Source organism: Gemmatimonadaceae bacterium (genome assembly GCA_036003045.1).
Taxonomy (GTDB): Bacteria; Gemmatimonadota; Gemmatimonadetes; order Gemmatimonadales; family Gemmatimonadaceae; genus JAQBQB01.
In genome coordinates this window covers 1-57,671 of sequence record DASYSS010000002.1, presented here as the reverse complement: position 1 = coordinate 57,671, position 57,671 = coordinate 1, and the positions used below count along the sequence as shown (strand labels likewise).

Here is a 57,671-nt window from a genome sequence, read left to right as displayed (position 1 = left end):
CTTGATCATGTCGTCGACGTTCACGCGTTCATCGCGCGGCCGAAGGCCGATCAAGAGGCGCCCCTGATTCGTTCCGGAGACCGTCGAGCTGCCGCCGATCGCCGAATAGAAACCCGCGATGTTCGTATCCGCCGAAAGGATCGCATTCACCTGCTTCTGGTGCACGACCATGTCGTCGAACGACGTACCCTGCGCCGTTTCCGTCGTCACGAAGAGCTGGCCGTTGTCCTGGCTTGGGATGAACCCTTTCGGGATCAGCACGAAGAGCACGACCGTGCCGACGAGGATCATGAACGAGAACGCCATCGACAGCGGGCGATGGTTCATCACCCACTCGAGGCTCCCCTTGTACTTCGCCAGGAGCCAGTCGTAGCCGGCTTCGGTGATCTGATAGGCGCGCCCGTGCGTCTCGCCGTGCTCGTGCGGCCGCAGGAAGCGGCTCGACAGCATCGGCGTGAGCGTCAGCGACACGAAGCCCGAGACGAGGATCGACACGGCGATCACGACGGCGAACTCGTGGAACAACCGCCCGACGATCCCGCCCAGGAACAGAATCGGGATAAAGACGGCGGTGAGTGAGATCGTCATCGACAGAATCGTGAATCCGACTTCCGCCGCGCCGTCCACCGCCGCTCGCATCGGCGGCTTGCCCATCTCCATGTGGCGGACGATGTTCTCGAGCATCACGATCGCGTCGTCGACCACGAAGCCGACGGCGAGCGTCAGCGCCATCAGCGACAGATTGTCCAGACTGTAGTCGAGCAGATACATCACCGCGAACGTGCCGATCACCGAGATCGGCAGCGCCAGGCTCGGGATCAGCGTCGCCGACACGTTCCGCAAGAACAGGAAGATCACGGCGATGACGAGGAACAGGGTCAGCACCAGCGTGAACTTCACGTCGCGCACCGACTCGCGGATCGTCGCCGCCCGATCGTACATCAGCGTCATGTTGACGCTGGCCGGGATCTGCTTCTGCAGCTTCGTCATCTCGGCCTTCACGGCGTCGGCGACGGCGACGGTGTTGGTGCCGGGCTGTCGCTGAATGGCGAGGATGACGCCGCGGGTGTAGTCGTTCTTCTGCGCGAACCACGCAATCGACTTGTTGTTCTGAATGTCGTCGAGCACCTGGCCGATGTCGCCGAGGTGGATCGGCGCGCCGTTGCGATACGTGACGACGAGCCGGCGGAACGACGACGCGTTGTTCAACTGGCCGTTCGCCTGGACCGTGTACGTCTTCGTCGGGCCGTTGAGCACACCCGTCGGCAAATTCACGTTCTGGTCGTTGATCGCGTCGGCGACTTCATCGATGCCGATCTGCCGGCTCGCCAACGCGTTTGGATCGAGCTGGATGCGCACCGCGTATTTCGCCGACCCGTAGACGTTCACTTGCGCCACGCCCGGGATCATCGAGATGCGCTGCGCCATGAAGGTCTCGGCGTACTCGTCGAGCTTGGAGATCGGCATCAGGTCCGACGTGAAGCCGTAGAACACGATCGGCTGGTCGGCCGGATTCACTTTCTGATATGACGGCGGGATGATGCCCGGCGGCAGGTTCTTGAGCGTCTTGGCGATCATCGCCTGGACGTCCTGCGCCGCGGCGTCGATGCTCCGGTCGAGCGAGAACTGAATCGTGATGTTGCACGCGCCCAGGCTCGACGTCGACGTCATGTTGTCGATGCCGGCGATGGTCGAGAACTGTTTTTCGAGCGGCGTCGCGACCGCGGAGGCCATCGTCTCCGGGCTCGCGCCCGGCAGACTCGCGCTCACCGTCAGCGTCGGATAGTCGACCGTCGGGAGATCGCTCACCGGCAGTCGCTTGTACGCCGTGATGCCGAAGAAAAGAACCCCCAGCATCACGAGCACCGTCGTGACGGGCCGCCGAATGAACAGTTCGGAAAGATTCATGGCGTAGCGCCGCTCCCCGCTTGTACCGCCTCCGCCGACGCCGACGTGCTCGGCGCCGCCTTCACATCGACCCGGGCGTTCGGCGTCAGACGCGACTGCCCGTCGACCACGACCTGCTCGCCGGGCTCGAGTCCTTTGTCGATCGTCGTCATGTCACCCGTGCCCACCGACCGACCGACTGATACCGGCCGCACCTTCGCGACCTTGTCGTTCCCGACGACGAATACATAGTTGCCTTGCTGCCCGGCGAGCACCGCGCGCGTCGGCACCGCGACCACGCCGGCCTGCACCTCGAGCTCCACGCTCACGCGAACCGCTTCGCCCGGCCAGAGCACGTTGTGCTGGTTCTGGAACCGCGCCTTGGCGCTCACGCTCGCCGTGAGAGAATCGACCGCGTTATCGAGAAACGCCAGGGTGCCGGTCTCGTCGATACCGCCGCTGTCGGCCGTGACCACGCGAACTGGAACGTTGCCCCGAACGTTGCGCCGCTGGAGCGCGGGGAAGTCGTGCTGCACGATCGGGAATCGCACCAAAATTGGACGCAATTGATTGATCACGACGAGAGCGTCGTTGTTCGCGCGCACGAGATTGCCGCGGCGAACGAGCAACCGTCCCGTCCGCCCCGCGATCGGCGAGCGAATCGTGGCGAAGTCGAGATTGAGCCGCGCGTTGTCGACCGCCGCCTTGTCGGACTGCACGGTCGCCTGCATCGCTTCGGCCGCCGACTGCGCCTGATCGGCCTGCGATTTCGTCACGTAATCTTTCTCGACGAGCGCCTTGTACCGCTCGGCGTCGCGCTGCAGCGACTGCGCCTGCGCCTGATCGCGCAGGAGCGCCGCTTCGGTCTGACGAAGCGTCGCCGCAAATGGACGCGAGTCGAGCTTGAAGAGAACTTGGCCCGCCTGGACCTCGTCGCCTTCGTTGAACATCACGGTGTCGAGCGTGCCGCCCACTTGCGACAACACCGACACCGTCTGCATCGGCTCGACCACGCCGTTCGACTCGAGCGTGAGCGGCGCGGAAATCTTGCTCACCGACGCGACTTGAACGGGAACCGGCGGCGCCTGTTGCGCGGGCGGTTTCGAGCACGCGGCAACGACGGCCGTCAAGACGGCGCACCCGTCGCGAAGCGAGACCAATCGCATTCTCATCAGCGCGGCCTCACGTTCGGCAGAGGAGTAAACGGCGAGAAGCTCGTATCGCCGCGCGAATTCAACACGCCGACATCGTGCGCGAGCTGCGCGAGCGAAGTCCGCCATTGCCATCGCGTGTCGACGTCTTGCGCGCGCGCGCTGGCCAGCGCCGACTGTGCGACCAGCAGGTCGACGATGCTGCCGACCCCTTCCTTGTAACGCCCGCGCGCGACCGACTCGGACTGGATCGCGCTCGTGAGGAGGTCGTGCGCGGTCCTGACGCGGTCGGCGGCGGTGCGGAGCGTGTAATAGGCGGTGAACACCTGCTGAATGACCTGTTGACGGGTGGCTTCGGTGCGCGCGATCGCCGCCTGGTACTGCTCACTAGCCGCGGCCACGTCGTAACCATTTGCGAATCCGGTGAACACGGGCATCTGCACACCGACAGTGACTGAATAAGAGTTACCGGCGAAACCCGAAACGTTTGAGGCGTTGTTGCCGCCGATCGCGGAAAACGACAGCGCCGGTAAATACCCCGATTTCGCGACCCTGATCTGTGACGACGCCGCGGCCGCCGCGGCACGCGCTTGCGCGAGCTCCGGACGGTTCCGAATCGCTAAATCGATCAGCGAATCGACCGACTGCGCCACAAAGAAAACTGAATCCGTCGCCGGAACGTCGGGAATCTCGAATGGCGTGTTCGCGGGAAGACCCATCGCCACGGCGAGCGCGCCGCGCGCGACCTGCGTGGAACCTTCGAGGGTCTCGAGGTCGAGTTCGGCTTGCGAGCGAGCCGTTTGTGCTTGCAACACGTCCGCGATCGTGGCCAGGCCGACACGATGCCGCTCGCTCGCCGCGTCGAGCGCGGCCGTGGCGAGATCGACTGACGACTTCTCCGCGTCGCGTTGCGCGCGCGCCGACAGGTAGCTGAACGCCGCCCCCTCGACTTGGAGAATCGTGTTCTCGACGGTCGAGTTGTGTGCGAGGTTCGCCGCCACCGCCGTCTGCCGGGCGACGTCGATCGTGCCGGACCGTCCGCCGAAGTCGAGCACCGTGTAGGTGAGCGTGAGCGTCGGACCGGCCTGCGATCGCGTCGACGCCGGACGACCCGTGGTGCCAAGCACGCGCGAGTTGTTCACCGTCGCGCCGGCGGAGATGTTCGGATAGAGGCGGCTCTCGCTCGATCCGTAGACGTCGGCGCTGGCGCGTGCCTGCAGCCAGGTGTTGCGCGTCGCGGGGCTGTTGCGGAGCGCGACGTCGACGACGTCGGCGACGGTGAGCTTTTTCAGTTCGTCGGCGCTCGGCGCACCGACGATCGGGTGCGACGCAGGCTTCGCGTCACGCGCTGCCGCGTTGACGACGCTCGACGACGGAGTCCAAAGGGTGGCCGCGCTGGTTGGTGAAGACGCCGAGCCGTCGATCGAGGGCGTGGGATGAACGCACGCCGTGCCTGCCGTCAGGAGGTAAGAGAATGCGAATAGGGATCCGGTCTTGGCCTTCACGGCTTCCTGGCTGATCCCGCTTGCGTGGCTTGCGGTTCCCCACTCGGCTTGGCGGCCGCCGGCTTCGGCGCGCTCGCTGCCGCGGGTTTACCTGCTTGCGTCCCGCCGGATCCCGTGGCCGCCCCGACCTCCGACGTCGGTGCGCGACGAATGTTCGCCGCGATTCGAAGCGTCGGCGGAACGGCCGGTTTCCCTATGATGATGGCGCCCAGCATGACCACCTTGTCGCCTTCCTTGACCCCGTCCGTGATCTCTTGCACGCGCAGATCCGTCGGACCCGTCTTTACCAGACGCATCTCGTACGATCCATCGGCGAGTGCGACGACGACGTATCGCCCCGGCACGCCGGTCGTTCCTTCGGTGCCGAGGAGGTCCTTCCGCATCTGCGAGGTGATCGTGTCCACCGAGAGACCGAACATGCGCGCCACCGGCGCGAGCTCGTTCGTCGGCCGAATGGCGTCGATGGGCAACTGCACGACTTGAGACAGATCGGCGGCGCGGATCGTGACTTCGCCGTTCATGCCCGGCATCAGCAGACCGTCCTTGTTGCTGATGCTCACCAACGCCTGGAAAAACGTCACGCCCTGCGTGACCACGGCCTGCGGCTCGACCTTCTCGACGACACCGTCGAAGATGTGGTCCGGGAAAGCGTCGACGGCGACCGACGCCGGTTCGCCGACGCGGACGTTCGCCATTTCCACTTCGTCGATCGTCACGCGCATGCGTACGCGTCCGAGATCGGCGATGGTCATGAGCGTCGTACCGCCGTTCGCCGACGTCGCCGACGTGATGATCGTGCCCTGCGTCGTCGGACGGCTTACCACCGTGCCGCCGAGCGGAGCCTCGACCGTCGCATCCTCGAGCGCCTGGCGGCGCAGGTCGAGCGCGGCGCGGCTGCTGACGAGATCAGCTTGCGCCGCCGTGAGCGTCGCCTTGCTGCTGTCGTGTTCCGAGGCGGTGATGACGTGCGCCGCGAACAGCGAGTCCTGCCGCGCTTGATCGCGCTTGGTCGCCTGAAGACTCGTATACGAGACGACGTCGTCGGCGACGGCCTGGTCGTACTGATTTTTGACGTCGCGCGGGTCGATCTTCGCGATCTCCTGACCCTTCTTCACGACGGACCCGACTTCGACGGGCAGCGCGATGATCTGACCTTGAGCCTTCGATTTGATGTCGACCGGGTTGATCGGCTCGACCGTGCCGGTCGCTTGAACGCGAACGGCGATGTTGCCGCGTGTGACCGCCGTAGTCGGCAGCGGCGCTTGCTCCGCCTTCTTGTTCTCGCAGGCGGCGAGCGCCGCGATGGCGGACGCGACGGCGAGTAATGGTATACGTCGAACTGACATGGGTTTCGGTGGGGAGACGCTCTCGGGCACGGTGAAAACTTACGCGCCGGCGAGCGGATTGGAACAAAACGGCGCCCCCGAACGGAGGCGCCGCCGCGTTCATCTATAAGGTGGTACGTGTGGGAGGGGGTAGGTGTTGACCCGGGGACGGGTAGGCCCGCCGTCAGTGCCCCGCCTCCACCGGCCCGTGTGACCTTGGCTTCCTCAAGATCAGGATCGCCGGGGCGATGAGCACGAACGTCGCCAAAATCAACATCCACGCGTCGTTGTAGCTCAGCATGGTCGCCTGGCGCATCAGCGCCCCGTCGAGGATGGCCAGCGCACCCTGTTTGGCCTGCACTGCCGAGTATCCTTTTGCCACGAGACCGGCCACCGCCGCGTTTTGCCGTGCGACGAGTTGCGGGTTCTCGATGTACGTGTTGGCGGTCAGCATCGCCCGGTGCATCGCGACCTGATGGTCTAGGAAAGTCGTGATAATGGCGATTCCGAAGGACCCGCCCAACTGCCGAGCCAGGTTGATCAAACCGGACGCTTGCTGTGCCTGGCTCGGCTTGAGGTTCGCGTAGGCCACGTTGTTGATCGGCGTGAACAGGAACCCGAGGCCCAGGCCGCGTATGATCAGGGCATACCGGGCTTCCGGTTCGCCGGCATCGACCGTGAGGTGCCCAAGCCGCCACATGGCGACGACGAACAGCGACACGCCGATGTAGATCAGCACGCGCGCGTCGACCATCGGCTTGGCGCCGTTCAGCATGCGGCCGCAAATGATCGCCGCCACGGCGGTCGCGATGCCGCCGGGCATGAGCGTGAGCCCGGTCTCGGTCGGCGTGAAGTGCAGCAGATTCTGCGTGAACAGCGGAAAGAGAAAAACACCGCCGTACAGACCGAACCCAAGAGCGATGAAGAGGAAGATCGACCCCGCGAGGTCGCGGTTCTTGAGGACGTGGAAGTCAATTACCGGGTGTTTGTTCCTCGGTGACAGTTCCCACCAGAGCATTCCCGCCAATGACACTCCGGCGATGACGCTCAGCCGAATGATCAGCGTGTCGTTGAACCAATCCTTCTCGCGCCCTTCCTCGAGCACGTACTGAAGCGACGCGAGACCGATCGTCAGCAGCGAGATGCCCGCCCAGTCGATCGCCTGCGGCTTCTTCCGCATTCCCGGCGGATCGTGCAGAAAGCCCGTCACCAGGAACGTGGCGACGATGCCGATCGGCACGTTGATGAAGAAGCACCAGCCCCAGTTGTAGTTGTCGGTGATCCACCCGCCGAGCGTCGGCCCCAGCGTCGGCGCGACGATGATGCCGAGGATGAAGATCGCCTGCACCATCCCCTGCTCTTCGCGCGGGAAGATCTGTCGCAGCGTCGCCTGCGCGGTCGACAGCAGCGCGGCGCCTCCCGCGCCCTGCACGACGCGCCACAGGATCAGCTCACCGAGAGTATGCGACGTCCCGCAAAGAAATGACGCCGTCACGAAGATGATGATCGACGCCGTCAGATAGTTGCGTCGCCCGAACGTGGCGGTGAAGAACGCGGTCATCGGCAACACGACGACGTTCGACAGGATGTAGCCCGTGCTCACCCACGCGATCTCCTGGATCGTCGCGCCCAGATTTCCCGCCATCTGCGGGAGCGCGACGTTGATGATCGTCGTGTCGAGTACTTCCATGATCGCGGCCGTGATCAGGCCGAGCAGGATGATCCACCGGTAGTGGTCGCCGTGCTCCTTCTCTTGCGTCTCGAAGCGCGCTCCCGCGGTCCGCTTTCCTACAGCCGATGTCGCCATCAGTCCAATCGTTATGGGGTGCCGGAATCGGCGCGGCGGGTCGCTGACCGACCCTCCCGATGCTACAATCATCGCGCCGATACCGCGCGACGGCCGTGACGGCGGTCGCGCGGTTCACCAAATCTCGTTGGGTGGAGAACTCCGTGTCGCCCCTGCCCGCAACGCTCATGAATCCGACCGCCGCGGCCCATGACTGAGTCGACCGCGGCGGCAGGCGGCGCCGCTACCCCCGCCGCCGGCGCGGTCACGGCCACGCCGGGCCTGGTCGCGACGGGCTCCTGGCTCCGCTCGCTCACCCTCGCGGAGCGCCGAGTCCTCATCGCGGCCGGGCTGGGCTGGATGTTCGACTCGATGGACTTCCTGATTTACGTGCTGGCCATCGGGCACCTCAAATCGTACTTCGGTTTTGGTGACGCCACCGCCGGATTGCTCGGCACGCTGACGCTGGTGAGCGCCGCGGTCGGCGGCCTGTCCTTCGGTGTGATCGCCGACCGCATCGGCCGCGTACGGGCGCTCAACATCACGATTCTCATATACTCGGTTTGCTCGCTCGGCGCGGCGACGTCTCAGAGCGTCGTGCAGCTCGCGGTCTGGCGGGCGTTGCTCGGACTGGGCATGGGCGGCGAGTGGGCGTCGGGCGCGGTCCTCGTCGCCGAATCGATCCGGCCGGAGCTGCGAAACAAAGCGACGAGCGCGATGCAGTCGACGTGGGCCCTCGGCGCGATCCTCGCCGCGGTTCTCGCCGGTCTGGTGCTCGACGTGCTTCCGTTCGGCGATCACGGGTGGCGCGTGCTGTTCGCGCTCGGCGGCCTCCCCGCGTTCTTCACGCTGTGGGCTCAACGACGCGTCGAGGAACCGGAGCTCTGGCGCGCGTCTCGAGCGTCGCCGCACGCTCGGACGAATCCTTACCGCGTCTTGTTCGGCCCCGAGCTTCGCAGGCGGACGCTGCTCGCCTGTCTGCTCGCATCGCTGCTTCAGTTCGCGTATTGGGGGTTGTTTTTCTGGCTTCCGAATCTTCTCGCGTCGCCCATCGAGAAAGGCGGCGCCGGAATGAGCGTCGTGAAGTCGACCGGTTGGCTGATCCCGATTCAGGCAGGCGCGTTCATCGGCTATCTCTCGTTCGGCCCGCTCGCCGATCGGTTCGGGCGTCGGCGAGTGTTCGTCACGTTCGTGACCGCGTCCGCCCTTCTGGTACCGGTGTACGGTCGGCTCGTGCACCATCCGACGCTGCTTTTGCTTCTGAGCCCGGTCCTGGGGTGCGCGGGCCACGCCTACTGGAGCGTCGCCGCGCCGCTCATGTCGGAGCTCTTCCCAACGGCCGTTCGCGCAAGCGGGCAAGGACTCGGCTACAACTCCGGTCGCCTACTTGGTGCCCTGGCACCATACGTCATCGGAGTGCTGGCGGCCGTGCCGAACGTCGGGATCGTCTCGGCGCTAAGCCTCACGTCGGCGTTCTACATCGCGGCCGCCGCGGTCGTCTTCGCGCTACCCGATCAGAGCCGGCAGGCGCTCCACTAAGACGTTCGCAAAAACTTCAACGCAGTTGACGCAGATGTGAACGACGATCCCGCAGATAAAGACAAAACAATCTGCGGGATCGCTGTTCACCGTCTGCGGGATCTGTGTCGATTTTTCTAGCCGCGCTTCGTGGCCGGCAACGCGGGTTGTAGCCGCCTATTTCGGCGGAATCGCCGCTATGCACTCGATCTCCACCTTCGCCGAAGGGCTCACGAGCGCGGCGACGGCGACGGTGGATCGGGCCGGCGGTTCCTTCGGGAAAAACTGCGTGTACGCGCTGTTCATGCCCGCGAAGTCTTTGACGTCGGCGAGAAACACCGTGCACTTGAGCACGTTGGCCATCGTGCTCCCCGCCGCTTCGACGACCTTCTGGACGTTCTCCAGCGCGCGCTTGGTCTGCCCCTGAATCGTCGAATCGGGGGCATCGCGCGACGTGCCGAGCTGCCCCGACACGTACAAGATGTTCCCCTCGCGAATGCCCGGGGTGAGCGTCGCCGTGGCGTTCATGCCCGGCGCGGTGACGGACTGCTTCTGCGCGAACGACGACGCCGGTACGACGATGGCTGCGAGAAGCGCGGCCGAGTGGACGAAACGCATGAGGACCTCGCGGCGGACGGTGGGATGTTGGACACCGAATTTCCCCCGTCCGGACGGTGCGCGGAAGGCCCTAGGGAGCGATCGGCGCGGTGGGCTGCGGCGCCTTGAACACGGAATCACGCTTGTACACGTCGTTGGCGAAGTGCAGGTCGCCATCGCGCGCGTACGCCGTGAAGTACACGATGTACACCGGGAGCTTGTTCGGCAGCGCGACCGCGCGGTTGTCCTTCCCCGCCTGCATCGCGGCCGTCACGCTGTCGGCTGTCCAGCCAAGCACGAATTCGGCGAGCGAGTCGGGATGCTGTACGCGAATGCACCCGTGGCTTTCGGCGCGGACGCTCTTGCCGAAGAGCGATTTCTCGTTCGTGTCGTGCAGATAGATGTTGTAGTCGTTCGGAAAGAGAAACTTCACGAGGCCGAGCGAATTGCTCGGGCCCGGTCGCTGGCGCAGCGTGCGTGTGCCGTTCTCCGTCGCCCACTCCATGTTGTTCCGCCGCATGTACGTCGTGTCGGTCTTCAGCTTCGGCAGAATCTCGTTCTTGATGATGTCCTTGGTCGGCCGCCAGTACGGACGGAACACGACCGTCCGCATCACGTCGCTGAACACCGGCGTCGACTTCTCCTTGTAGTCCGCGCCGACGATGACGCGCATCGACAGAGCGCGTTGCCCCGAGTCGTACGCGTCGAGCCGGAACGACGGAACGTTGACGTACACGTAGCGCTGCCCCAGCGCCCGCGGCAGCCAGCGGTGGCGCTCCAGGTTCGTCGCGATCTGGTCGACGCGCTCGTCGGCCGTCACGTTGAGGGCGGCGAGAGTTGCCTTGCCGATCTTCCCGTCGGGCACGAGGTCGTGGCGCGCCTGCCATTGCTTGAGCGCGGAGACGACCGAGTCGGCGGCAATCGTGTAGCCCTCGGCCTCGAGTCTCGATCTCAGCGCTTCTTTGCTCACAGCCGTTGGGACTTCCGCCCAACCGCCCTGCGCCGCGAATCCGCGATAGCGCGTGTAGTCCCGCCGCAGCACCGCATATTCCGAGTCCTGCGGCGCCATCTGCTCGAGGCCGAGACTCATCGACGAGTCCTCGAGCGCGTTGACCAGCGCCGAATCCACCGCGGCCGGACGCGCCGGGATGTACCACGACTGCGAGACCGTGCGCGGATCCACCTGTCCGACGAGCATGTCCGACGCGTAGCCCACGTACGCCGCGGTGAGCAACACGTCCGCGTTGGCGATGTCGGCGGCGGTCGCGCCGCTGTCGATCTTCTGCGCGTCGACCACTTTGTGAATCGAATCGATCGGATAGCGATCGGTCTTCAGCGCGTGCGACGGCGCCGAGTCGAGCGCCGCGAGCAGAGCGGTCGCGCGTTCCTTGATCCCGCCGGACTGAATCCAGAGCGGCGCGTTCGAGTAGTGCGCGTAGAGCGCCTGCACCTTTCTCCAACGATCGGGCGTGACCCAGCTCGGCGGTTTCGCGCTGTCGACGCGCGCCTCGATCGCGGCTTGAACCATTTCCGCGGACACGCCGGCGATCTCTCCAACCTGCTGCGGCACGTACTTCGACGCCTTCGTCCCGTCGTCGCGGCCGCACGACGCCACCGCCAGAGCGATGACCGCCAGACTCACCGAAAGGAGCGTGGCCCGTCTACGCATCGGGCCTACTTGGCGGATCCCCGCCGCACGCCGACCCCGACCGGCTCGGCGAGATACTGATGAACGAACGCGATCGCCATGCTCCCTTCGCCGACCGCGGACGCCACCCGCTTGACCGATCCGTGGCGAACGTCGCCGGCCGCGAACACTCCCGAAGCGCTCGTCTCGAGAAGAAAAGGATCTCGTTCGAGCGGCCATTTGTCCGCTCCCTGTTCTCGAACGAGATCCATGACGTCACGGCCGGTGCAGACATAACCCCATTTGTCTCGAATGATCGAGCGCGGAAGCCACTCGGTGGCGGCATGCGCCCCAATGAAGACGAACAATGCGTCAGTCGGTCGCCGATCAGTTTTTTCCGACCCGACACGTTTTACGTCTATCGCCTCGAGCCGGTCGCCGCCGTGCACCCGCGTCACCTCGGCGCGCGTCTCGATCGTGACGTTGTCCTTGCTGGCCAGCTGATCGATGAGATACTGAGACATGCTGGCGGCGAGCGATGTCCCGCGCACGAGCATCGTGACCGACTCGGCGTAGCCGGAGAAAAGGAGGGCCGCCTGGCCGGCCGAATTCCCGCCGCCGACGAGGTGGATGCGCCCTCCGCGAAGGCTCTGCGCCTCCGCCAGGGCGGCGCCGTAGAAGACCCCGTGCCCAGCGAATCGGTCAATGCCCGGAACGTCCAGACGCCGCCATTGCACGCCGGTCGCCAGCACGAGCGCCTTGGCGGAGATCGGGTTGCCTCCGTCGAGCGTCACCTGGTGAACTGATTCGCCCGAGTCCGACGCGAGGTCGAGGGAATCCGTCCACCGCGTGACGAGAAGCTCCGCGCCGAATCGGGTCGCCTGTTGCCGCGCCCGTCCGCTCAGCTCGTCGCCGGACAGACCCGCGGGAAAGCCGAGGTAATTCTCGATCCGCGACGACGTCCCGGCCTGCCCGCCGCACGCCTCGCGCTCGACGAGCAACGTTCGCAGCCCCTCCGACGCGCCATAGACGGCGCTCGCCAACCCGGCCGGGCCGCCGCCGATCACGACGACGTCGTACTCCTCGTAGTTCGGTTCGATCTGAAGGCCGACGCACCCCGCGATCTGCCGGTTCGTCGGCGCGACGAGAATGCGTCCGTCAGCCAGGACGACGACTGGCAGTTTTGAGAGCTCGAGTCCGTTCGCTTGCGCGAGATTGCCGCCCGGCGCGAGTTCGCGAATGCGGGCCTCGAGATCCGGATCGTCGGCCGAGAGCCAAGAGCACGCGACGCGGTTGCGAGCGAGAAAATCGCGCAGGTCGTGCGATGCGGCATCGCTTCGGTCACCGATGAGAGTCGCCGTCACCTGCCCCTCGTCGACCGCGACGTGCTGCAAGTACTCCACGCGTTCGGCCATCGTCTTCATGATCTGGCCGTTGAGCACTCGGCAGTGGCTCACCAGTTCATGAAAGTCGTTCGCGTCGAAGCGCACGACGCGCGAGGGAACGGTCGCCTGCACGCTGGAGATCGACGGAGCGCCGAGCAGGAGCGGCACTTCGCCGAAGTACGACCCCGGCGTGTGGGTGTGGATGCGCGTGTCGCGCCCCGTGACCGACTTGAAGACGGCAAGCTCGCCTTCGAGGAGCGCGAAGAACGCCGGAGCCTGCCCTTCCATCTGCAGCCATTCGCCCTGACGCAGACGCACGTCGGCCGCACGCGCGGCGAGCGACTCTCGCTCGTTCGGCGGCAGTCCCGCGAACAGTGGAATCTCGGTGAGCAGCTCTCCGGTGATCATCGGTCGTCGCTCACGACAGCGCGGCGAGTATTTCGTCCGTCGATCGCACGCGGCCGATCCGGACGAAGATGTTCTTCACCGCGAACGCGTGCGCGGCGGCGTCAAAGCTCGCCATCGCGTCTTCCGCGAACACGATCGAGTAGCCGCGCTCCCACCCGTCGCGTGCCGTGGACTCGACGCCGAAATTGGTCGAGATGCCGCACATCACGAGCGTGGTGATTCCGCGGCGCCGCAGCTGTAGATCCAGCTCGGTGCCGTAGAACGCCCCCCATTGGTGCTTGGTGATGTGGATGTCGCGCTCGCCGGCACCGAGGGCTGGAGAGAGTACGTCCCATCCATCCGGTCTCGCGCGTGCCACCAGCTCGTCGCAGGGCTGAGACAGCGCGTCGGAGCCGTCCGCGGCGAATGAGACTCGCACCAGCACGAGCTGCGCGCCGGCGGCGCGAAAGTGCGCGCACATCTTGGCGGAGCGGTCGAGGACGTCGGCGCCGGCGTGCGGCGCCACGTGTCGAGCGAGGATTCCCGCCTGAAGGTCGATGACGACGAGCGCGGTCTTCGCTGCGGTGAGCTCGAGAGGCGTGGTCATGAGGCGGTGAAGCGAGCGGAGCGCGGCATGGTTTCGAGTTTGAGACTACTCGCCGCTCATCACGGGGCCAAGCCCGGGTACCACGCGATTCTCTGACACGCGGCGGGTTGACGGCGGCTCGTCCCACGGCGAGCATCAGGCGTCAACGGAGACCCCACGCTCATGGATGGAATCTCAGCCGGTCCGATCACCGAACCTGTCACTGACTACACGCCGCCGGCCGCCGAGGCCCGCGGCTTTTTCGGGCATCCACGCGGGCTCGCGACTCTGTTTTTCACGGAAATGTGGGAGCGCTTCAGCTACTACGGGATGCGCGCGTTTCTCATCCTGTACATGGTCCACGCGCTCAACTTCGACGACAAGCACGCTGGGTCGGTTTACGGAACGTACACCGCCAGCGCGTGGGCGCTCGCGATCTTCGGCGGCATCATCGCCGACCGGTGGCTGGGGCAATACAAGAGCGTGCTGATCGGCGGAATCATCATCGCGATCGGACATTTCACGCTCGCCTTCCACGCGTTGGGGGCTTTCTACAGCGGCTTGGCCTTCATCGCTGTCGGAACGGGGCTGCTCAAGCCGAACGTGAGCGGCATCGTTGGCTCGCTCTACGACAGGAGCGACACGCGCCGCGACGCCGGCTTCTCGATTTTCTACATGGGCATCAACCTCGGCGCCGCGCTGGGCCCACTGGTGGCCGGATATCTCGCACAGAAGGTGGATTGGCACTTGGGGTTTGCGTGCGCTGGCGTCGGCATGACGCTCGGTCTCATCCAGTACGTCGCCGGGCGGCGTCACCTCCAGCCAGCGATCGACCGCCTCGCGCAGCAGCGGAGAGCGGCGGCCGCGGACCGGGCGGCTGACAAGCTCGCACCGACCTCGACGGGCGGAGGAGCGACGTTCGTCGGCTTTACCTCGGTCGAGTGGAAACGCATCGCCGCGATGGCGGTGTTCTTCGTGTTCGCCGCGATTTTCTGGGGCGCGTACGAGCAAGCCGGGTCGACGCTCAATCTGTTCGGCGATCGCTACACGCGCACGACCGTTCTCGGCTTCAGTTTCCCATCGAGTTGGTTCGTGAGCGTGCAGGCGGTGCTCGTCATCGTGCTGGCGCCGGCGTTCGCGTGGTTGTGGACGGCGCTCGGTCCGCGCGAGCCGTCGACTCCCGCGAAGTTCGCGATCGGCCTTTTCTTCGTTGGACTTTCGTTCGTGTTGCTCCTCGTGCCCGCGTTCCGGCTGCAGGCGACGCCGGGGCTCCGCGTGAGCCCGCTCTGGCTCGTCGGCTGTTACTTCATCCAGGAGCTCGGCGAGCTGTCGATTTCGCCGGTCGGACTTTCGGTGTTCACCAAGTTGTCGCCGGTCAAAATCGTAGGCTTCATGCTCGGCGTGTGGTTCCTCGCCGATTCGGTGGGCAACAAGGTCGCCGGGCTTGCCGCGGGCTTCATTTCGTCAGCGCCGATGCCGCAGTTGTTCGGCGTGATCGGCGGCGTGTGCCTGGCCGCGTCCGTGGTCGCCTTCCTCATCATCAAGCCCGTGCGCGGGCTGATGGGCGGCGTTCACTGAGGAGAAGTGGCTGCTGGGCGGTGGGCGGGACTGCGAGAGGCGCGGGCCGGAATCGAACCGGCGAATAGCGGTTTTGCAGACCGCTGCCTTACCACTTGGCTACCGCGCCGCGAACGTCTGCGGAAAAGCAGTCAGAAGGTAAGGCGCGCGCCTTCTGTACGGTAGCTCACGAAGCCCCGGTTGCGAGTCCGATATCCTGGTCGGGCGCTCGGGCCGGCGCTCGGCGGGAAATGACGCCCGCAATCCGCTGACCGATCCTGATCCCCGGGTCTTCGATGAATCGATACGCGAGATACGGCACCACGATCATCAATACCCCAAAAACGGCCAAATGCACCGCCAGAGAACCCGCGGTCTTCACGAATGCGATTATCAGAAGTGGTACGTGCAGCAGGTAGATGCTGTAGGAGTACTTGGCGACCACCTTCGCCGCCTTCGACAAGAACGACGAAGGCATATCGCTGAACAATGGAATCATGAGTCCGACGGTAAGTGGCAGCGGCCAGCCCCGGATCGGCGAATTCCACGCAGGCTGAAGCGCGAGCGAGAAGACCGCCACCGCGGCGAGAAGAATCAGCGGCCACCACTTGCCGTCGAAACGCCGGCGCTGCGCGCCGGCGCTCGAGAGAATTCCGTAGGCGAGCACTCCGGACATGAAACAGGGGCCGAAAATCGCCAGGGCCAGCGGAGTGATGCTGAGCTCCTGCTTGGGATGCGTCAGACAGATAGGAATCCCAACGAGGACGGCGGCGAGAAATAGTCCAAAGGCCGGTCGGGCTCCGCGGCGCGCGAACAGGAAGCACAGCGGCAGCAAGACGTACATCTGTATCTCGATCGGGAGCGTCCACAGCACCGACTCGAGGTTCGGACTTCCAACGAGATTCTGGATCAGCAGGACGTTCGCGGCGATCATGCCTCGGGTCGTGCCGGCAGGCAGCGCGGTAACCACGATGAACGCCACGACCGCGATCGAAAGCGGGTAGATGCGAAACCAGCGCCGGACGTAAAAAGCCTTCACCCATCCTGCTGTGCCGTCCGCGGTCGCGTAGAGACCCTGAGACGAGCGCATCAGGACCAGCGCCGTGTGTACGAAAAAGAGCAGTACGCCCGTTCGTCCCAGCACTTGCTCGACGTAGTGCCAGTCGTCAGCCAGGATTCGCCACAGCAAGTGGTCGAGGAGCACGCACAGAACCGCGACGGCGCGAAGCACGTCGAGGTTGTTCACAGGGAACGCGTCAGACGGCGATTTTGTCGTGACGCTCGGGACCGCGGCGGCCGCAGCTGTACTCACGCCCAACAATGGCAAAGCCGGCTGTGCCGGTCAACGAGCAAACCGCTCCCAAGACGAGATCGTAACGAAGCGTGCCAGGACGAGATACCCGCTCGCGGCTCGCCTGCCGGACTCAACCGACCGTTGCACCTCTCCTCCGTCGCTGCCCGGCATCGGCGTCCTCTCTCGTCTCGTCGACCCGAGCCCGTCTTGACAGCTGCGGCGGATGTAGACATCCTACCCCCTAGGATGTAGACGATCTACATCCAACGAACTCCGAGGCGCTCATGGGCAAGAACGAGCCAAAATCGCGCATCGAGCTGCTCCAAGGCACCCTCGACATGATCGTCCTGCAGACGCTGCGCTGGGGACCGCGTCACGGATATGGCATCGCCCAAATGATTCGCGCCGGCTCCAACGACACGCTGCAAGTCGACACCGGTTCGCTCTACCCCGCGCTGCATCGTCTCGAGCGAAAGAAGTGGATCAGCGCGGAGTGGGACATCTCCGAGAATCGGCAGCGCGTTCGCGTTTACAAGCTCACGACCGCGGGGCGGAGCCAGCTCGCCGTCGAACGCTCCAAGTGGGAGCAACTCTCGCAGGCGATCGCGGGCTTGATGCAGCCCCCGGCGACGGAAGGCGGATCATGAGGTGGCCATTCGGACCCGACGCCGCGCGCGACGCCGAGCTCGACGAAGAGATTCGCGCGCACTTCGCGATGGCCATCGCCGAGCGAATCAAGCGAGGCGAATCGCCTGAACAAGCAACGGCCGCCGCGCGCCGCGAGTTCGGCAACGTCGGTCACGTGAAGGAGGTGACGCGCGAGACGTGGGGTGGAATCTGGCTCGAGCGCCTCGTGCAAGACGTGCATTTCACGTTCCGATCTCTGCGCCGCGCGCCCGGGTTCACCGCCGTCGCCGTGCTGACGCTCGCCCTCGCGATCGGTGTCAACACGACGATGTTCACCGTCGTGAACGGCATCCTGTTTCGTCCTCTTCCGTTCCGCGCTGAAACCGAGTTGTTCGTGATATCGCACGCTCCCGCCGGGCCGTTCATCAATGGTCCGGCGATGTTCGATGCGACCTACGCTGCGTACGCGCCGAAGCAGCACTCGTTCCAGGCCATCACGAGTTACGGCCGCGCCCAGGCGACGATGACGGGCGTCGGCGATCCGACGCGAGTCTCGGTCTCGGGTTCCTCGGACGGGTTCTTTGCGGTGCTCGGCGTGTCGCCGGCGCGCGGGCGCGCGTTCAGTGAGGCGGAGTATCGAGACAGTTCGGACGCTCACGTCATCATCAGCGACGGCCTGTGGCGAGATCGGTTTGCGTCGCGCCCCGACATAGTCGGCCGCGCACTGGACCTCGATGGCGTGCGCCAGACGATCATCGGCGTGATGCCCGCCGGTTTCGATTTCCCGAGTGGAGTGCGCATCTGGAAAACCGCGCCGATCTATCCGAATCCGCACCGCGTTTCGATTCGAGCGGTAATCGGCCGCCTCGCCCCCGGGAGCACGCCGGCTGCGGCGCTCTCCGAGATGCAATCCATCATGAAGGGAATCGAGCACCAACGGTCCGATCTCCAGATTGAACGGTCGGCGGAGGGCGTCATCCCGATTCGCCGCGCGGTGGTCGGCGACGTCCGTCGTTCGTTGCTGCTGTTCGAGGGCGCGGTGGCGTTCGTGCTGCTGATCGCCTGCGCGAACGTCGCCAACCTTCTGCTCATGCGCACGGCGGCACGGCAACACGAGATCACGATCCGCACGGCTCTGGGCGCGGGACGCGGCAGACTGACACGACAATTTCTCACCGAAAGCGTGATCATCGCGCTCGTGGGGGGCGCGCTGGGCGTGGCGATCGCGCTCGGGGGAGTGCCGGCGCTGGTTGCGGCCGCGCCCGCGGATCTGCTCCCGCGCACGCACGACATCAAGATCGATTGGACGGTGTTGGCCGCGACCGCGGCGGCCTCGGTCTTCGCCGGAATCGTTTTCGGCGTCGCTCCGGCTCTCCAATCGACGCGACGTGCCTTGCGCGCGTCACTCGCCGAAAGCGGACAAGCATCGACGGCGCCCCGGGCCGCGCTTCGAAGCACGATCGTGATTCTGGAGTTGGCGCTGGCGCTCGTGCTCTTGGTGGGCACCGGTTTGATGACGCGCTCGTTCTTCCGAATGCGCTCCGTGGGTCTGGGATTCAACCCGGAGAACGTCGTCACGTTCACCGTCGATCTGCCGCACGCGCGCTACCCGACCGCGGCGTCTCTCCAGGATTTCCGAAAGCGAACGGAATCCGCGTTGCGCGGCGTTCCGAATCTCCAGGCGGTGGCAGCCGTCAACTGGCGGCCGATGGGCACCGCGTCGATCGTGGGCGATTTCCGGTACGACGACGGGCGAAAGCCGGGCTTCGTCGTGCTCAAGCCGTGCGTCACGCCGGACTATTTCCGCGTGATGGGAATTCGCCTGCGTGCCGGACGCGCCTTCGCTGACGGCGACGACGAGGCGTCACCGAAAGTGGCGATCGTAAGCGCCGCGGTGGCAAACAAGCTGTGGCCGGCCGGCAACGCGGTCGGCAAACGAATCAGCATGTCCGATGACCCCGGACCGAACGATTGGATCACGGTCGTCGGCGTCGTCGACGACATCATTCAGGATGGCGTGACGTCGCAACCGTCGCCCGCGATCTACGAACCCCTGTCTCAGATCACGTTTGGCCCGTTCATCGATCATCTCGCGTTCGTCGCCCGCAGCGAAGCCGATCCGGCCGTCGTCGAGCGAGAGTTTCTCGGCGTTCTGAAGGCGGTCGATCCGCTTCAAGCCGTTCAGTCGCTCGGCACCATGAACAGTCTCGTCATGCTGTCCATCGCCGAGCCGGTGTTTCAGATGCGGCTGCTCGCGTTGTTCTCGATCCTCGCGATGATTCTCGCGGCGGTCGGGATCTACGGCGTGCTCGCGTCGGCTGTGAACGAGCGCTCGCGTGAATTCGGAATTCGCATGGCGCTCGGCGCTTCGCCCGCGGGAGTCGTGCATCTGGTGCTGCGCCGGACGGCCGCATTGTCGTTCGCGGGCGTCGTCATTGGATTGGCCGCGGCAGTCGGCGTCACTCGGGTCCTCACGAAATTCTTGTTCGGCGTGGCGCCGACTGATCCCCTCACGTTTGCCGTGGTCACCGCGACGCTCGTGGGGACCGCATTCGCCGCGGCGTTCGTACCCGCGCGTCGGGCGAGCCGAGTCGATCCCCTCACGGCAATTCGGCACGAGTGATCGTGGGAGACGGGCCACGACACGAGGGAAGAAGAATTCAACGCAGAGACCGCCAGACTTGAACGACAATCCCGCAGATGACAACCAAAGGTGTTCAATCTGCGGGATCGCTTTCAGAATCTGTGTCGTCTGCGCTGAGTTTTTCTGGCCCTTCTAGTAGCTCGAACGGTGATACTGGCCAATCAGAGCTCGGGCACCCGCACGGCTCTGATGCCGTAGACCGGAGCGATGCGTCCATTGCCGTTCGCCTGGAACCTTACCGTGATCTTCGATTTGCCCTGAACGAGATTCGCGGGCACATCGTAGCGCGCGTCGAAGAACCCGACCGCCGTTCGGTTGGGTTCGAACCTGCCCACCGACGTTCCGTCCACGTCGATCTCGAAGTTGCCGAGTACCGGCGGCAGCCCGGGCTCGTTGAAGTACGTGACGACGATCGCCGTCGGTGACGCCGGATTCGCGGCGAGATCGTACGAGAACCAACCGGTTCCACCCCGCGACGGGCGGCCGTTCGTGCGCGTGACTTGTCGGTCGGCGGGATCGCTCTTGTAGCCGAAGTTCGGCTCCGCCTGCGAATCGCCCGGTCGCACGTAAGCGACGGTCGCCGCTTCCAACCGCTTCACGCGCTCTCGCTCCGCGGCCACAGCCGCGACGCGCGCATCGAATTCCGTCGGCGTCACGACGTCGAAGTAGACGCTGTACGTCCGTTCGTGTGTGCGATAGAACGGCGTGAGTGAAACGTCTTCGACCTGCGTTGGTTGGCCGATCGGACGCGCGACTTGTTTGATCTGGAAATCGCCCTGCTTGGCCGCGGGGAGAACCCATTCCGAAACCGGACGCTCCGCCGCCACGAGCAGGGGCACCGGCTGCCCAGCCGCGCCTTCGCCGCGCGATTCTCGTCGCGGACCGAGGTCGCCGGCCAATACGAGCGGACCCCACATGATCGCGGCGATGCGTTTGTCGTCGGGCGTCGCTTCGAGATGAACCGTCTTTGGCAGCGTGAGCTCGACGGTGTCGCCGCTCTTCCACGTTCGCGAAATCTCGACGAACGAGCTTGGTTGCGGGAGAGAATCCTCGTTGCCCATCAAGCGGCCGCCGGCCGCGCCGGGGCGAAGGCTCGCGAGCGCGGGAATTTCGATCGGCGCGCCGTTGACCTTCACCGCGAATCCGTCGCCGGCCCACGTCGGCCGACGAATGGCGAGCGTGAACTTCGCCGCCTTCGGCAGCGTGAGCTTGAGCGTCGCCGAATCGCCGTCGGGGAAGCTCGTTTCCTGAGTGATCTGTGCGCCCCCTCCCGCCAGCCTGAGCTTCGCGGTCGACGGGATGAACTGGGTCACCCACGCCGTGTCGTCGGACTCGTAGTACACGCCGTAGCCGTGCAGGGCGTGGTTCTCCATCCCGGTGCCGACGCAGCAGGTGAAGCTCTGCAGCATGTTCTGGTATTCCTGCTGCACGCCGCGGCCAACAGGAACCATGTACGACATGCGCGCATTTGCCGGATCCATCGACGCCAGCACGTGGTTGAACAGCACGCGCTCGTGGAAATCGGCGTAGAACGGATCCGGCCGGAACGAGAAGAGCCGGCGGGACAGTTTGAGCATGTTGTAACAGTTGCACGACTCGCACGTGCGTCCATCGACGCGCGAGCCGAGGACGTCGGCCGGCCCGAAGTACTCCGCGCTCCCCTGACCGCCGGTGGCGTACGTGTGATGCTCGACGGCGCGGTCGAAGAACGTCGACGCCGCGAGGATGTCGCCCGTGTCGCCGGTGTACCCGTAGCGCGCGGCCGACCCGATCACTTTTGGGATCTGACAGTTGACGTGCTTGCCGGCGAGGTTGTCCTGTCCGCGCTTGAGCGCGTCGGTGAACGCGCGGTGCTCGAAGCGATACGAAAGGTCGAGCCACCGCTTGTCGCCGGTGTCGACGTAGAGATCGGCGAGGATCTCGTTCATGCCGCCATGCTCCGTGAGGAGCATCTTCTGAACCTGCGCGTCGGAGAGCGGAGCGAGCACGCCCTCGGCCCACGCGGCGAATTTTGTCTCGACGGCGAGCGCGGTCTTGTCGCCGGTGAAGCGATACGCGTCGCGCAGACCGGCGTAGGTCTTGTGCAGCGTGTACCACGGCGACCAGAGGCCATTGAGGTCGAACGCGCCAGGACGAATGTCACCCTTCGACACCTGCGCGAACGATTCGCGCCCGTGCTCGAGCGCGGAAAGATAGCCGTCGCCGTTCTTGTCCTGCACTTCCTTCAGCTCCCGCACGAGGTACTGCGCGCGTTGCTTGAATCGCTCGTCACCCGTCGCGGCGTACATCAGGCTCACGGCGGAGAGATGGTGACCGGCGATGTGGCCGGTGAGGTTACGCCCGCCGCCGTCCCAGCCGCCGTACGGCTCGGCCTTCTGCGGCAGACCGGCGCGCACTCTATAGAAGGCCATCATGCGGTCCGGCTCGAGCGAGAGCAGGTATTTCGCGTCCGCCTCCTGCGCGAGCTTCGTCGGTCCGCCCGTGACGCGCACGTCTGCCAGTGGTACCGGCCGCGCGCGAAGGAGTTTGTCTTCCATCTCCTTGGCGCCCGGACCGAAAATGCCGGACGTGTCGGACGCGACTGTCTCCGCACGCGATTCGTGCGTGAGAGGGCCGAGCGTGAGCGCGGCCGCCGCTGCCGCGGAATTCTGGAGGAAATCGCGACGATTCTGAGAGGCACCCATGCGATTCAGTCTGCCGCTGGCGCGACACGACCGCAAGTCGGGACCGGGCGGCTATTTTGGACCGGCGGCCGCCGCGGTTACCGCGATGATCGGAGTGGTCGTCGGCTGCTGGGCGCCGCCCGACGCTTCTTCAGTCACCGCCACGGCGGCGAGCGAGTCGCGGGCGAGGGCGTATGTGGCGCGGACGACGGCTTCGCCACGGAGCGGATCGAAGGTGCCAGCGCTGATCTTCGCGCCGGCGGCGGTCACAAGCCAAAGTTGATACGTCCGCCCCGGCTTCAGATCCGGCATATCGTGCGCGACGAAGGTCCAAGTGTTCTTGGTCTTGTCCCAGAACATGCGCGCGAACGGCGCGTTGACGCCGTTCTTGGTCAGCGTCATCACGGCGACGTCGCGGCCGGTGATCGCCACGACCATGCTGTCCCGGGCGAGCACCGCCAGCCGCAACGAGTCGGTCGTTCGCTGCGCGGCCGCCACGCGTGCCGCCTGGCCGCTCAGTGTATCCCGCAATGCCTGGCGATCCCGAACGATCCAGGCAAGGACGGCCACGCTGACGACCAGCAGAACGCTCGCCGCGGCGGCCACCCACTCGGCCCGGCGCCACGCGAGCGAGCTGATGACCGCCGACCGGTCGCGGATCTGCTCTTTCTCGGCCTCCGCACGCGCCATGAGCCGCGAGCGAATACGCTGTCGACTCGCGCCGGCGGTTCCGATCGATGGCGTCGCCGCGTACGCGAGCTGTGCGGTCGTGTCGCGGAGCGCCGTCAGTTCTTCGCGGCACGGGATGCACGTCGAGACGTGCGCGATCACCGCCTCGCGTTCGGCGCCATCGAGCGCGTCGAAGGCCAGCGCATCGAGCACGGCAAAGGCTTCGTCGTGCGTCATCTCGCGGCTCATGTGACGGCCTCGCGCAGAGGATGCAACTTCTCTCGCAGCTTTTGAAGCGCGAGTCGCATCCTCGTTTTGATCGTGCCCAATGGTTGGCCCGTTTGTTCGGCGATCTCGGATTGACTCAGTCCGCCGAAATACCCCAACTCGAGCGCCTCGCGTTGCTCCGCGGGAAGATCGGCGAGGGCGGCGCGCACGATTCGGCTTCGTTCGGCGTGCTCGGCGTCGGCCAGCGGATCGCTCGGCGCGGCAGCCGTGGGCGCCGACGTGTCGGCCTCGCTCGCCGTCGCGTCGACGAGCGGATCCTCACGGAGCCGGCGACGCGCGCGCAAGCGATCGAGGGCACGGCTGCGGGCGATCGTGAGCAGCCACGTCTGCACCGAGCCTCGCTCGACCTCGAACCGCTCCGCCTGTCGCCACGCCTGCCAGAACGCTTCTTCCACGACGTCCTCCACGTCATCCGGCGATTCGAGCATACGCGACACCACGCCATGGACGACTGGAAACCACCGGTCGTAGAACGTGCCCAGCGCGCGCTCGTCCTTCGAACGCATGCGACGCACCAGCTCGGCGTCCACCGCGGCGCGTGCCGCCGTGGAATCGCGCGCGCCAGCGTCGGATGAGCTGGCCGCGCTCGCCATCGCTGAGGGATACGTCTCCGACTTCGGGGCCGGATTCATCGCGGCGAATGTACGGGCCGCGGCAATCCATCGCCAACTCAAGCGTTTCGGTGACGGGCGCTAAATTCTGATCAGGTGGCTCACGACCCGTATGCAGCGCTCCGCGTAGAGAATTACCGGCGGTTCATCGTCTCGACCTTGACGATGACCCTGTCGTCGCAGATCCAGGCAGTCGTTGTCGCCTGGCAGATCTACGACATCACGCGCGACCCGCTATCGCTCGGCTTGATGGGCCTGGCCGAAGCGCTGCCCTTCATCGGCATCGCGCTGTTCGCCGGCCATGTCGCCGACCGATTCAGCCGGCACCGCATCTCGATCGCCTCGCTCGGCGTGCTGTTCGCGTGTTCGGTGTCGCTGCTGGTCTTCAATCTCATTCCCGGCTTTCTTCCGCGCTTCGGGGCTCTGCCCTTCTACGCGGTGATTTTCGCCAGCGGCGTCGCGCGGAGCTTCCTGCAGCCGGCGCGACAAGCACTCGGCGCCGAAATCGTCGAACGGAAGCTCTACGCGAACGCGGTCGCGTGGCGCTCGTCGACGTGGCAGACCGCGGCTGTCGTCGGTCCCGCGCTCGGGGGATTGATCTACGGCTTTTCATCACCGCGCGTCGCGTACATCGCCGACGCGGTCATGATGATCGTCGCGCTGGTGTCGTTTTATCGAATCGACTACGAGCACCGTCCGATTCGCGACGTGACCGAATCGATCGGCGAGAGCCTTGGCTCGGGTCTGCGGTTCGTGTTCAAGGAGTCGGTGCTTCTCTCCGCGCTGACGCTGGATCTGTTTTCTGTCTTGCTGGGAGGCGCCGAGGCGTTGCTGCCGGTCTTCGCAGATCAGATCTTGCACGTCGGGCCGCAGGGTCTGGGACTGCTGCGCGCCGCGCCTGCGGCGGGCGCCGTGGTGGCCTCGGTTTTTCTCGCGCATCGGCCGCCCTTCAAGCGCGCGGGTCGCACGCTGCTCTACGCCGTCGCGACGTTCGCGGTGTGCATCGTGGGGTTCGGCCTCTCGCGCAGCTTCGGGCTGTCGCTCGCGCTGCTCGCGATCAGCGGTATGGCGGACAACGTGAGCGTGCTCATTCGGTCGACGCTGCTCCAGGTGCTCACGCCGTCGGAGATGTTCGGCCGCGTGACGTCGGTGAACTCGATTTTCGTCGGCTCGTCCAACGAGCTCGGAGCGTTTGAATCCGGCGTCGCGGCGAAGCTGCTCGGGACGGTGCCGTCGGTAGTGCTGGGAGGCCTAGCGTCGCTCGGCGTGGTCGTGACGATCGGATTGTGGGTGCCGCGGCTGCGCCAGCTCGGTCGGATCGACGAGCTGACGCCGACGGCGCCGACCACCGCGCCGTCGCCGGCTCCTGGCTGACCGGGTTGGGCTGGATTTCGGACGATTTGACACCGTATGACACGAAATAACCGTCAATGGCGACTTGGTTCGCGACTTTTCGTGACAACGTGCGCCGATAATTGCATTTTTTGCAGAAATTGCAGTACATTTGGCGAGTCACCGGAGCCCGCCGAACTCCTATCCAGAGGCCGTTCCTCCCATGTCAGAGACTTCTTTGTCAGCCCGTAAGACCGTCATCCGCGAAATCACTGAACGTGAAGTCCGGACCGAGGCGCTCGGCGATCATGGTGCGCTGCCGCGCACATCCGAGTACTTCGGGATGAACACCTTTGGCGTCCGCCAGATGCGGGACAAGCTGCCGCGTGACACCTACAACAAGCTCCTCGACGCCGTACGGCACGGGAAAAAGCTCGACGTCGACATCGCGCCGCGCGTGGCGCAGGCCGTGAAGGAATGGGCGATCAGCCGCGGTGCGACGCACTTCACGCACTGGTTCCAGCCCCAGACCGGTCTCACGGCCGAAAAACACGACGCGTTCCTGTCGTTCGACGACGGTCAGCCGATGGAGTCGTTCGGCGCGTCGCAGCTGATCCAGAGCGAGCCTGACGCGTCGAGCTTCCCGTCGGGCGGATTGCGCGCGACGTGGGAAGCGCGCGGCTACACGGCGTGGAACCCGGCGAGTCCGGTGTTCATCGCCGAGTGGGCCGGCGTGAAGACGCTGTGCATCCCGTCGGTGGTCGTCGGCTACCACGGCGAAGCGCTCGACGAGATGACGCCGCTGCTCCGCAGCTCCGACGCGCTTTCGGCGAGGGCGATCGAGTTGCTCGAGCTCCTCGGCGACCGCGGCGTGTATCGCGTGTACACGACGATGGGACCCGAGCAAGAGTATTTCCTCATCGACCGCGCGCATTTCGCGCTGCGGCCGGACCTCGTGATGGCGGGCCGCACGCTCATCGGCGCGCCGCCGCCGCGCGGACAGCAGCTCGAGGATCACTACTTCGGCGGCATTCCGGAGCGCATCCAGGCGTGCATCGCCGAGGTCGAGCACGAGCTGTACAAGCTCGGGGTGCCGATCATCACGCGTCACAACGAAGTCGCGCCGAGCCAGTTCGAGATGGCGCCGCGCTTCGAGGAGACGGATGTCGCGGTCGACCACAACCAGCTGGTGATGGCGACGCTTCGCCGCGTCGCGCTTCGCCACGGCCTGCAGGCGTTGCTGCACGAGAAGCCGTTCGCGGGGATCAACGGGTCGGGCAAGCACTGCAACTGGTCGATGTCGATCGCCGCCGACAATCACGATCTCGACGGCGCCAATCTGCTCAAGCCGGGACAGACGCCGCACCAGAACATTCGGTTCCTCGTCTTCCTGGCCGCGGTGCTGCGCGCCGTGCACAAGCACGCCGGCCTGCTCCGCGCGGGCATCGGCACGTCGGGCAACGAGCATCGCCTTGGCGCGAACGAGGCGCCGCCGGCGATCATCTCGGTCTTCATGGGCACCATGCTCACGAAGGTTATCGAGGCGATCGCGTCGGGCAAAAACGCGAACGGCGCCGAGCACGAGATGATCAAGCTCGGCGTAGCGCGTCTGCCCGAGATCGAGAAGGACAACACGGACCGCAACCGCACGTCGCCATTCGCATTCACCGGCGCGAAGTTCGAGTTTCGCGCCGTGGGCTCGTCGCAGTCGATCGCGTTCCCGATCGTGCTGCTCAACGCCGCCGTCGCCGAAGCGATCGGCGAGATCAGCACGGCGCTGCGCGCGGAGCTCAAGAAAACGAAGAAGGTAGACGACGCCGTGCTCAAGGTCGTGCGTCCGATCTTCAAGGAGACGTCGCCCGTTCGTTTCGAGGGAAACAACTACTCCGAGGAGTGGGTGAAGGACGCCGCCAAGCGCGGTCTGCCCAATCTTCGCCGCACGCCCGAGTCGCTGATGCAGCTGGTGACGAAGCAGTCGATGAAGCTGCTCACGTCGCTCGGAATTCTCAGCGACGAAGAGCTGCATTCGCGCTATCACGTGCGTCTCGAGCGGTACATCAAGGACATGCTCATCGAGCTGCACACGCTGCGCGAGATGGTCGACACCATCGTCCTGCCGGCGGCGCTCGAGTATGCCGGGGGTCTCGCCGCGTCGGCGGCGAGCGCGAAGGCGGCGGGCATCAAGCCGATCCCGCAGGTCGAGGTGGCGAACAAGCTCGGCGCCTCGATCGGCGACCTCCAGAAGCATCGCGTCGCACTCGGCAAAGTGATCGACAAGGCCGAAGGCATGCACGACGCCCTCGAGAAGCAGGCGGAGTTGCTCACGAGCGACGGCGCCGACGCGATGGCGGACGTGCGCCGCTGCTGCGACGAGCTGGAGCTGTCGGTGAGCGACGAGATGTGGCCGCTGCCGAAATACCGCGAGATGCTTTTCCCCGTTTAGTCAACCATGGCGGTCCCGTGACCGAACGGGCGAGCAACGGCCGCGAAATCAACATTCGTGAAGCCGCGGATGACGATCTCACGGCCGTTGTCGCGATGCTGAACCGCGAGATCGCGGAATCGCCGTACGTGTACGCCGACGCGCCGGTAACGCTTGACGAGCGACGCGGGTGGCTGGCGTCGCACCGGGCCGCCGAGCTTCCAGTGATCGTCGCCACGCCGACGGACGACTCCGCCAACTTGCTTGGATGGGGAGCGCTTTCCGTTTATCGACCGTCGGGCGGCTATCGTTTCACGGTCGAGGCCAGCGTGTACGTAGACCCCGCCGCGCAACGACGGGGCATCGGCGCGCGCCTGCTGTCGTGGTTGTGCGACGAGGCACGCAAGCGGGAGATGCACGCCCTCGTCGCCAGCATAGACTCCGAAAACGCCCCGAGCATCGCGCTGTTCGAGCGCCGCGGATTCCGCGAGGTGGCGCGGCTGAACGAGGTCGGATGGAAGTCAGGGCGCTGGAGAACCCAACTCCTCTTCATTCGGCCGGTGTAACTGAGGGCGACGGTCGATGCGCGGCGGGCGATGGTTAGCGCAGCCAGACGTATACGAGCGCGCAGGCCTTCGTGTGGTTCGCCCACGCGGCACGGTCGGTGTTCGAGATGGGGACGGCTTGGATGGGTCGTTTGAGAGTCGGACGAGCGGGGCCGCGAGTGTCGTAGATCTCGACGTTTTCGATGTCGTCGACGGTAAGCGTTCCGATTTCCACGATGTCGGGACCGCCGTTCACCATGGCCGCGCAGTCTTTGTCGAGGGTCCCCGGCGCGCCGCTGTGCACCGAGTGGTAGCCGATTTGAACCGCATCGTACACCCACTGGATGTTCATCTCGACCAACTCGGCGTGCGAGTACACGCGCGAATTCATTTGGCTGCGCCAAGCAAGACGCTGACCAAGGTCGTCGACGTTGTGAACCTCGCGGACAGTGAGCGGCCGCGCCGGCGGCGCGAGCGTGACGCGAATTCGTTCACCGCTGTCCGCCGGTACGATCACGCTCACGAGCCGATTCGCGTACCCGGCATCTTTCACGGCGACGAGATAGCTGCCCGGCTTGATCGGGATGTAGAACTCGCCGGTCGAATCGGTCGTCGCGTGCTGCGCATGGCCGAGCACACGCACTTCGGCGCCACCCAGCGCGTTGAACGCCGTGTCGCCGACGACACCGCTCAATCCGCCACGCGCGACAGTCGACACAACGGGACGGAGCACGTAAGCAAGCGGCACGAGCGAGAACATGCCGGTCCCGCCGGCGCTGTCGACCACCATCTCACGAATCTGCGGGCCGTATCCGAGCTTGCGCGCGCGAACTTCGTATTTGCCGGGCGCGACGTCGGTGAAGAGAAAGGTCCCATCCGCCTTACTAAACACTCGACGCTGGAGCGACGTGATCGAGATCTCGACGCTGTCGAGCGCGAATGCGGCTGTGTCGCGCACGACGCCGCCGATCCTCCGCGCCCCGGGTTTGTCCGGCGCCGCGTTGACGACCACCGCCGGCAGTCTCGTCGGCTGCTGCGCGAGCGCAGCTCGCGGCGCGAGTACCACCGACGCAGTGAGCAGCACAAGTCGCTGAATACGAACGCGGGACGAGCGAAGGGGCCGGCGCCCCACGCCGACCCCTCGCCCTGTTCCTGCCGCTGCCGCCTGTCGCTGACGCCTACAGTCCCAGTACGCCAAGACCATCCCCCTTTAATGAGGACAACCCGCCTCTACGGCTGCGGCGTCACCGCCTCGCCCGCGAGCGTCGGACCGCCTTCCACCGACGTGAGCACGTCGCGCCACGCGAAGCGCTTGCCACTGCCGCGGACGTAGTAATCCATCCACTCCTTCTCGGCGACCGCCTTCAAGTACTGGTTGCGCACGTCCGGGATGCCATGCGTGGTACCGGGGTAGACCCAGAATTCGTTCGGCACACCGAGCTTGGAGAGCGCCATGTGCATCTCCTCGCTCTGCGGGCGCGGAACGCGCGGGTCGCCGTCGACGACGTGGATGAAGATCGGCGTCTTGGCGTTCTTGATGTACGTGATCGGCGACTGCCGCATCCAGACGTCGAGCTGCCCCGGCTCCCAATACATCTTGTCGCCTAGGTACCACTGGCGAAGCCGCTGCGTGTCGCTCTGCGACCACATCGAAACCCAGTTCGCGACGCCTGCGCCGGAGCTGATCGCCTTGAAGCGGTTCGTGTGCGTCTCGATCCAGTTCGAGTAATGGCCGCCCGCGCTCCAGCCCAGCGCGCCCATCTGCGTGCTGTCGACGAGTCCCTGAGCGATCAGGTAGTCGACGCCCGTCATGATGTCTTGGAATCCCTTCGTGAAGTAGTCGCCCTGGCTCTCGATCTTGAACTTCTCGCCGTATTGCGTGGATTGGCGGTAGTTCGGAAGCAAGATCGCGTAACCCGCGCCGGCGTATACCTGTGCGTTGTAGCCGCCGTTGAACCCGAGCATGTCAGCCGCTGCCGGGCCACCATGAATCGCGACGATGAGCGGATAGCGCTTTCCCGCCTGATAGCCGACAGGCTTGATGAGAACCCCTGAAACCTTCGTGCCGTCGTTCGACTTCCAGGTGATCTCCTCTTCCTCGCCCAACGCCACGTCTCGCTTGACCCACGCGTTCGGATCCGTGAGCTGCGTCCACTTCGAGCGATCATTGATGTCGCTTAGCGAACCAACCGTGTAGTTCGCCGGCGGCGTGTGCGGGTCGGCGTACGTGATCATGAACCGGCCCGTCTCGTCGTCGCGCGCGACGGTGATCGTTCCCTTGACGTCGGTGATCTGCTTGGCCTGGCCGGTCGAGACAGACACCGAGAAGAGCTGCGTCGTCGCGCGAACTCCGGTGCCGAAGTAGATCGTGTCGCCATTCGCCGACCAGAACGAGCTCTCGATTCCTTCACCGCCGCCGCCGCCGCCGCCACGGCCTCCGGCGCGGACGTCCAGATCGACGTTGCCACCGATCTTTCGCAGCGGCTCGCTCGGTTGGTCGACGTGACGGACGTACATGCGCTCGTTGTGCATGTACTTGAAGTCGTCGGGCGCCGAGAACGCGAGGAGCTTGCTGTCCGGCGAGAAGAGCACCGGTCCTTCGCCGATGTCGGTGTTCTTGGTGAGACGCTCGATGTTGCCCGTGGCGACGTTGAGCAGGTGGAGATCGGCGTAATCGTTTTGCTCGAGAATGCCGCGCTCGTACCGGTTCGCCGACATGCCGTGGAAGCCGATCCACTTGCCGTCCGGCGAGATCGTGAATTCACCGACGCTGTAACTCGGATCGTTCGTGAGCCGGCGCTCCTGTCGCGAGTCGAGATCGTAGACCCAGAGGCTCGAGATCGACGTCGCGGGATTGCGCGGCTTGACGGTGAACTGTTTGTCGGTGCGCATGCGGTCGTCGCGATCGATGCTGTCCGGCGAGACGAAGTAGATGCGTTTGCCGTCCGGCGAGAACTGCCAGTTCGAGATCCCCGTGGCGTGATGCGTGAGCTGCGTCGGCTTCGGGATCCCCATCCCCGTCAGTGAGATGTCGTAGATCTGCTCGTCGCCGGCACGACCCGACGTGAAGACGATGGACTTGCCGTCCTTGCTGAAGGAGAAGTTGGACACGCCTTCCCGCGCGTCGGTGATGCGCATGGCTTCCCCGCCGTCCATTCGCATGACGAAGATTTGATTGCGCGCGCCGCCTTCCCCGCCACCCCGGCCGCCCCCGCCCCCGCCCCCCCGACCGCCGGCCGCTGCGCCCGCCGCGGTTGTCGGCGCGTCGCGATCGGACAGGAACGCGATGCCTCGTCCGTCGCGCGACCATTTGGGGCTCGTCTCGTTCTTGTCGTTCGTGAACGTGAGCTGCCGAGTTGTCTGAAGCCCACGGTCGAACGAGACGAGATAGATGTCGGACTGGCGGCGCGCCGTCTGCCAATCCGGTGTGCTCAGCGAGTAGAGCATCGACTTGCCGTCGGGACTGATGTCCTGCCCGGCGACCTGCCGCATGTTCTGCGCGTCGAGGAAGGTCATCGGACGTTGCGCGAGCGCCGGTGCGGCGAGCAACGCGCCGAGCGCCAGAGCGCAAAATGGAGACGGGCCGCTTTTCATGGAGATCTCCGAGAGGGCGGGCTTCTAGTATGTGGCGGCGAGGGGCCAATCGCTACAGAGGTGGTGCGGGGTGAGGCGGCGGGGTGCGGTGACCTGGAGCGTGTGCGGTGAGCGGGGGGGTGCGTGAATTTGGCTGGCCGAGCGCGTCTGGCGACCACCGCGCCGCGTGTTTCTATTTGGATTCGATGCTAGCCACGGCCTTTCAAGAAGGGCTTCTATGACCGAACCCATTTCACGACGCGACTGGATCAAGACAGTCGGCGTCGTCGGCGCCGGCGCGATCGTGGCGTCGGAGTCCGTGCTGGCCGAAACGCCCAGCGCCGTTCCGCCTCTCCCGCCGCCGCCGGCCGGCCCCCCGGGAGACATCGTTGAGCTCGTGTCGACGAGCGAGATCTTCGTCCCGGCGCGCGGGCGCTCCTATCAGAAATTCAGTTACGATTTTCCTGAGCCGTCGGTCGTGTTCGGCGACTACCGGTTCGGTTTTCTCGTCTTCACGGACGAGAACACATACGGGCTCGACCGTTCCGCTCTGCGCGCCGAAGGCAACGCGGACTCGATGCGAATCACGTGCGACCGCTTCGTCTGGGCCGGCGGGCAGGAGCACGCGCCGGGCAAGCTCGAAGCGACGCTGCGCCGGACCGGGTCGACGATCGAGTGGAACGCGACGGTCGAGATGGGGGGAGGTCGACCGGTGAAGACGGTCACGACGATCATCCGCGGCGTGCCGCGCGGAGCGGTGTCGTTCGGCGGCGGTGGATTCCCGCAGCAGCAGAACGACGGCGAGAGCCTCGTCGGATATCCGTTCGGCGGCGGCGACCTCAATGCGTCGGGGAGCATGGGGACGCCGCTTCTCATGATCCAGACGCCGTCGGACGTGTTCTACGTGTCGTCGCTCGACGATCGCGTGCGGCCGAAGCGCTTCTATCTCGCGCCGGGCGAGACGAGCTACCGCGTCGAAGCCATCCACGAGCACGACGCGTGGCGAAACGACAACCGCGTCGAGGTCCCGACGTGGCGGCTCGGGCGCGTAGCGTCGGCCGACGAAGCCGTGAATTTGCACCTGGCGCACCTCGAGCGCGCGTACGCGATTCCCGCGTGGGAGACGCGCTCCGACGTGCCGGCGTGGACGCGCAACATCGCGATGGTGACGACGCTCCACGGAATGCACTACACGGGCTACATGTTCAACGACTACGCGAAGATGCTCGAGACGCTGCGCTGGATGTCGACGCAGATTCCCGGCGATCGCGTGCTCGCATTCATCTCGGCGTGGGACGGCCGCTACTACTGGGACTATCCCACGTACAAGGTGTCGGACCGGATGGGAGGCGAGGCCGGGTTCCGACGGCTGATCGACGAAGGGCACAAGCTCGGCTTCAAGATCATGCCGATGTACGGCATGAACTCGGCGAACAAGAAGCTCCCGATTTGGTCGAAGATCTCCGACTCGATCACTCAGAAAGTCGATGGAAACGTTTACAATCTGGACTGGGTGGATTGGAACAACGATCGACACCAGGATGGTTGGCTGGGCTACATGAACCTCGGCGCCGATTCGTGGCGGGCTCATCTCGAGGGACGCATCGCCGAGATGATCGATCGATACGGCGTGGACGCGTACTTCCTCGACATCGCCGGCGGTCACGTCAACAGCACCAACGGCGACATGCACGAAGGCACGAAGCGCCTCGTGACGAACCTGCGCACTCGTTATCCGCACGTGCTCTGCGTCGGCGAAATGCCGTACGACGCGCTGCACGGCTTCATCCCGATGTACCACGCCGGCGGCGGACCGCGTTGGCAGAAGTACAGCAAGTTCTTCCAGCACTTGAGCAGCCCCGCTCCGGGCAGAGGGTCGAGTGGCGTCCACGAGTCGGGGTTCGGGCGATTCAACAACGAGACGTTGTCGCTCTCGCCGAACGCGATTCCGACGCTGCAGGTCGTCGACGACACGTTCGCGAAGCACCGCGACGTGATGGCGGCGATCATTCAAAAAGCGAAAGAGCGCTCGGGCATCGCGTGAAGCCGGACGCGAGCGAATTCACGGTTCTTCGCGTCGCGGCGTGCCGAGCCAACATCGAGTTGGCTCGGCGCGGGCTGGCGCGGTTCACCTTCGGCAACGCGAGCGCGGTCGATCGCGAGTTGGGTGTGGTGGCGATCAAGCCGAGCGGCGTACCGTACGACGATCTCACACCCGAGTCGATGGTCGTCGTCGAGCTCGGAGGCAGGATCGTGGACGGCGACTTGCGTCCGTCGTCGGATCTGGCGACGCACCTCGAGCTTTATCGTGCGTTCTCGGGGATCGGCGGCGTTGTGCACACGCACTCGCATTACGCGACCGTGTGGGCGCAGGCGCAGCGGGAGATTCCGTGCTTCGGTACGACGCACGCCGACTATTTCCACGGTCCGGTGCCGGTGACCGCGCATCTCGAGAGTCTCGAGATCACGCAGGATTACGAGGCGAACACCGGGCGCGCGATCGTGCGTCGCTTCGAGCGGCTGGGGTTGGACCCGCTGCGCATGCCCGCGTGTCTCGTCGCGGGCCACGCGAGCTTCTGTTGGGGAGCGTCGGTGGCACGAGCGGTCGAGGTGGCGAATCTGCTCGAAGATGTCGCGCGCATGGCGTACGACACCGTGACGCTGAATGCGGCGGCGGATCCGATACCGGCTTCGTTGCTCGACAAGCACTTTCTGAGGAAACACGGGCCCGACGCGTACTACGGTCAAGAAAGGCGCGGCAAATAAAGGCGAGAGTCGAACACCGCCTTGAGCCACAGCTCTGAGCGGCAGCCGCGAGCCGCTGGCTGAAAGCGGCGGGCCCCGAGCGTTCAGAGATTTGTATCGATGGGGCGGCCGGTGAAGTCGATGGACTTTGTCGTCGATGAGCCGGCAACTCGCAGGTTGAGGCGACGCGGCGAAGGCGCGCGCAGCGTGTAGCCGGGCGCCAACCGAATCGACAGGCGGCGCGACGAGTCGCGCCACGTCATGATCAACCGCATGGCGTCGCCACGGCGGTAGTCGAACGACTTTCCATCGTCTTCGTACCACGCCGATTCGCCGTCGGCGCCGGGGTAGACGACGAGCGTCGTCGGTTCGGTGTGCGGCTCGTCGGTGTACTGGCGCACCGGATCCATCGGAATCACGGCGCCCGCACGGACGTAGAGCGGCGTCGTGGCCAGATCGACGGAGCGGTCGATCTCCTTGCCGCCGTCGACGAGGTCTTCCTTCCAGAAATCGAGCCATTTGCCGCGCGGCAGATACAAGCGGCGGTTGGTCGCGCCCTTCTCCACGACCGGCGCGACGAGAATGTCGCGTCCCCAGAGGTATTCGTCGCCGCGCGCCACGGCGACGGGATCGTCGGCGTGATGTAGCCAGAGCGCGCGCATGATCGGCATACCGGTGTCGTGTGTCTCGCGGACCGCCGTGTAGAGATACGGCATCAGGCGGTAGCGAAGCTCGAGATACTGCCGGCAGATCGGCTCGACCTGCGCGTTGTGCAGCTCGGCGGGGTCGGCCTTGAAGTTCTGCGTTTCCGGCGGCCCGCCGTCCCCGCCGTCCCAGCCCCACGGCAGATGCAGATGCCAGTTGCGTCCGTGCGATCGAAACACGGGACTGAACGCCGAGAATTGAAACCAGCGCACATAGAGCTCGCCGGTGTATTCGGCGGTGGGGATGAAGCCGCCGATGTCGGTGCCCCAATACGGAAGTCCCGTGAGCCCCGTGTTGATCCCGACCGGCACGTGTGTCTTCAACGTCTCCCAACGGGACTGTACGTCGCCCGACCAGATCAATCCACCGAAGCGCTGCACACCGGCCGACGCATTCCGGTGGAGCGCGAACGGTCGCTCGTTCGGGCGATAGACCTGCGTGCCCTCCCAATACATGCGATGGCGATTGAGCTCGGACGGCCCGTCGAAGCCGTCGCCTTGGTCGGGCCACCATCCGTCCACGCCGTCGTCCATCACAGATTTGTGAAACGGCCAGTAGCACGAGACCTGCCGGTCGGGCGGCCACTTGTTGTCCGGCGTTCGGCCGCTCGGGAGCGGAGGTGCCGTGCATTCGTCGGCGACCGAGCCGGTGAGATGCTTTCCTTCGATGACCACGTGCACGACCACCTTGAAGTGCCGATCGCGCAGCTCGGCGAGTTGTTTGCGCGGCTCCGGGAAGTTGCCCGGATGCCAGGTGAACTCACCGTTGCGCGTGTTCCAGCCGGACGGCGCGAACTCGGTGCCGAGGTAGATGAGCGCGTCGCAGGGAAGCTTCTTCTCGCGCATCGTGCGCGCGATGCCGGCGATTTGTTCGGGCCCCTCGAGCGTGCGATGCGACTGGAGATAGCCGAACGCCCAGCGCGGCGGCATTTCCGCCAGCCCGGTGATGCGCGCGTACTCGCGCATGAGAACGGCGGGATCTTTCGACGCGACGACGAATACATCGAGCGGGAGCGGGGCGTCTTTCGGCGTGAACTTGCCAAGACCGCCCGTGAAGTCGAACTCGCCGGTCGGTTGGTGAACGAACATCGCCCAACCGTTGGTGCCGACGAGCCACGGGATCGGCGCCCGCGTTCCATGCGTCGAAAGACGATATCCTCCCTGACCGATGATCATCCGATCGGCCGAGCCTTTGCGATCGAACTGCGGTCCGCCTTCCCCAAGTCCGAGGAGCGGGCCGTCGCCGAGGAGAAAGGACATGCCCGGCGACTCGGCGTCGAAGACGAGGCGCTGAACGACGGCGCCGGCGCGCGTCTCGATGCCGATCGTCGGCGGTGCATCGTCGAATTTGATGATGAGGTCTCCGGCACGAACGCGTGAGAGTGCTTCCTCCGTTCGCGAATGCGCGATCTGCCGGCCGAGCTTCTCGTTGACCAACTCGCCCGTCACGGGGAGCACGTCGGCCGCGCCGTTGTGAATGGGCCTCAGCGTGATCCGCGCCGTCGCCCCGCTCAGGGAGGCGACTTCGACCTCGACGGCCTGGCCGGCGACAACGATCTCCTTCGCCGCGCCGAGGATACGACGACCGCCGATGGCAAGTCCGGCGCCGACGACCCCGAGTTGTTTGAGAGCGTCACGTCGGGACACGGAGTCGGGCATCGCTTCGTTATCTCCGGCCACTGATGTGGAAGGAAAACTTCAGCACAGATCCCGCAGACTTGAAGCGAGGCGAAGACAGCGTGAATTATCCAAATGTGAGATGGCGCAGGTAGTCACAGTTTTTTCGCGCACTCACCATCTCGTCCGACGGATTCTCCTGCTCGACATAGCACGGCTTCTGCGAAAGATCCGGCACCGCGGCGAGGAAGCGGGCGAAGTCGAAGGTGCCTTTTCCGAGCTCGACGTCCGTCGAGCCGTCGGGCACGACGTCCTTGAGGTGAAAGCTCCAATAGCGGTCGCGATGCGCCGTGAGATAGTGCATCGGGTCGCCGTGCCCCATGAGCATGTTGCCGACGTCGAGCTGGAGACGAACCGCGGCCTGATCGAGGCGAGCGATGAAGACGTCGTAGGGAACCGCGCCGTCGATCGGCTTCATGTGATCGGGCTCGTTGTGAAATGCGAGCCAGATTCCGGCGTGGCGCGCGGCGGCGCCGGCGATGTTGAACCGGTCCGCCCACTGTCTCCACGCGTCGAGCGAATGCTGCGTCTCGTCGGGCAGGCTTGGAACGACCAGATAGCGGTGGCCGAGCAGATGTGCCTTCTCGAGGCTCTGGTCCCAGTCCTTGAGAATGACCTCGGGAGCCATGTGAGCGGATGGCGCGCGGAGTCCTTCGTCATCCAACGTCGCGCGAACTTGCTGCGGCGTGCGCCCGAAGTTGCCCAAGGACCAGAGGAGCTCGACGTCATCGTAGCCCATGGCACGGACCGCGGCGAGCGTTCGCTCCGGATCGGCCTTCATCGCTCGACGGACGGCATAGAGCTCGAGTCCGACGCGATCGAGCTTGGCCGTTCGACTCCATTCCGGCCGCGTCCCGCGAAGCGGCGCGACGAAAGCGCTCGCCGCCGCCGAACCGATCGCTTGAACGAACGTGCGCCGTTTCATGCGACAAACTCTATCCGCTCTCACTCGGCTTGGCCATATTCGGCGCGCCACCGCAACCGTCTCCCGTGGATCAGACCCCTTCCCCTCCCGTTCCCCCCCGACATAAGGATTTCACGGGGCGAGTCGCCATCGTCACCGGCGCGGCGCGCGGGCTGGGGCGCGCGGCCGTCGCGCGCTTTCTCGAGCGGGGAGCGAGCGTGGCCGTCAACGTGCGCGACCGCGGGCGTGCCGAAGCGACCGTGGCGTCACTCGGCGGCAGCACGCATTTGCTGGCCGTACCCGGTGACGTGACCGTGGACGGCGTGCCCGAAGACATCGTGCAGCAGACGATGACGCATTTCGGGCGCGTCGACATCCTCGTCAACAACGCGGCGCACGCGCGACCGACCAGATTTCCGGATCTCACCACCGCGGAGTGGCGTCAAGCGTTGGAAGTCAACATGACGGCGCCGTTCCTGTTCACTCAGGCCGTGCTGCCGGTCATGAAGGCGCAGCACTACGGTCGCATCGTCAACGTTTCGTCCACCGCCGGACGAACGGTGAGCACGCTCGGTGGAGCGCACTACACGGCGTCCAAGGCCGGCCTGCTTGGACTGACTCGCGCGGCGGCGAAGGAGATCGGAAAGTTTGGAATCACCGTCAACGCGATCTGCCCGGGAATGATCGACACTGAGCTCACGCAGGAAACCGCGCCGCCCGAATTGCTCGAGCGGCTCGCGGCAAGTTTTCCGATTCCACGTCTCGGCACCGCGATCGAGGTCGCCGACTTGATTTGTTTTCTCGCCTCCGAAGAAGCCGGCTACATGACCGGCGCGTCGATCGACATCTCGGGCGGCGACTTGATGATGTAGCCTGCCCGTTCACCGCACAGACGAGCTCAAGATGAAGGAAGGCACGCGAATCGTCGTCGCGCTCGGCGCGGCGGTCGTCGGTGGTGTGGCCATCGCCGCGTCGGGAAGCGCGTCGGCGCTGAGCGCGGCCGACGCCATCGCGCCGCTCGGTACGCTGTGGGTGAACGCGATTCGAATGACGGTGATCCCGCTCATCGTCTCGCTGCTCGTTACGGGAGTCGCCTCGACCGCGGACGTCGCGTCGATCGGACGACTCGGCGGGCGAACGCTGCTCATGTTCGTTCTCCTCGCGGCGGGCGTCGCGGTCGTCGTCGTACCGCTCGCGCCAAGTCTCTTCGCGCTCTTGCCGTTTCCGAGCGGCGCGCATCCCGCGCTTCCGGCCGGCGCGGCGGAGGCGGCCAGCCAGCTCGCGGGGACCCAGGGGCAGACGTTTGGGCGTTGGCTCACGTCGCTCATTCCGGCCAATCCGATCGCCGCAGCGGCGAACGGGGACATGGTTCCGCTGATCGTCTTCTCCATTCTGTTGGCCTTGGCGATTCTCAACCTGCCGAGGGACACGCGCGAGCCGCTGTCGTCGTTCTTCAAGTCGCTCTGCGCGGCGATGCTCGTGCTCGTGCGGTGGGTCGTGGCGCTTGCGCCGATCGGCGTGTTCGCGCTCGTGCTGCCGTTGGCGGCGCATCTCGGCGCGAGCGTGGCAGGCGCGATCGGCTTGTACATCGCGGCGTATTCGGTGGCGAGCATCGCGGTGACATTGTTGTTGTATCCCGTGGCCGCGATCGTGGCACGAGTTCCGCTTCGTCGGTTTGCGCGCGCCGCGCTGCCAGCTCAGCTGATCGCGTTCAGCTCGAGCTCGTCGATTGCGTCGTTGCCGGCGTTGGTCGAGAGCGCGGAGCAAGGGCTCGGCATTCCGAATCGAATCGCCGGATTCTCGCTGCCGCTCGCGGTGTCGCTCTTCAAGATCGCCGGGCCGGTGTCGTGGACCGTCGGCGCGCTGTTCGTGGGCTGGTTCTACGGAATCCCGCTGCACGCGCAGCAGCTCGCGACGGTGGCATTCGCGGCCGTGTTCCTCGCGTTTGCCGCGCCCGGAATTCCGCGGGGCGCGTTCATCATGCTTGCGCCGCTCTTTCTCGCGATCGGGTTGCCTGTCGAAGGGATAGGAATTCTCATCGCGGTGGACGCGCTCCCGGACACGTTCGCGACGGTGCTCAACGTCACCGGCGACCTCGTCGCGGCGGCGCTGGTGAACCGGTTTACTCCATCGCCGGACGCGGGCGTTGCGGGTGGAGCACTACCGAGCAGCGGAATCGAGCGCGAGAAGGCCGCGCAACGCTGATTCCGGCGCGAAAGGCGAGAGACTATCGGTGCTCGGGCGTTTTCTTCATGAGAAGCGTCAACGCGTTCGTCTCGTTCGGACCGATGTCGACCGTGAGATCCAATTCCTGATAGCCGGGCTTCGTGATCTTGAGGAGTGAGCTGCCTTCGGGCAAAAAGACGAGGCTCACGGTGCCGGTCGCGGTCGTCGTCACGTAGTCGCCGCTCTTCGCGTCGGTCACGTGCGCGCCTTCGACGGGATCTCCCGTGCCCTCGTCGAACACGCCGAGGAGGCGGTAGCGGTATCTCGGGAGCGCAGCCGTCGAATCGTGCGGCGACGCAACGCCGAGGGAGTCATGTGACCCGCCGGCTGAACGCGCCGCCGCGGGCTTCTTGCTGTCCTCAGGCGATTCATCGACGACGTACGACTTGGCTCCCGGCTGGTAAGCGACGCCTTGCTTCAAGACGATGTAGATCGCGCTGTCGCTGTGCGGCTTTCCGACCGTCGTGTTGAATTCGTCGGCGTACGTGATCTGCTCGATGTGCTCGGGTTGGATTTCGCACAGCACCTGCATCGACCCAGGCGAGAGTCCGGCAAGAATTCCTCGGCGACCGGTCTGGCAGACCGTGTCCGTTGCGATGCTGCGAATCCACACGCCGTTGACCCAAACGTTCGTCGACAGCGACGGGTTGGGGTCGCTGACGACCGGGCAGGTACGGCGCGGCTGGAACGCCAGCGTCGGACACTTTCGCACGGGGGTTTTCGTCGCCTGGCCGGCGGCCTGCATTGGGAAGCACGATCGGCCGCATATCATGTCCGGCCTGAGCTTCTTCAGGATGTCGGTTGCGTCGATCAATTGGTCCGCGTGCTTCGCGATCTCGTCTGCGTCGATGAAGTAACTCTTCCTCGTGACGTCTTCCTGCGCGTTGACCTGCACCGGCGCGAGTGATTGGACGGCGCGGTGCATCACGACTTGGAAATTCAGCGGGCCGGATCTCGCGTGAAAAAACTCGGCCTCGCGGACGAACCCGATCTTGCGCACGATGATCTGATAGTTGCCGTCGGGATCGGAGATCGTGAGGGAAACGAGGCCGCGCACGTCGGTGTTGCCGCTGGCGCGTGCGTCGTTCAGTCCCTGGACGACCGCGACCTCCGCGCCGCTGATGGCCACGGCGCCGCTGTCCACCACGCGCACGTTGATCGTGAGGGGTGGATGCACCGGTTGCTGCGCGCCCGCGTTCATCGCGGACGCGACGAACAGCAGCCCCGCACCCAACATGCGAATTCGGTCGTGTAACGTCATGAAGGCGTACCCATGGCTCGATCCATTCAACATGACACCCGAGACCGGCTCGGTCCATCGAGTGGCGCGATACCGGCCGTCGGGCGCGCCTATTCAGGCTCGGGCGGCGGCCGCGATGCGACGCAGCGATGGCAGGACGGCGCCGAGATGGGCGGGTTCGGAGCGCGGGTTGCCCATCGCGAAGTAGAGATCCTTGTACAACGAATAGAGCTCGTCGTACACGGCGCCCTGCCGCGTTTCCGGCTCGATCACGCGATAGGACGGACAGAGCGCCCGCTGCGCGTCGTCGATCGTCGGAAACGTCCCGGCGGCTTTGAAGGCGAAGATCGCGGAGCCGAGCCCGGTGATCGGCCGCTCGGGGATGAGCACCGGCACCCCGAACACGTTGGCGTACACGCGATTCAAGACGTCGTTCTTTTGAGGAATGCCGCCGGCGTTGATCACGCGCCGAATCGGCACGCCGTGTTCGGCCATTCGCTCGAAGACGACACGCGTGTGCAGCGCCGTGCCCTCGATTGCGGCGAACAGATCGTCGCGCGCGTCGTGGTTGAGATTCCAACCGAGCGTGACGCCGCCGAGGTTCGGGTTGACGAGAACGGTCCGGTCGCCGTTGTCCCAGGTGAGTCGGAGAAGCCCCGTCTGCCCGGCCTGATATTCCTCGAGTCCATTCGACAGGACTCGGACGCTCGTGCCCGCTCGACGCGCGATGGCCTCGAAGATGTCACCGACCGCCGAGAGACCAGCTTCCACGCCGACGTAGTCGGGGTGCACGGATCCCGGAACGACGCCGCAGACGCCGGGCACGCAGTCGGCCTGTTTCGCGATGGCGATGATGCACGTGCTCGTGCCGACCACGTTGACGACGTCGCCTTCCTGGATGCCCGCGCCGACGGCGTCCCAATGTGCATCGAACGCCCCGATGGGAATCGGAATCCCCGCGCGCAGTCCGAGACGCGAAGCCCACTCGTCGCTCAGCTGTCCGGCGATGTGATCAGACGTGCGATAGCGTCCGCCGAGCTTGTCTCGGATTCCGGCGAAGAGCGGGTCTATGGATGCGAGGAATTCTTCGGGAGGCAGCCCGTCCGATTCGCTCCAGAGCCACTTGTGTCCCATCGCGCAGACGGAGCGCGGAACGTTCTCGACGTTCGTCTCGCCGGAAAGCACGGCGGCAACCATGTCGCAATGCTCGAGTGCCGTCGCGAAGCGGGCGCGCTTGCTCGGATTGTGGCGCAACCAGTGGAGCAGTTTGGCGAACCCCCACTCCGACGAGTAAACGCCCCCGCACATCTCGATCGCCGGCAGCTTCTCGCGACGGGACATCTCCGTGATGAGCGCGGCCTCGTCCTTCGCGCGATGATCGGCCCACAGGTAGTAGTCATCGAGCGGCTTGAGACGCTCGTCCACCGGAACTACCGTCGATCCCGTCGTGTCGAGGGCGATCGCTTGGACTCGCTGGCCACTCAACTTCGCGTCGGCCAGCGCGCGCTGCACCGCGAGCGCGAGCGCGTCCATGTGCGACGCGTGCGCCTGGGTGGCGAAGTCCGGATCGCGCCGATCGCGGTTCACCGGATACTCGGCGGTTCCCGCGCCGATCGGACCGCGCTCGCTGTCCACGAGCGCGACGCGCACGCTCTGTGTGCCGAAGTCTACTCCCGCGACGACCGCCATTGGCGCGATGTCCCCCTCTCAAGCGTGGCGCCGGACGTCCCAGCCCAGATACCGCGTCGTCGCCTCGTGGACGGCGTCGGCGACGGTCGCCATCGTCGCGGCGACGTGATGCTCGAATCCGTTCGTACAGATGAAGCGCAGCAGCTCTTGCAGGCGCGGAATCTCGGCCACGCCGGCGCCTCCGAACGTCGTGAGCGGATCGTCCGTGAAACGCCCTTCGCCGACGTAGCCACGGATCTTGCCGGTACGGTCATCGGTCGAGAATCGGGCGAACGACATCGGGCTCGATCGCACCTTGCCGACGACGGTGCCGTACGTGTTGTCTCGGCCGACCGTTCCGGCGATGATCGCCTGATAGTCCATCTTCACGTCTTCGAAGAACGCCTTCGGCAGGTTGCTGCAGTGGAAACAGACGGCTTTGTCCGGATTGTCGCCGTAGTTGTTATTCCAGTCGAGCAGCGCGCTTGGCGTCTGCGACGCAAGGGTGAGCGCGTACATGCTGACCGTGCCGCATACGTCCACTTCGCACGCGCTCGGCATGTTCACGTCGCTCATCATGCTCATGAGCGTGCACGGCACGACGCCGAAGAACTCCTCGAGTGACGTCCAGCACTGCACCGCGCTCACATTGACGTCCGTCTCGCGCATCCAGCGATCGATGACGAGGCCGAGCTTGGCCATCTTGATCAACGCGTCGGTCGGAATGCCGTCCGTCGCGACGTACTCCCGCATCTCGCCGAGCTTGTAGAGGACGTCCGCGTCGTCGTTCGCGAGGCGGTCGACGCGGCCGAGGACTTCGGAGAGGTCGATGGGTTCTACCGCGATCCCGGATGCTTCCAGGATCTTTTCGCTGTAGCGGACCGTCTTGAACGCGGCCGGCCGAGCGCCGATCGCGCCGATGCGCGCCGTCTTGAGCCCGCGCGCCACGCGGCAGGTCGCGACGAACTTGCGAAGGTCGGCGCGGAAGCTGTCGGACTCGGGGCGTTGAGTGTGGAGCGACGTCAGACTATATGGTATGCCGTACTGCGTCAAAACGTTACAGACGGACATCTTCCCGCAGAACGCGTCGCGACGAAAGTCGATGCCCATCTTCGCGGGGTCGTCCGCGGTCGCATGAATCAGCACTGGCACGTTGAGCCCCGCGAGCCGAAGCGTCTCGGCGATGGCGCGCTCGTCTCCGAAGTTCGGCAGGGTGACGACGACGCCCGCGATCTTATCGGCGTGCTTTCGGAAGAGCGCCGCGCAGGCCTTCGACTCATCGCGGCTCTCTACCGCGCCGTGCACGGAGTCGTCCGGCGCCAGGGCGATGGCGTCGATCCCTTCGTCGGCGAACGCGCGCAGCATCTCGTCGCGGCCGGTGCGAGCCAGGTGGCCGGGGAAGAACCCGCGATTGCCGACGAGCAGCGCCAAGGTGACGCGTTCGACCGGCGGGCGGCGCGAAGCGCGCTTCGCGGCCTGCGCCGCATGTTTCGCCGTTAGCTTCCCGCCGGCGTTCGATTCGAGTTGAATGCGCATGAGAGGACGTTTCGTGAAAGCGTGGGCGAGCCGGTAGAGCATATCGGGCGTGCGCGGCAGCCGGAAGGCCGTCGCGTTGACACCTCGCGGTGTCGAGGTCATTGTTTCGCCCGACCCGAACCTTCACACGCAGAGATCTGAATGACGCGAGCGTTTCGTCGTCCCGGCCCCTTGTGGCGCACCGCCCTCCCGCTTGTCGCGAGCCTTCTTGCCGCGTGCAGCGGTGCCAAGACCGATAAATCCGATGCCGCGGCGGCTGGCGGCGCTTCCGCGGCTGGTGGAAGTAAGACGTTCACGATCGCCCTGATCGCCAAAAGCTCGACCAACCCGGTCTTCTTGTCCGGCCGGCAGGGTGCCGAAGCGGCGGCGGCGGAGCTGTCGAAGGCGAACGGGGTGAACGTGAAGATCGATTGGCTCACGCCACCCGACGAGGATCCGACGCTTCAGGCGCAGCGCATCGGCGAAGCTGTGAACGCCGGCGCGAACGCGATCCTTCTCTCGGCGAGCGACGCGGGCAAGCTCGTCGGTTCGGTGGACGAAGCGGTTGCGCGAGGCGTGCCGGTCATGACCTTCGACAGCGACGTCGCCGGCTCCAAGCGGTTCTCGTTTTACGGCGGCGACGACGTGTTGATGGGTACGCAGGTGATGCAAGAGCTGGCGAAGCAGATGGGCGACAAGGGCAAGATCGCCATTCTCGCCGGGAACCAGAACGCGCCCAACCTCCAGAAGCGCGTCGAGGGGGTGAAGGAAGAAGCCAAGAAGCACCCGGGCATCACGATCCTCAACACCTTCTACCACGCCGAGACGCCTCAGGACGCCGCGGCCGAAGTGGTGCGCGCCCAGAACGCGTATCCCGACATCCAGGGTTGGGCGATGATCGGCGGCTGGGCGCTCTTCACGCCGGCGTTGCTCACCGATCTCAACCCCGACAAGGTCAAGATCGTGTCGGTCGACGCGCTGCCGGTCGAGTTGCCGTACGTCGACAAGGGACTCGCGCCGGTGCTTTTCGCCCAGCCGACGTATCTCTGGGGCTACGTGTCGGTGAAGACGATCTTCGATCACGTTTACCTGCACAAAGACGTGCCGCCGCACGTGCAGATGGATCTCGTACGCGTGTCGAAGGACAACCTCGGCACGTGGGCTCGCCAGCTGAAAGACTGGGGCTTTACCGACGTCGACCCGAAGTTCTTGTCGATGAAGTAGCCTCAGGTTTGGCGGCTCTCGCGGCAATCCGGCCACAAGGACCGTCGAAACTACTTTGACGCAGACGACGCAGACTTTCAACTGCGATTCCGCAGACAAAATTTTTTTGGCTTTTGTCTGCGTCGTCGCAGTTCAAGTCTGCGGGATCGTCGTTCTCTGTTTTGTGGCCGACCAGGGCGCTAGTGGTGCACGATGAGCATGACCACTGAGTGCGTCGGCACGGCGGGCGACATCCCGTCCGGAAGGCGGATGCATGTAAGACGCCTGTAACAACTGGCGCAGCCGACGCCCGCAACAGAACTTCAGGGCTCGCGAACTTCTCGACGGAGATTGGTATGCGTACGACCATCGCCCGCGTTTGCGCAGCAGCGATTCCCGCGCTGTTGGCGACCGAAGCGCTCAACGCTCAAGGCACCGCGGCCGACTACGCCCGCGCCGAGCAGCTGAACACGCGCTACGAGGGACTCGCCGCCAACATCCCGGACCACCCGACCTGGATCGGGCGTACGTCGCGCCTCTGGTATCGGCGCACCGTAAAGGGCGGCGGCCATGAGTTCATGGTCGTCGACGTCGCGGCGAAGACCAAGCAACCGGCGTTCGATCACACGAAACTGGCTGCCGCGATCATTCGCGCGGGCCTCACCGAGACGCCGGCCGCCGGGCGGGGCGGGGCTGGTGCGCCCGGACCGGCGACGCTCGTCTCGGCCACCAACCTTCCGTTCACGGACTTTACGTTCGCGGACGACGAGCATGCGATCGAGTTCGTCGCGACGGGCTACAACTGGAAGTGCACGATCACCGACTACGCCTGTCAGCGTGCCGGCGCCGTGAGCGTGGGCGGTCGAGGTGGACGCGGCGGCCGTGGCGGGGGCGCCGGTCCGATCGCCGACGATGAGCAGAGCGACATGGTGCCGTTCGAAGGGCCATGGGGGGAGGACGACATCGAGGCGCTCGGCGACGAGGTGATCGCGCAGCGGATCGCGCAGCAGCAAGGTCCGCCGCGTCCTCCCGCCGACAGCGCCGTTCGTCGCTCGCCGGACGGACAGCACGAGGCGTACATCGAGAACTTCAATGTCTACATTCGAGCGACGGGCGCTCGAACCGGGTCTCCTCTGACGTTCGACGGATCGGAAGGCGGAGCCTACACGCTCCAGTCGCTGACCTGGTCGCCCAGCTCGGCGAAGATCGCGGTGTATCGCGTGACGCCCGGCTATCGACGGCTCGTGCGATACGTCGAGTCGTCACCCGCAGATCAGCTGCAACCGAAATACATGGAGCGCGTTTACGCGAAGCCCGGCGACGTGCTCGACCAGCGCGATCCAGTGCTCATCGACGTCGCGTCGAAGCGCGTCGTGCACGTCGACCACGCGCTTTTCCCGAATCCTTACCAACTCCTGCAGCTCACGTGGCGCAAGGACGGCAGAGCGTTCACGTTCGAGTACAACCAGCGAGGGCATCAGGTCTACAGCGTCATCGAAGTCGACGCGAACACCGGCGCGGCGCGCTCGATCGTCACCGAGCAATCGAAGGCGTTCGTCGACTATCGTCCGGCCACCGATGGGATCAGCGACTCCGGACGCCGCTTCCGCTTCGACGTCGCCGACGGCAAAGAGATGATCTGGATGTCGGAGCGCGATGGTTGGAGCCAGCTGTACCTGATCGACGGCGCCACCGGCCGAGTCGAGAATCAGATCACCAAAGGCAACTGGGTCGTCCACAACGTTCAGCACGTGGACGAGGCGAAGCGACAAATCTGGTTTACGGCGAACGGCATGGATCCGAAGGAAGACCCGTACTTCTTGCATTACTATCGGATCAACTTCGACGGCACCGGCCTCACGCCGATGACGCCCGAGAACGGGATGCACACGATCTCGTGGTCGGGCGACAGCAGCTACTACGCCGACCTGTGGTCGCGCGTCGACGCCGCGCCTTCGCTCGACGTCCACAGCACCGCCGACCAGCACGTCGCGATGGAAGTCGACCACGGCGACATCGCGTCTCTGTCGGCCGCCGGATGGAAAGCCCCCGAGGTTTTCGTCGCGAAAGGACGCGACGGCGCCACCGACATCTGGGGCGTGATCTTCAAGCCGACCAACTTCGATCCCCAAAAAAAATACCCGGTCATCGAGAACATCTACGCCGGTCCGCAGGGCTCGTTCGTGCCGAAGACATTCGGCATCACGAACGACATGCGCACGCTCGCCGAGCTGGGGTTCATCGTCGTGCAGATGGACGGCATGGGGACGGCGAACCGGTCGAAGGCCTTCCACGACGTCGCCTGGCAGAACTTGGGCGACGCGGGCTTCCCCGATCGCATCCTTTGGCACAAGGCCGCCGCGGCGACATATCCGTGGTACGACATCACACGGGTCGGCATCTACGGCACATCGGCCGGCGGACAGAATTCGCTCGGCGGAATGCTCTTTCATCCCGAGTTCTACAAGGCGGCGGTGTCGGCGGCCGGGTGTCACGACAACCGCATGGACAAGATCTGGTGGAACGAGCAGTGGATGGGTTGGCCGCTCGGTCCGCACTACGCCGCATCGTCGAACGTGGACAATGCGTCGAAGCTGCAAGGCGACTTGATGCTCATCGTCGGTGAACTCGACACGAACGTCGATCCGTCGTCGACGATGCAGGTGGTGAACGCGCTCATCAAGGCCAACAAGACGTTCGATCTGTTGGTGATCCCAGGCGCCGATCACACGAACGGCGGCCCGTACGGCATCCGCAAACGCAACGATTTCTTCGTGCACCATCTGCTCGGCGTCGAGCCGCCCGAGCGGAACGCCACGCAGGCGATCCAGGCCGGACGCGCCGGCCGATAACGACGACACCCATCACGAACCCACCCATGGACAGACGGTCTTTCGTTTCTCGCTCCGCGACCACGCTCGGCGCCGTAGCCGCGGCAAGCACCGGAGCGCTCGAGTTGCCAGCGCTCGAGGGTATTACGCTTCAGGCGAAACCGCCCTCGATCACCGACGACGAGCGGCGAGCGCGCATCGAGAAGGCGCGGCGGCTGATGACGGAGAACGGAATCGACGCGATGTTTCTCGAGGGCGGGTCGAGCATGGTGTACTTCACCGGCGTGCATTGGGGGAACAGCGAGCGCACGTTCGGCGTGGTGATCCCCGCCAAGGGTGAGCTCGCGTGGGTCACGCCCGCGTTCGAGGAGGAGCGGGCTCGTGAACTGATCAAGTTCTCGAACGACGTCCGCGTCTGGCAGGAGGACGAGAGTCCGTTTCAGGTGATCGCCGGCATCCTCAAGGATCGCGGTGTCACGAACGGAAAGGTCGGAATGGAGGAACGCGTCCGCTTCTTCATCGCCGACGGCGTGCGGCAACGCTTCCCCAGCGCGCAGTACGTGATCGCGACCCCGGTGACCGCCGGATGCCGCATGATCAAGTCGCCCGCCGAGATCGCCCTGATGAAGCACGCGAATGAGATCACGCTGCAGGCGATCGGCGCGACGCTCAAGGCGCTCAAGCCGGGAATGACGCAGCGAGACGTGTCGGCGAGCGTCGCGTCGGTGACGCAACGGCTCGGCGGCGTGAGCGACGGCGCGCTCGTCATCTTCGGGAAGTACACGGCTTTCCCCCACGGCAGCATCCAGCCGCAGACGCTTCGCGATGGCGACGTCGTGCTCGTCGACGCGGGATGCACAGTGGACGGCTACACTTCCGACATCACGCGCACGACGGTGTTCGGCAAACCGACGCAGCGTCAGCGCGACGTCTGGGAGACCGAAAAGCGCGCGCAGGAGGCGGCGTTCAACGCGGCGCAGGTAGGCGCGACGTGCGAGTCGGTCGACGCCGCGGCCAGGAAGGTGATCACCGACGCCGGATTCGGTCCGGGCTACAAGGTGCCCGGTCTGCCGCACCGCACCGGCCACGGCATCGGCGTCGACGGCCACGAGTGGACGAACTTCGTGAAGGGCAACACGACGAAGATCCAGCCCGGAATGTGCTTCAGCGACGAGCCGACGATCGCGATCTACGGCGAGTTCGGAATTCGCTTGGAGGACTGCCTGCACATCACGGAGAGCGGCCCGCAGATGTTCACGCCGAGGAGCCCGGCGATCGACCGCCCTGTCTAGCCCGCGCTAGGGCGCGAACGGATTCGTCAGCCGAAAGTACGTGGAGTCGATTCGTCGCACGTAGCCGAGCGTCTCGCTGTATCGCCACCGCTGCACGCGTGGGGCGATGAGCTCGATGTTGGCCCACGCGGGCTCGGGAGACGTCTGCTTCGCCACCGCGAGCGCGCGGCCGATCGTGCCCTCGCCGGCGTTGTAGCTCGCGAACATGAAGTGGTATCGCTCGGCTTCTGGAATGTTGGCCCAGAGCTGCCATAGATCGCGGTCGTGGAGGATGCCGGCCGCGATGTTCCAATCGGGCTGATCGATCGCGCCGAACTCCGGGCGGTGCGACGCGATCTGCTGATACGTCGACGGCATGAGCTGCATCACGCCGCGCGCGCCGACCCAACTCGTCGCGTCGGGCTTGAGCTCACTCTCGGCGAACCCCTGCGCCTTGAAGTAGCGCCAGTCGAACGCCGAGCCGAAGTATCGCTTCGAGTATTTCTTGAAGGCCGGATCGAAGCGCTGGCTGATCTTCTTGGCGGCGCGCGCTTCGGCGACCTTTTCGAGAGAGCCAAACGCCGACGACGCGGTGCTTCCGCCCTGGGCGAGTGCCCACGCGGGTGCGGCAGCCAGCGCCAGCGCGATCAGCGAACGTCGCCCGCGCATCGGCTTATCCGATGGCGCGCCCGACGATGAGCGCGATCGAGATCCACAGCGCCGCGATGAAGATCGCGGCGGCGATGTTCCCGCGCTTCAGCTCTTGGGGGAAGTCGACGTCGGGCGTGAGCCGGTCGATCACTCGATAGCTCACGAACATCAACACCACGCCGAGGCCGGCGTAGACGAGGTTCAGCGCAAGAATCGCGAGCTGCACGGATTCGCCTTGTGAAGGGTCTGGAAGGCCGTGTTCAAGCGGCCTCATCACAAGACGACAATCGGCGTTCGAAAGTTTCGGAGTTCGGCAGTCCCAGGGCAGTTTCGGCGTTCGGACTACAGAGTGTCGATCGTCGCCGCCGTAACGCTGGAACTCGTCAGCAGGCTGTGGACGGCGTTGATGCGTTTCACGTATCCGATGGTCTCGGTGTAGCGCCAGGGGTGCACGCCCGGCGCGACTTTCACGACGTTCGCCCACGTCGTGTCGGCCGGCCAGCGCGACGTCACGATGTTGTACGCTTTGATGATCGGCCCGCGGCCGGCGTTGTAGCTCGCGAACATGAAGTCGAGGCGCTCGTCGTACGGCACGAGGTGCCAGAAATCCCAGAGACGCCGGTTGTAATAGATCCCGGCCGCGATGTTCCACTGCGGCTGGTCGATGGGGCCGAAGTCGGGATTCTGCGAGACGATTTCGTGGTATGTCGTCGGCATCAGCTGCATCAAGCCGCGCGCGCCGACCCAACTCTTCGCGCTCGGGTCCAACCGACTCTCGGCGAAGCCCTGGGCCTTGAACCAACGCCAATCGAACGCGGGGCCGAAGTATTGCTTGCTGTACTTGGAGAAAGATTCGTCGTATCGCGAGTTGATCTTTCGCGCGACGATCGCCGCGGCCGCGTTCTCGATTCTCGCCAGCAGGCCAGGCTTGGGCGGGGGAGGTTGGGCCGCCGCGGTCGCCGGCGGGCCCTGCCCGCAGTCGATCCGCGCGGCGACGAGAAACACCGCCGCGAACACGAAGGCCCGCTTTACGCCCTTCATGCGATGGCCGCTAACTGATCGCCCGCCCGATGATGAGCGCTATCGAGACGAACAGCGAGCCGACGAAAATCGCCGCCGCGACGTTGCCGCGCTGCAATTCCTGGGGAAGGCTGACCTCGTGCAAGAGCCTGTCAATGACGCGAAAGCTGAAATACATCAGCACCACGCCACACGCCGCGTAGACGAGGTTCAGTATGAGAATCCATATGGACACGGCCCACCTCAGCGGTTGACGTGACGCGCGGTGCCGCGCGTCGAAGCAACACGAAGGGCGGCGATAAGGTCAGCGCACTACTTGGCTCGGCAAGCTCCGGGCCGCGTAAGCAGCGCGTCGTTGAGGCCGACGCGCCGCAACAGCGTAGCGAAGCGCTTGCTTCCCCGGATCGAGTCGAACGAGTAGTCGCACAACGGCGTGAACGAGGGCCAGATCTCGCGGGCGTTGGTGGCCATCTCGAGATCGGCCAGCGCGGCCGCGGTGTCGGGCACCCCGATCTGCGCGGCCGCGGCGGTCGAGTACGCGAACCACGTGTGCGCCGCGGAGCTCTCGAAGCCCCGTGCCATCCGCAACGCCGTCTCCCGGTCGCCGGTCTTGCCGGCGGCGTACGCGACCTCCGCGCCGAACGGCGGACTGGCCGAGAGATGGTGCATCGAGAGTTGCCGCGCCTCGGCGGCGTGCCCCGCGGCGACGAACGCGAGAGTCGAGATCTGGACGAGGGGCGACGACGTCGAATCGATCTCCAAACCGCGCCGCGATTCCGCCAGCGCCTCGGCATGCCGTCCGAGTAACGAGAGCGAGTGGACCTTCCACGCCGCGACCACCGGCGAGAACGGCTCGAGAGCCGCCGCCCGAGTGATCACGTCGAGCGCCTCGGCCGGGCGGCCGACGTAGAGCAGGTAGCGTGTGTATTGCGTGAGGGCGGCGACGTCGTTCGAGTCGGCGGCGATCGCGTGGCGAAACTCATCGCCGGCCTCGCTCCACTCGTAGGCATGCATGCGCGCCAGTCCGAGCGCGATGTGCGCCTGGGCGAGCGTGCTGTCGATCATCAGGGCGCGCTCCGCCGCCCGCATCGCGCGAAGCCGCACGCTGTCGGCAGGCATGCCGTTGAAGTACGGCAGGTACTCCAGCGTCTCACCGAGCGCGGCGTACGCTCGCGCGAAGGAGGAGTCTTTGTCGATCGCTTGTTGAAACAACTCGACGGCGCGCGGCAAGTTGTGGCGCGCGCCAAGGAGGAATCGACCGCGCAGGTAAAGGTCGTACGCGTCGTTGTCGTTCGTGCCCTGTGCCACCTGCGCTGAAGTCGCCGTTGCCGCGGCGCGGCTCGACAGCCGCGGCGCAAGCGCGTGTGTGATCTCACGCGCGAGATCGCTCTGCAACGCGAACAGGTCCTTGGGGTCGCGCAGGAAGACGTCGGACCAGATTTCTTGACCGGTCGCCGCGTCGGCGAGCTGCGCGGACGCCCGAAGCTGCCGGCCCGCGAAGCGAATCGAGCCGGTGAGCACGAATTCCACGGAGAGCGCTCGGCCGACCTCCCGAGCGTCGAGCCCCGCCTGACTTCTCACCTGGTTCTTGTACCGATAGGTCGCGGTGCGCGAGGCGATGCGAACGCCAGGCAGCTTGCCGAACGCAGTCGCCAACTCGTCGGTCATGCCGTCCGCGAGATAGTCCTGCGTCGAATCGCCACCAACGTTCGCGAAGGGAAGCACGGCGAGCGTGCGGATTCCGATCGCGGGAGCGGTGTTCACCGGCGCGCGACGCCGAATCAGCGCGACGGCGGCGACGACCACGACGAGCACCGCCACACCGATCGCGATGAACCGACCGCTGCTCGCGCGAGCGGACCGCCGAATCGCGGGCGTCGGCGTACTGACGTTGTCGAGCGCTTGCAGCACCTCGCGCGCCGACTGCGGACGCCGGACAGGATCCTTTTCCAAGCATTGCATGACCAGGCGGGCGAGCCCTGGTGGACAGTCTGACCGCTTGTCGCCGATCGGAACCGGCGTCTCGTTCACGTGCGCGAGAAACGTCTGATGGATCGGCCGCGCGTGGAACGGCGTCTCTCCGCACAGGAGCTCGTAGCCGAGGCAGCCGAGGGCGTAGAGATCGGCGCGATGGTCCGTGCTCGGATCGCCGACGCCCTGTTCCGGCGCCATGTACGCCGGCGTGCCGATTGCCGTGCCGATTTGCGTGACGACGGATGCCTCGGCGTTCGCCGCGCCGTCGGCGTCTGGCGTCATCGTGCTCGCGCGAATCAACGCTTTGGCGATGCCGAAGTCGGTCACCATCGCCGCGTCGCCGGAGAGCAGCACGTTGTCCGGCTTGATGTCGCGGTGGACGACGCCGCGCTCGTGCGCGTAGGCCAGCGCCCGCGCGATGTCGCGCAGCACGCTGATCACCTCGCCGATCGGCAGACGGCCCGACGACAACCGGTGTCGGAGCGACAAGCCATCGACGAACGGCATTGTGTAGTACGGACGGCCGTCGAGCTCGCCGGCCGACAGTAGCGGGACGATGTTCGCCTGCTGAAGCGCCGCCGCCAGCCGGATTTCCCGCTCGAACCGGCTTCCCGAAAGACCGGCAGCCAGTTCGGACGACAACACTTTCACGACGACTCTGCGGTTCAGCGCGGTCTCGGTGGCGACGAAGACGTGCGACATCCCGCCGCCGCCGAGCTCTCGCTCGATGGAGTACGAACCACCGAGCGAGTGCTGAAGCTCCTCGCGGAGGCTCATCGAGCCGGCGCGGTCCTCAGGCCGGCGGCTTCACGCGCTTGCCCCACGTCGGCGGCGGCGGCTCCTTCGTCGCACGATCCACCGGATGCGCGGCCAGCTGCTTCATCGCTTCGGCGACTGCTGCTTCCAACTGCGGGTCGTGGCCGCCGATCACTTCCTTCGGCGTGTTTTCGACGTCGACGTCCGGGGCGACGCCTTCGTTCTCCACTGCCCACTTGCCGTCGCGGGCGAAGAATCCGCCGCGCGGCGCGATCGCCGATCCGCCATCGACGAACGGCGGCGTGTCGGCGGTGTGAACGAGTCCGCCCCACGTGCGCTTGCCGACGAGCGTTCCGATCTTGCGATAGCGGAACATGTACGGCATCAAGTCGCCGCCTGATCCCGCCATTTCGTTGATGATCATGACCTTCGGGCCCCAGATGCCGGCGGCGGGGCTGGTGAACGGCATGCGATCGCCGGCCACGTTGTTGAAGTAGCCGTCGTAGTCGCGCTGCAGCACGTCGATGATGTAGTCCGCCGCCTGGCCGCCGCCGTTATACCGCTCGTCGATGATCGCGCCCTTCTTGTCCTGCTGCGCGAAGTAGTAGCGGTTGAAACTCGTATAGCCCGGCTGGCCGGTGTTGGGCAGATAGACGTAGGCGAGCTGGCCATGCGAGAGCGAATCCACCGTGCGGCGGTTCGCTTCGATCCAGGCTCGCGTGCGCAGCCCCTGCTCGTTCGCGACCGGAACGACCGTGACGTGCCGCGCACCATCCGGCGTCGGCGTCGCGCTCACGACGAGCGCCGTTTGACGATTCGCGGTTCCGTCGAGCAGGCGATAGATGTTGTCCGGCGCTTTCAGATCCTGTCCGTTGATCGAGAGGATGTAGTCGCCGACGCGCACGTCCACTCCCGGCGCGGCGAGCGGTGCGCGAAGATCGGTGTTCCACTCTTCGTCGTCGTAGATCTTCGTGATGCGATACCGGCCATTCTCGATGGCGAAGTCGGCGCCGAGCAGTCCGCCAGGGACCGCGGCCGGAACGTCGGGCATGTCGCCGCCGCGCACGTACGAGTGACCGATCGAGACCTCCGCTCCCATCATGTCGATCAGGTAGTTGAGATCCGCCCGATGGTTCACGAAGGGAAGGAACTGGCTGTACATCTCCTTCACTTTCGGCCAATCCGCGCCGTGTTCGTTCGGCACATAGAGGTAGTCGCGCTGGTTGCGCCACGCCTCGTCGAATATCTGCTTGTACTCCTGCTTCGGGTCGATGAACGCGCGAAGATCCGCGGTCACGTGGCCCTGGCCAGCCTGCGGCGGATTGCGGTCCGCGTCGACGAGGAAGAGCTGTGGTCCGCCGCCCGCGCCGGGCGCGCCACCCCGGCCGCCCCGACCCCCGCCTCCGCCACCGCCTCGATACACGAGCTTGTGTCCGTCGAGGCTCACGTCATAGTCGGCCGCGCCCGTGACGAACGAAACGTCGCGATGGTCGCGCAGCGAGTAGCGGTGCAGCGTCGCACCCGTACCACCTGCGCCCCGGCCACCGCCGCCACCCGCGGCCGCCTCGAGGAAGTATACCATTCCGGCGACGCCTGATTTCAAGTTCGAGTATTGGCGTTCCGGAACGCCCGGCACGGTGAGAATGCGGTGCTCGAGGCCGTCGAAGTCGATCGTGACCGTGGGCATCGGCGCACGTGGAGCCGGACGCGCTGACTGTTCGCCGCCAGCCGCGCTGTCGGCACCAGCCGCGCCGGCGCCGCCGCCGCGACCGCCACGACCGCCGCCGCCGAATCCACCGGGCGTCGCGCCGGTCGGCGCACCTTCTTCATCGCTCTCGGGAAGGAACGGCGACGCGTCGCTCTTGCGCAGCATGGCCGCGTAGAGGCCGAACGTCTCCGTGTGGTCGTAGTTCGTCATGTCCAGCCACTGCGACTTGAGACCGAAATCGGTCGACGCGAGGAACCAGAGATACTTGCCGCTCGCGTCCCACGACGGCGACACGGCGTCGGCGAGTCCGTCGGTCACCTGCTTCGAGACGCCCGTCTCGACGTTCACGACCTCGATCGCGTGATACAGCGAGTTGAGATGTTTCGCGTACGCGATCCACTTGCCGTCCGGCGACCACACCGGATTCATCGTTCGCGTCGGCACCATCCACGGATCGTTGCCCACGACCTTCGCCTGGCCGGTCGCGACGTCGACGACCCACAGCTTGAGGTCCGCGCTGTGGAACATGATCCGCTTGCCGTCGGGCGACCACGACGCCGTGTAGAAGTGGCCGGTCGTCGGGATCTTGATCTCGCGCGCCGGGGTGAGCCCGTCCTGCGACTCGATGTACAGCGCGTACTCACCGGACTTGTCGCTGAAGTACGAGATCTGCTTGCCGTCGGGCGACCACGCGGGCTCGCGCTCCGCGGACGCGCTCGAATTCGTGAGGTCGCGGACGTCGCCGCGCTCGGCCGGGATCGTGAAGATCTCGCCGCGCGCCTCGACCGCGATACGCTTGCCGGTCGGAGAGAGCGCGAGGTTGCTCATGCTCGCCGTCACGTCCTTCCACTGCGGCATCATCCAGGCGAAGTCGCCGGCGGCCGTGATGTTCACCACGTGTTCGCTGCCGCTCTTCGGATCGAGAAGGTGGATGTCACCCGCCTGCTCGAAGACGACCGCGCTGCCGTCCGACGCCGCGTCGATCGCTTTCACGTCGAAGTTCGTGAAGTGCGTGGACTGCGTGAGCTTCTTCGCCTTCGTGTCGTAGCTCCACACGTTCGCGACACCATCGCGGTCCGAGATGAAGTCGACGACTTCGTCGTTGACCCACACCGGATCCATGTTCTTGGATTCCGGCTGCGACGGCGCCGAGAAGTGCGACGAGCCGCGGGGCGAACCCGCCTGCGCGACGATGAGATCGGACGCGACGTTCGGCGTGGTGTCGAGCGCGAACGTCTTGAGGTCGACGATCCAAATGGGACGATTCTGTCCGCCGCGGTAGTTGCGGCGCTCTTCGTCCCACGAGTTGTTCATTCTGTACGCGACGCGGCGGCCGTCGGGCGAGATTTTGCCCTGGTAGGCTCGGGGCAACGCCATCGGCGTCTCGACGCCGCCTTCGACCGGCACCGTCCAAAACCGCGGGGCCGCGCTCGGGGCCGCGGTGGCGCGCGCCGAGTTGAAGACGATCGATTTGCCGTCAGGCGTCCATCCTTCGACGATGTCGGCGCCCGGGTGCCACGTGAGTCGCTTGGGCTCACCGCCCTCCGCGGGGACGACGTAAACGTCGACGTTCCCGCCGTACTGGGCGCTGAACGCGAG

The 57,671-nt window shown here is 65.5% G+C and carries 40 protein-coding genes and 1 tRNA gene (1 of these 41 running past the window's edge); 14 read left to right on the top strand and 27 right to left on the bottom strand.

Annotated features, from left to right (window positions below):
• From VGQ44_00370 to VGQ44_00350, 5 genes are all read right to left on the bottom strand, one after another.
• Nucleotides 1-1,908 carry the 5' portion of an efflux RND transporter permease subunit gene (locus VGQ44_00370; GenBank protein HEV8445239.1) on the bottom strand. It extends 1,299 nt beyond the left edge of the window, so only the first 1,908 of its 3,207 coding nucleotides appear in the window; the start codon lies at nucleotides 1,906-1,908; its stop codon lies off the left edge, out of view.
• Nucleotides 1,905-3,059, bottom strand: a complete 1,155-nt coding sequence (locus VGQ44_00365) for an efflux RND transporter periplasmic adaptor subunit (protein ID HEV8445238.1) — start codon at nucleotides 3,057-3,059, stop codon at nucleotides 1,905-1,907. The genes VGQ44_00370 and VGQ44_00365 overlap by 4 nt, the downstream gene beginning before the upstream one ends.
• Nucleotides 3,059-4,543, bottom strand: coding sequence for a TolC family protein (locus VGQ44_00360; protein ID HEV8445237.1), 1,485 nt, complete (start codon nucleotides 4,541-4,543; stop codon nucleotides 3,059-3,061). The genes VGQ44_00365 and VGQ44_00360 overlap by 1 nt, the downstream gene beginning before the upstream one ends.
• On the bottom strand, nucleotides 4,540-5,889 hold the full coding sequence (locus tag VGQ44_00355) for an efflux RND transporter periplasmic adaptor subunit (protein HEV8445236.1): 1,350 nt from the start codon (nucleotides 5,887-5,889) through the stop codon (nucleotides 4,540-4,542). The genes VGQ44_00360 and VGQ44_00355 overlap by 4 nt, the downstream gene beginning before the upstream one ends.
• A gap of 163 nt (nucleotides 5,890-6,052) precedes the next feature.
• Nucleotides 6,053-7,675: a DHA2 family efflux MFS transporter permease subunit gene (locus tag VGQ44_00350; protein ID HEV8445235.1), complete on the bottom strand. Its 1,623-nt coding sequence runs from the start codon at nucleotides 7,673-7,675 to the stop codon at nucleotides 6,053-6,055.
• A 189-nt stretch (nucleotides 7,676-7,864) separates the two neighbouring features.
• On the opposite strand from VGQ44_00350, the gene VGQ44_00345 reads away from it, so the two are divergent.
• A complete protein-coding gene (locus VGQ44_00345) occupies nucleotides 7,865-9,193 on the top strand; it encodes an MFS transporter (GenBank protein ID HEV8445234.1) in 1,329 nt (442 codons plus the stop codon).
• A gap of 156 nt (nucleotides 9,194-9,349) precedes the next feature.
• On the opposite strand, the gene VGQ44_00340 is transcribed toward VGQ44_00345, so the two are convergent.
• The 4 genes from VGQ44_00340 to VGQ44_00325 form a co-directional block, all read right to left on the bottom strand.
• Nucleotides 9,350-9,790 (bottom strand): RidA family protein, encoded by a 441-nt coding sequence (locus VGQ44_00340; GenBank protein HEV8445233.1) that lies wholly within the window; start codon nucleotides 9,788-9,790, stop codon nucleotides 9,350-9,352.
• Between the two features lie 70 nt (nucleotides 9,791-9,860).
• Nucleotides 9,861-11,438, bottom strand: a complete 1,578-nt coding sequence (locus VGQ44_00335; GenBank protein HEV8445232.1) for a L,D-transpeptidase family protein — start codon at nucleotides 11,436-11,438, stop codon at nucleotides 9,861-9,863.
• A 5-nt stretch (nucleotides 11,439-11,443) separates the two neighbouring features.
• Nucleotides 11,444-13,189, bottom strand: coding sequence for an FAD-dependent oxidoreductase (locus VGQ44_00330; GenBank protein ID HEV8445231.1), 1,746 nt, complete (start codon nucleotides 13,187-13,189; stop codon nucleotides 11,444-11,446).
• A 10-nt stretch (nucleotides 13,190-13,199) separates the two neighbouring features.
• Nucleotides 13,200-13,775: a hydrolase gene (locus VGQ44_00325; protein HEV8445230.1), complete on the bottom strand. Its 576-nt coding sequence runs from the start codon at nucleotides 13,773-13,775 to the stop codon at nucleotides 13,200-13,202.
• A 162-nt stretch (nucleotides 13,776-13,937) separates the two neighbouring features.
• Here VGQ44_00325 and VGQ44_00320 point away from each other — a divergent pair, with 162 nt between their 5' ends.
• Nucleotides 13,938-15,332, top strand: a complete 1,395-nt coding sequence (locus VGQ44_00320) for a peptide MFS transporter (protein HEV8445229.1) — start codon at nucleotides 13,938-13,940, stop codon at nucleotides 15,330-15,332.
• A 37-nt stretch (nucleotides 15,333-15,369) separates the two neighbouring features.
• Here VGQ44_00320 and VGQ44_00315 read toward each other — a convergent pair.
• Together VGQ44_00315 and VGQ44_00310 are read right to left on the bottom strand one after the other, a co-directional pair.
• A tRNA-Cys gene (locus tag VGQ44_00315) sits at nucleotides 15,370-15,441 on the bottom strand.
• Between the two features lie 57 nt (nucleotides 15,442-15,498).
• Complete coding sequence (locus tag VGQ44_00310; protein HEV8445228.1) at nucleotides 15,499-16,557, bottom strand: acyltransferase; 1,059 nt, start codon at nucleotides 16,555-16,557, stop codon at nucleotides 15,499-15,501.
• 332 nt (nucleotides 16,558-16,889) lie between these two features.
• Here VGQ44_00310 and VGQ44_00305 point away from each other — a divergent pair, with 332 nt between their 5' ends.
• Both VGQ44_00305 and VGQ44_00300 read left to right on the top strand, forming a co-directional pair.
• Nucleotides 16,890-17,252, top strand: a complete 363-nt coding sequence (locus VGQ44_00305; GenBank protein ID HEV8445227.1) for a PadR family transcriptional regulator — start codon at nucleotides 16,890-16,892, stop codon at nucleotides 17,250-17,252.
• Nucleotides 17,249-19,855 (top strand): ABC transporter permease, encoded by a 2,607-nt coding sequence (locus VGQ44_00300; GenBank protein HEV8445226.1) that lies wholly within the window; start codon nucleotides 17,249-17,251, stop codon nucleotides 19,853-19,855. Before VGQ44_00305 ends, VGQ44_00300 begins: the two co-directional genes overlap by 4 nt.
• Nucleotides 19,856-20,037: 182 nt before the next feature.
• Here VGQ44_00300 and VGQ44_00295 read toward each other — a convergent pair whose 3' ends face one another.
• Genes VGQ44_00295 through VGQ44_00285 form a run of 3 tightly spaced genes read right to left on the bottom strand, consistent with a single transcriptional unit; the run spans nucleotide 20,038 to nucleotide 24,128 of the window.
• A complete protein-coding gene (locus tag VGQ44_00295; protein ID HEV8445225.1) occupies nucleotides 20,038-22,560 on the bottom strand; it encodes a beta-L-arabinofuranosidase domain-containing protein in 2,523 nt (840 codons plus the stop codon).
• 51 nt (nucleotides 22,561-22,611) lie between these two features.
• The gene (locus VGQ44_00290; protein ID HEV8445224.1) at nucleotides 22,612-23,457 is read right to left on the bottom strand and encodes an anti-sigma factor; all 846 of its coding nucleotides are present in this window, start codon (nucleotides 23,455-23,457) and stop codon (nucleotides 22,612-22,614) included.
• Nucleotides 23,454-24,128: a sigma-70 family RNA polymerase sigma factor gene (locus VGQ44_00285; GenBank protein ID HEV8445223.1), complete on the bottom strand. Its 675-nt coding sequence runs from the start codon at nucleotides 24,126-24,128 to the stop codon at nucleotides 23,454-23,456. The genes VGQ44_00290 and VGQ44_00285 overlap by 4 nt, the downstream gene beginning before the upstream one ends.
• Nucleotides 24,129-24,203: 75 nt before the next feature.
• On the opposite strand from VGQ44_00285, the gene VGQ44_00280 reads away from it, so the two are divergent.
• The 3 genes from VGQ44_00280 (at nucleotide 24,204) to VGQ44_00270 (ending at nucleotide 28,427) form a co-directional block, all read left to right on the top strand.
• Nucleotides 24,204-25,481 carry an MFS transporter gene (locus tag VGQ44_00280; protein ID HEV8445222.1) on the top strand — a complete coding sequence of 426 codons (1,278 nt, stop codon included), beginning with the start codon at nucleotides 24,204-24,206 and terminating at the stop codon, nucleotides 25,479-25,481.
• 181 nt (nucleotides 25,482-25,662) lie between these two features.
• Entirely contained in the window at nucleotides 25,663-27,882 is a 2,220-nt protein-coding gene (locus VGQ44_00275; protein ID HEV8445221.1) for a glutamine synthetase III, read from the top strand.
• A gap of 17 nt (nucleotides 27,883-27,899) precedes the next feature.
• Nucleotides 27,900-28,427: a GNAT family N-acetyltransferase gene (locus VGQ44_00270; GenBank protein ID HEV8445220.1), complete on the top strand. Its 528-nt coding sequence runs from the start codon at nucleotides 27,900-27,902 to the stop codon at nucleotides 28,425-28,427.
• 34 nt (nucleotides 28,428-28,461) lie between these two features.
• On the opposite strand, the gene VGQ44_00265 is transcribed toward VGQ44_00270, so the two are convergent.
• Both VGQ44_00265 and VGQ44_00260 read right to left on the bottom strand, forming a co-directional pair.
• Complete coding sequence (locus VGQ44_00265) at nucleotides 28,462-29,490, bottom strand: carboxypeptidase-like regulatory domain-containing protein (protein HEV8445219.1); 1,029 nt, start codon at nucleotides 29,488-29,490, stop codon at nucleotides 28,462-28,464.
• Nucleotides 29,491-29,636: 146 nt separating this feature from the next.
• Nucleotides 29,637-32,000 carry a prolyl oligopeptidase family serine peptidase gene (locus VGQ44_00260; GenBank protein ID HEV8445218.1) on the bottom strand — a complete coding sequence of 788 codons (2,364 nt, stop codon included), beginning with the start codon at nucleotides 31,998-32,000 and terminating at the stop codon, nucleotides 29,637-29,639.
• A gap of 217 nt (nucleotides 32,001-32,217) precedes the next feature.
• Here VGQ44_00260 and VGQ44_00255 point away from each other — a divergent pair, with 217 nt between their 5' ends.
• Together VGQ44_00255 and araD are read left to right on the top strand one after the other, a co-directional pair.
• On the top strand, nucleotides 32,218-34,023 hold the full coding sequence (locus VGQ44_00255; protein ID HEV8445217.1) for a hypothetical protein: 1,806 nt from the start codon (nucleotides 32,218-32,220) through the stop codon (nucleotides 34,021-34,023).
• Nucleotides 34,020-34,745 (top strand): L-ribulose-5-phosphate 4-epimerase AraD, encoded by a 726-nt coding sequence (araD, locus tag VGQ44_00250; protein HEV8445216.1) that lies wholly within the window; start codon nucleotides 34,020-34,022, stop codon nucleotides 34,743-34,745. Before VGQ44_00255 ends, araD begins: the two co-directional genes overlap by 4 nt.
• Before the next feature lie 83 nt (nucleotides 34,746-34,828).
• On the opposite strand, the gene VGQ44_00245 is transcribed toward araD, so the two are convergent.
• Together VGQ44_00245 and VGQ44_00240 are read right to left on the bottom strand one after the other, a co-directional pair.
• Nucleotides 34,829-37,087: a TIM-barrel domain-containing protein gene (locus tag VGQ44_00245; protein ID HEV8445215.1), complete on the bottom strand. Its 2,259-nt coding sequence runs from the start codon at nucleotides 37,085-37,087 to the stop codon at nucleotides 34,829-34,831.
• A gap of 85 nt (nucleotides 37,088-37,172) precedes the next feature.
• Nucleotides 37,173-38,030: a sugar phosphate isomerase/epimerase gene (locus VGQ44_00240; protein ID HEV8445214.1), complete on the bottom strand. Its 858-nt coding sequence runs from the start codon at nucleotides 38,028-38,030 to the stop codon at nucleotides 37,173-37,175.
• 65 nt (nucleotides 38,031-38,095) lie between these two features.
• Between VGQ44_00240 and VGQ44_00235 the strand changes: the two genes are divergently transcribed.
• Entirely contained in the window at nucleotides 38,096-38,881 is a 786-nt protein-coding gene (locus tag VGQ44_00235) for an SDR family NAD(P)-dependent oxidoreductase (protein HEV8445213.1), read from the top strand.
• 31 nt (nucleotides 38,882-38,912) lie between these two features.
• A complete protein-coding gene (locus tag VGQ44_00230) occupies nucleotides 38,913-40,214 on the top strand; it encodes a cation:dicarboxylase symporter family transporter (GenBank protein HEV8445212.1) in 1,302 nt (433 codons plus the stop codon).
• Between the two features lie 22 nt (nucleotides 40,215-40,236).
• Here VGQ44_00230 and VGQ44_00225 read toward each other — a convergent pair whose 3' ends face one another.
• From VGQ44_00225 to VGQ44_00215, 3 genes are all read right to left on the bottom strand, one after another.
• Nucleotides 40,237-41,496: a carboxypeptidase-like regulatory domain-containing protein gene (locus VGQ44_00225; protein HEV8445211.1), complete on the bottom strand. Its 1,260-nt coding sequence runs from the start codon at nucleotides 41,494-41,496 to the stop codon at nucleotides 40,237-40,239.
• Nucleotides 41,497-41,589: 93 nt separating this feature from the next.
• A complete protein-coding gene (locus tag VGQ44_00220) occupies nucleotides 41,590-43,164 on the bottom strand; it encodes a ribulokinase (protein HEV8445210.1) in 1,575 nt (524 codons plus the stop codon).
• Between the two features lie 18 nt (nucleotides 43,165-43,182).
• Nucleotides 43,183-44,679 (bottom strand): hypothetical protein, encoded by a 1,497-nt coding sequence (locus tag VGQ44_00215; GenBank protein ID HEV8445209.1) that lies wholly within the window; start codon nucleotides 44,677-44,679, stop codon nucleotides 43,183-43,185.
• Nucleotides 44,680-44,820: 141 nt separating this feature from the next.
• On the opposite strand from VGQ44_00215, the gene VGQ44_00210 reads away from it, so the two are divergent.
• The 3 genes from VGQ44_00210 (at nucleotide 44,821) to VGQ44_00200 (ending at nucleotide 49,984) form a co-directional block, all read left to right on the top strand.
• Nucleotides 44,821-45,882: a substrate-binding domain-containing protein gene (locus VGQ44_00210; GenBank protein HEV8445208.1), complete on the top strand. Its 1,062-nt coding sequence runs from the start codon at nucleotides 44,821-44,823 to the stop codon at nucleotides 45,880-45,882.
• A gap of 335 nt (nucleotides 45,883-46,217) precedes the next feature.
• Complete coding sequence (locus VGQ44_00205; GenBank protein ID HEV8445207.1) at nucleotides 46,218-48,713, top strand: DPP IV N-terminal domain-containing protein; 2,496 nt, start codon at nucleotides 46,218-46,220, stop codon at nucleotides 48,711-48,713.
• 26 nt (nucleotides 48,714-48,739) lie between these two features.
• Entirely contained in the window at nucleotides 48,740-49,984 is a 1,245-nt protein-coding gene (locus tag VGQ44_00200) for a Xaa-Pro peptidase family protein (protein HEV8445206.1), read from the top strand.
• A gap of 6 nt (nucleotides 49,985-49,990) precedes the next feature.
• Here VGQ44_00200 and VGQ44_00195 read toward each other — a convergent pair whose 3' ends face one another.
• The 6 genes from VGQ44_00195 to VGQ44_00170 all read right to left on the bottom strand — a co-directional run.
• Entirely contained in the window at nucleotides 49,991-50,632 is a 642-nt protein-coding gene (locus tag VGQ44_00195) for a transglycosylase SLT domain-containing protein (GenBank protein ID HEV8445205.1), read from the bottom strand.
• Nucleotides 50,633-50,636: 4 nt separating this feature from the next.
• The gene (locus tag VGQ44_00190) at nucleotides 50,637-50,840 is read right to left on the bottom strand and encodes a DUF350 domain-containing protein (GenBank protein ID HEV8445204.1); all 204 of its coding nucleotides are present in this window, start codon (nucleotides 50,838-50,840) and stop codon (nucleotides 50,637-50,639) included.
• A gap of 116 nt (nucleotides 50,841-50,956) precedes the next feature.
• Nucleotides 50,957-51,655 carry a transglycosylase SLT domain-containing protein gene (locus VGQ44_00185; protein ID HEV8445203.1) on the bottom strand — a complete coding sequence of 233 codons (699 nt, stop codon included), beginning with the start codon at nucleotides 51,653-51,655 and terminating at the stop codon, nucleotides 50,957-50,959.
• A gap of 10 nt (nucleotides 51,656-51,665) precedes the next feature.
• Nucleotides 51,666-51,869, bottom strand: coding sequence for a DUF350 domain-containing protein (locus VGQ44_00180; protein HEV8445202.1), 204 nt, complete (start codon nucleotides 51,867-51,869; stop codon nucleotides 51,666-51,668).
• A gap of 77 nt (nucleotides 51,870-51,946) precedes the next feature.
• The gene (locus tag VGQ44_00175) at nucleotides 51,947-54,385 is read right to left on the bottom strand and encodes a protein kinase (protein HEV8445201.1); all 2,439 of its coding nucleotides are present in this window, start codon (nucleotides 54,383-54,385) and stop codon (nucleotides 51,947-51,949) included.
• A gap of 16 nt (nucleotides 54,386-54,401) precedes the next feature.
• On the bottom strand, nucleotides 54,402-57,671 hold a 3,270-nt coding region (locus VGQ44_00170), incomplete at its 5' end, for a PDZ domain-containing protein (protein HEV8445200.1).

Coding starts and splice junctions, on each gene's coding strand:
- VGQ44_00195 (HEV8445205.1), bottom strand. CDS start 50,632: ATGCGCGGGCGACGTTCGCTGATCGCGCTGGCGCTGGCTGCCGCACCC.
- VGQ44_00340 (HEV8445233.1), bottom strand. CDS start 9,790: ATGCGTTTCGTCCACTCGGCCGCGCTTCTCGCAGCCATCGTCGTACCG.
- VGQ44_00275 (HEV8445221.1), top strand. CDS start 25,663: ATGTCAGAGACTTCTTTGTCAGCCCGTAAGACCGTCATCCGCGAAATC.
- VGQ44_00240 (HEV8445214.1), bottom strand. CDS start 38,030: ATGAAACGGCGCACGTTCGTTCAAGCGATCGGTTCGGCGGCGGCGAGC.
- VGQ44_00290 (HEV8445224.1), bottom strand. CDS start 23,457: ATGAGCCGCGAGATGACGCACGACGAAGCCTTTGCCGTGCTCGATGCG.
- VGQ44_00205 (HEV8445207.1), top strand. CDS start 46,218: ATGCGTACGACCATCGCCCGCGTTTGCGCAGCAGCGATTCCCGCGCTG.
- VGQ44_00255 (HEV8445217.1), top strand. CDS start 32,218: ATGACCGAACCCATTTCACGACGCGACTGGATCAAGACAGTCGGCGTC.
- VGQ44_00175 (HEV8445201.1), bottom strand. CDS start 54,385: ATGAGCCTCCGCGAGGAGCTTCAGCACTCGCTCGGTGGTTCGTACTCC.
- VGQ44_00365 (HEV8445238.1), bottom strand. CDS start 3,059: ATGAGAATGCGATTGGTCTCGCTTCGCGACGGGTGCGCCGTCTTGACG.
- VGQ44_00260 (HEV8445218.1), bottom strand. CDS start 32,000: ATGAAAAGCGGCCCGTCTCCATTTTGCGCTCTGGCGCTCGGCGCGTTG.
- VGQ44_00285 (HEV8445223.1), bottom strand. CDS start 24,128: ATGAATCCGGCCCCGAAGTCGGAGACGTATCCCTCAGCGATGGCGAGC.
- VGQ44_00245 (HEV8445215.1), bottom strand. CDS start 37,087: ATGCCCGACTCCGTGTCCCGACGTGACGCTCTCAAACAACTCGGGGTC.
- VGQ44_00220 (HEV8445210.1), bottom strand. CDS start 43,164: ATGGCGGTCGTCGCGGGAGTAGACTTCGGCACACAGAGCGTGCGCGTC.
- VGQ44_00325 (HEV8445230.1), bottom strand. CDS start 13,775: ATGACCACGCCTCTCGAGCTCACCGCAGCGAAGACCGCGCTCGTCGTC.
- VGQ44_00350 (HEV8445235.1), bottom strand. CDS start 7,675: ATGGCGACATCGGCTGTAGGAAAGCGGACCGCGGGAGCGCGCTTCGAG.
- VGQ44_00295 (HEV8445225.1), bottom strand. CDS start 22,560: ATGGGTGCCTCTCAGAATCGTCGCGATTTCCTCCAGAATTCCGCGGCA.
- VGQ44_00355 (HEV8445236.1), bottom strand. CDS start 5,889: ATGTCAGTTCGACGTATACCATTACTCGCCGTCGCGTCCGCCATCGCG.
- VGQ44_00210 (HEV8445208.1), top strand. CDS start 44,821: ATGACGCGAGCGTTTCGTCGTCCCGGCCCCTTGTGGCGCACCGCCCTC.
- VGQ44_00330 (HEV8445231.1), bottom strand. CDS start 13,189: ATGATCACCGGAGAGCTGCTCACCGAGATTCCACTGTTCGCGGGACTG.
- VGQ44_00320 (HEV8445229.1), top strand. CDS start 13,938: ATGGATGGAATCTCAGCCGGTCCGATCACCGAACCTGTCACTGACTAC.
- VGQ44_00200 (HEV8445206.1), top strand. CDS start 48,740: ATGGACAGACGGTCTTTCGTTTCTCGCTCCGCGACCACGCTCGGCGCC.
- VGQ44_00345 (HEV8445234.1), top strand. CDS start 7,865: ATGACTGAGTCGACCGCGGCGGCAGGCGGCGCCGCTACCCCCGCCGCC.
- VGQ44_00300 (HEV8445226.1), top strand. CDS start 17,249: ATGAGGTGGCCATTCGGACCCGACGCCGCGCGCGACGCCGAGCTCGAC.
- VGQ44_00185 (HEV8445203.1), bottom strand. CDS start 51,655: ATGAAGGGCGTAAAGCGGGCCTTCGTGTTCGCGGCGGTGTTTCTCGTC.
- VGQ44_00230 (HEV8445212.1), top strand. CDS start 38,913: ATGAAGGAAGGCACGCGAATCGTCGTCGCGCTCGGCGCGGCGGTCGTC.
- VGQ44_00305 (HEV8445227.1), top strand. CDS start 16,890: ATGGGCAAGAACGAGCCAAAATCGCGCATCGAGCTGCTCCAAGGCACC.
- VGQ44_00225 (HEV8445211.1), bottom strand. CDS start 41,496: ATGACGTTACACGACCGAATTCGCATGTTGGGTGCGGGGCTGCTGTTC.
- VGQ44_00215 (HEV8445209.1), bottom strand. CDS start 44,679: ATGCGCATTCAACTCGAATCGAACGCCGGCGGGAAGCTAACGGCGAAA.
- VGQ44_00335 (HEV8445232.1), bottom strand. CDS start 11,438: ATGCGTAGACGGGCCACGCTCCTTTCGGTGAGTCTGGCGGTCATCGCT.